Genomic DNA, 55,313 nt, shown 5'->3' on the forward strand with positions numbered 1-55,313 from the left:
GTTTCGGCGGCCATAGCGAGAGGGAAACGCCCGGTCACATTCCGAACCCGGAAGCTAAGCCTCTCAGCGCCGATGGTACTGCAGGGGGGACCCTGTGGGAGAGTAGGACACCGCCGGACTTCTTCACGGAAGAGGCCACCCAATGCTGGGTGGCCTCTTCGTCGTTAACGCACTTCCTCCACAGGTGGTCCTCTTGTAGGCCGCCGTGTACGTCTTTCCGGCCTGCGGCCCCGTAGTGAGGCCGCTCGGTACGATGGGGGAATGGCGGACGAGCACGACGACCTCGAGCTGATCAGCCGGCTGCGCGTCATCGAATCGCAGCCGCTCAGCGAACGCGCCGCGGCGTATGCGGGACTCCATGATGAACTCGCGCGCGCACTCGAATCCGGACCTGCTGACGTGCAGTCCGCATGACAGAACGCCTCGACTCCGCTCTCGCGGCCCGTGGTCTTGCGCGCTCGCGCACCCACGCCGCGACGATGATCGCGGGCGGCCTCGTCTCGGTGGACGGGCGTCCGGTGGTCAAGGCATCCCATCGCGTCGAGGACGACGCCGTGCTCGAAGTCGCGGCATCCGATCACTATGTGAGCCGGGCCGCGCACAAGCTGATCGCTGCACTCGACGCCTTCCGCATTCCCGTTCGAGGTCGGGTGGCGCTGGACATGGGCGCATCCACCGGCGGGTTCTCTCAGGTGCTCCGAGAACGGGGCGCGGATCCAGTCATCGCCGTGGATGTCGGACACGGGCAGCTGGCTGCATCCATCGCCCTCGATTCCGGGGTCGTGAGCATCGAGGGCTTCAACGTCCGCGAGATGACGCGCGGATCCCTGGCGGCGGCGAGCGGCATCGCGTCCCCGCCCGATCTCGTCACCGGTGATCTGTCGTTCATCTCCTTGAAGCACGTCCTTCCCGCCGCGCGGGAGACGGCGAGAGATGACGCCGATTTCGTCCTGCTGGTCAAGCCGCAGTTCGAGGCCGGGCGCACTGCCGTCAAAGGCGGGCTCGTCACCAATGCCGCCGTGCGGTCGGATGCCGTCATGGGCGTGCTGTGGGCGGCGTGGGACGTGGGCCTCGGGACGCGAGGTGTGATCGCGTCCCCGATCGCCGGCACGCACGGCAATGCCGAGTTCGTGGTGCACTTCCGGGCGGGCGACGGCGGCAATCCGACAGAATGGTCAGACATCGTGAACACACTGGCAGGGGCGTGATGGGGTCCGAGATCAGGAACATCCTGGTCGTCGCGCACGCGCTGCGCGACGACACACGTGAGGCGGCGGAGCGTGTCATCGATGCGCTCCAGTCGGCCGGTGCCCGAGCGGTCGTTGCCGCGGACGATCGTGATGTGCTGGTCGAGGAGCGTCCCGAGCTGGCACGTCTGGCCACGCTGGGCGTCGACGTCGACGTCGCGGACATCGAGCTCGCCATCGTCCTGGGCGGCGACGGCACCATCCTTCGCGCTGCCGAGCTCGTCCGGGGCGGGACGGCACCCGTCCTCGGGGTCAACATGGGCCATGTCGGCTTCCTCGCGGAGATCGAGCGGGACGACTTGGATGACGCGGTGCGCCGCGTCATCGCCCGCGACTACCGCGTCGAGGAACGCCTCGCCCTCAGCGTGCGGGTCAAGGATGCGGCGGGCACGATCCTGTATGAGACGTGGGCGCTGAACGAGGCGACCGTCGAGAAGGCGAGCCGAGAGCGGATGCTCGAGGTCGTCATGGAGATCGACGGCCTTCCGCTGTCGAGCTTCGGATGCGACGGGGTCGTCGTGTCCACGCCGACCGGGTCGACCGCGTACAACTTCTCCGCCGGAGGCCCGATCATCTGGCCGACCGTGGAGGCGATCGCGATCGTCCCCCTCTCGGCGCACGCGCTGTTCGCCGAGCCGCTCGTCGTCGGCCCGGAGGCGGCCGTGGCGATCGAGGTGCTCGAGCGCACGAACGGCACCGGCATCCTGTGGTGCGACGGTCGCCGGTCCCACGAGCTTCCGCCGGGGGCCCGCGTGGTGGTGCGACGCTCGCCATCCCCGGTGCGCCTGGCACGTCTGCATCCCGTCGCCTTCACCGACCGGCTGGTGCGCAAGTTCCGGCTGCCGGTCGACGGCTGGCGCGGGCCGGCTGCGGGCACGCTGTCGAGCCTGCACCGCGAGCGAACAGCAGGAGAACTGTCGTGATCGAGGAGATGCGCCTGCGCGATCTCGGCGTGATCGCAGAGGCCACCCTGCCGATCGGGCCGGGCTTCACCGCGATCACCGGCGAGACGGGTGCGGGCAAGACCATGGTCGTCACCGGACTGGGCCTCCTGCTCGGACAGCGCGCGGATTCCGGGGCGATCCGCTCGGGAGCGCCTCAGGCGTCGGTCGATGGCGTATGGATCGTGCCTGATGCCGGCGCGGTCGTCGAGCGGGTGCGGGAGGCCGGCGGCGACGTCGAGCCGATCGGCGACGGGCGCGCCGAGCTCTACGTCGGCCGCACGATCTCCAGCGAGGGGCGAAGCCGCGCCACGGTGGGCGGACGGTCGGCGCCCGCAGGCGTCCTCGGAGAACTCGCCGATGAGCTGGTCGTCGTGCACGGACAGTCCGATCAGCTGCGGCTGCGCTCCGCGGCCGCGCAGCGCGACGCGCTCGACCGGTTCGGCGGCGACGCGGTCGCCGCCGCCCTGGACGCCTATCGGGGGGACTTCGAGACGTTCCGGGCTGTGGACCGCGAGCTCTCGACGCTCATCGAGGACCGCGACGCGCGAGCGCGCGAAGCCGCTGACCTGCGCGAGGCCCTGGCCGAGATCGAACAGATCGATCCGCAGCCGGGGGAGGATGCGGGGCTCGCGATCCGCGCTGAGCGTCTCGCGAACGCCGAGGAGCTCCGGCTCGCGGCGGCCACAGCGCACGAGGCCCTCTCCGGGGATGAAGCCGACGCCCCCGATGTGTCGGCGCTCCTCCAGGAGGCGCGCCGCGCGCTGGATCGCGCCGACGATCCGGCGCTCCGTGACCTCTCCGATCAGATCGCGGATCTCGCCTACCGCGCCGCTGACGTCGCAGCGACCCTGTCGCGCTACCTCGCGGACCTCGACGAGTCCGGTCCTCATGAGCTCGCAGCCGTGGAGGAGCGGCGCGCAGCGCTGGGCTCCCTGGTCCGAGCCCACGGATCCCTCGATGCCGCGATCTCGCTGCTCGAGTCGGGCAGTGCGCGGCTCGTGGAGCTCGACGACGACGGAGACCGCATCGAGCGGCTGACGGCGCAGCGGGATGCCGCGGCATCCCGACTCGACGACACCGCTGCACGGTTGACGGCGGCGCGGACAGACGCAGCGGTGCGGCTCGGGGCCGCCGTGACCACCGAGCTGACGGAGCTCGCGATGCCGGATGCGCGGGTGAGCGTCACCGTCGAACCGGGTGCGCCGTCAGCGGCGGGACGGGACGACGTCGCGATCCTCCTGTCGCCGCACCCGGGGGCCGATCCTCGACCCGTCTCGCGCGGCGCGTCCGGCGGGGAGCTCAGCCGAGTCATGCTCGCAATCGAGGTGGTCATCGCGGCCGTGGACCCCGTTCCGACCTTCGTCTTCGACGAGGTGGACGCCGGCATCGGCGGTGCAGCCGCGATCGAAGTGGGTCGGCGCCTGGCACGGCTCGCCGAGTCCTCGCAGGTGATCGCCGTCACGCACCTCGCCCAGGTCGCGGCGTTCGCCGGCAACCACCTGTCGGTCGTGAAGGCGAACGACGGATCCGTGACCGCCTCGAGCGTGCGCCGGCTGGACGGCGCCGACCGCGAAGCGGAGATGGCGCGGCTCCTGTCGGGCCTGGCCGACTCACCGACCGCCCTGCAACATGCCCGGGAGCTCATACAGCTTGCGGGGAAAACTGACTGATAGGATGAAAGCCCGTGATGGAAACTTCTGACGCGGCGATTTCGAACGGCACCACCAAGCACATCTTCGTGACAGGCGGTGTCGTTTCCTCTTTGGGGAAGGGCCTGACGGCGGCGAGCCTCGGCAACCTCCTGACCGCTCGCGGGCTGCGCGTCGTGATGCAGAAGCTCGACCCGTACCTCAACGTCGACCCGGGGACGATGAACCCGTTCCAGCATGGCGAGGTCTTCGTGACCGACGACGGAGCGGAGACCGACCTCGACATCGGGCACTACGAGCGCTTCCTCGACATCGAGCTGAGCCAGGCCGCGAACGTGACGACCGGCCAGATCTACTCGCAGGTCATCGCTCGAGAGCGCCGCGGCGAGTACCTCGGCGACACGGTCCAGGTCATCCCGCACATCACCGACGAAATCAAGCGCCGCATGCGCCTGCAGGCCGACGAGACCCCGAAGCCGGATGTCATCATCACAGAGATCGGCGGCACCGTCGGCGACATCGAATCGCAGCCGTTCATCGAGTCGGCGCGCCAGATCCGTCACGAGCTCGGCCGCGCCAACGTGTTCTTCGTGCACGTGTCGCTCGTGCCGTTCATGGGGGCGTCGGGCGAGCAGAAGACGAAGCCGACGCAGCATTCCGTCGCCGCCCTGCGGTCCATCGGCATCCAGCCGGATGCGCTCGTGCTGCGCAGCGACCGGCCCGTCACCGACGCGAACAAGCGCAAGATCGCGCTCATGTGCGACGTCGACGAGCGCGCGGTCGTCAACGCGGTCGACGTTCCGAGCATCTACGACATCCCGTCGATGCTCAACGAGCAAGGGCTCGACGATTACATCGTCCGCACGCTCGGCATCGACAAGGCTGCCGACGTCGACTGGACGCGCTGGGACCGTGTGCTGCAGGCCGTCCACAACCCGCGCCATGAGGTCACCATCGGGCTGGTCGGCAAGTACATCGACCTGCCGGACGCGTACCTCAGCGTCACCGAGGCCGTGAAGGCCGGCGGCTTCGCACACGAGACGCACGTGAACATCCGCTGGATCCCGTCGGACGAATGCGAGACGCCCGAGGGCGCCGCGCGGGCGCTGGGAGATCTCGACGGCATCGTCATCCCAGGCGGGTTCGGCATCCGCGGCATCGAGGGGAAACTGGGCGCGCTGAAGTTCGCTCGCGAGCAGGGCATCCCGACGCTCGGTCTGTGCCTCGGCCTCCAGTGCATGGTGATCGAGTACGCGCGGGACATCGCGCGTCTCGAGGGCGCCTCCTCGAGCGAGTTCGACCCCGACACGCGATTCCCGGTGATCGCGACCATGGCGGAGCAGGTCGAGATCCTCGACCGCGGCGACATGGGCGGCACGATGCGGCTCGGCCTGTACCCTGCGGAGCTTCGTGAGGGCTCGCTCGCCGCGGAACTGTACGGTTCGTCGCTCGTCCAGGAGCGTCACCGCCACCGCTACGAAGTCAACAACGCGTACCGCGACCGGCTGTCGGAGTCCGGGCTGGTCTTCTCCGGTCTCTCGCCGGACCGCAACCTGGTCGAGTACGTCGAACTGCCGCGCGACGTCCACCCGTTCTACATCGCCACGCAGGCGCACCCCGAGTTGCGCTCGCGTCCGACGACGCCGCATCCGCTCTTCCGCGGCCTCGTCGGCGCCGCGATCGAGCGGCACCAGGCCAGCGAGCTGTTCGACGTCGAGAACGGCTGAGCCGCGCGTGGATGCCGGGCAGATCGACGACGTCTCCGTCCTGCGCGACGAGCCGGTCGAGGTCGAGGTGACCTCCAGCGACCTCGTGTACGAGGGGCGGGTGTGGGACGTCCGCAGCGACACCCTCCAGTACGGCGGCGACGTGATCGTCCGCCAGTATGTCGACCACCCGGGCGCGGCGGCAGTCATCGCGCTCGACGACGAGGAACGGGTGCTGCTCATCCAGCAGTACCGGCATCCTCTTCGCATGCGCGACTGGGAGATCCCCGCCGGCCTGCTCGATGTGCACGGCGAGGATCCCGTCGACGCGGCGCGGCGCGAACTCGCCGAGGAGGCCGACCTCGACACCGCGTCGATCGAGCACCTCGTCAGCGTCTTCACGACCCCCGGCGGCAACGACGAGATCGTCCACCTCTTCCTCGCGCGGGGCCTTTCGCCGCGCCCGGGAAGGCACGAGCGGGAGGCCGAGGAGGCCGACATCCGCATCGCGTGGGTATCGCTGGAGGAGGCGGTGGACGCTGTCATGGCGGGGCGGATGCGCAACGGCATCCTCACCATCGGACTGCTCGCCACCGCCGAACGCCTGCGCCGCGGCGGTGCGTCGGCCGCTCAGCGCTGACCGAGGCTGACAGACTCGAAGGCGTGGAGCCCGCACGAGCCGTCGACGCGTACCTGCGTCACGTCGCGATCGAGCGAGGGCTGTCAGACCACACGGTCGCCGCGTACCGGCGCGATCTCGCGGGCTACACGGCGTGGCTCGCCGCGCGCGGGATCGCCGACACGGACGACGTGACCCCGGCGCTGGTCGCCGAGTTCGCGGCGGCACGGGCCTCGGCGCGGCCGATGCCGGCGGCATCCAGTCTCGCCCGACTGCAGTCGTCGGTGCGCGGGCTGCATCGCTACCTCGCCCGGGAGGGGATCGCCGCATCCGACCCCAGCGGACGCCTCGTGCCGCCGAAGCTGCCTCGACGGCTGCCCAAGGCGCTCACGATCGACCAGGTGGAGCGGCTGCTGGACGCATCCGGCCCCGCGCCTGGCTCCGAGGCGCCGGGGGAGCCGGCGCAGCTGCGCGATCGCGCCCTGCTCGAGCTCTTGTACGCCACGGGAGCCCGTGTCTCGGAAGCGGTGCGGCTGGATGTGGACGATCTCGCGCACGGCGATGTGCTGCGGCTGTTCGGCAAGGGCTCGAAGGAGCGCATGGTGCCGGTCGGCTCCTACGCGCGAGCGGCGGTGGACGCATACCTCACCCGAGCCCGGCCCGAGTACGCCCGTCGCGGCCCGGCCACGCCGCGACTGTTCCTCGGCGCTCGTGGCGCGCCGCTGTCGCGCCAGAGCGCGTGGCTCGTCATCCAGCACGCCGCCGAGCGCGCGCAGCTGACCGCACACGTCTCGCCGCACACGCTGCGGCACTCGTTCGCCACGCATCTGCTCCAGGGCGGCGCCGACGTGCGCGTCGTCCAGGAGCTGCTCGGCCATGCTTCCGTCGTGACGACGCAGATCTATACGCACGTGAGCGTGGATGCGCTGCGCGACGTCTACGCGACCTCCCATCCACGCGCCCGTTAGGCGCCGGCGTCGTCTCGCGAGCCCGCACTCGAAGGGCGAACCCTCATCCGATTTCCGCGAATCGGGTGCGGGATCGGGAATGGGATGCGGGCTCGCGGAGCGGGGCCGGGCGATCCGACGCGGTGGATCCGGTGAAGCTCGGGCCGATCACGTGGGTCCGGGGGCGGCCCGCCGCAGTCGGCGCCGGGCGCCGCGGGCGGAGCCACTCGGCCGCCGCGGCGACGGCGACGCGCCGCGACGGCATGAACCAGTGGAAGAACACCCAGCGGGCAAGCCACGCCGGCCATCCGGTGAGCGGGACGCCGTAGAGCTCCGCGACGCCGTGGCCGACACCGAGGCTGGCGCCCTGACCGAGCCCGGGGAAACGGAACGGCCGCGGTCGGCGGCCGTCGATGGCGCGCACGATGTTGTCGCCGATGCGGATGCCGTGGTGGATGGCCCACAGCGCGTTGGCGGGGCACGCCTCGCCCGTGAACGCGTGGGGCACGGCGGCGCCGTCGCCTCCGGCCCACACTCCCGGCGCGACCGAGAGGAACGGATCGGTGACGAGACGCCCGGATGCGTCGCGCGCAAGGTCCTCGAGTCCTGGCACGGCCACCGGCGTCTGGCCGATGGCCGAGACGATCGTCGCCGCGGGGATGAATCCGGCATCGCCGAGGTCTGCACCGTCGGATGTCGCAGCGACGAGGCGTGCGTTCGGAAGGAGCTCCACGCCGGATGCCTGCGCGAGCGCCGTGGCGTGGTCGGCCAGCCGTGCGAAGCGCGGCCGCAGAGAGGGAAGAGCCTGGGCGCCGGAGTGCGCGAGCACCACGCGCGGCGCATCGCCGCGCGGAGCCTCCCGGCGCAGGCGCTGCGCGATCGCCGTGGCCACTTCGACGCCGGTGAATCCGCCCCCTGCGACGACGACCGTGAGCAGGCGACGGCGGGTCGCGGCATCCACCGGCTCGATTCCCGGAAGCGGCTCGGCCTGCCGGACCACCTCGCCGAGGTGCCGTCCGAGCGCTTCCACGCCCGCTGCGTCCTTCAGCGACCAGGCATGGTCCGCGAGCCCGGGCACCATCGCGCTCGCGTCGCGGCTGCCGGCGCCGATCACGATGTGGTCGCACACCAGCTCGCGGGTGCCGTCGGCGGTCGCGACCTCGACGATCCGGCCTTGCGGGTCGATGTGGCGCACCTGCCCCGAGACGAGTTCGACGCCGGGCAGGAGGTCTGCCAGGGGCACGCGTGCACGGTCCGCGCGCACGTGGCCGGTGATGATCTCGGCCGTCCATCCATGGAACGAGTGGTGCGGGCGATCGGAGACGAGGGTGACGACGGTGCCGCGCCGCGCGGTGCGGGCGATCCGCCGCGCCGCCCACACTCCGGTGTAGCCGCCGCCGACGACGACGATGCGCGCCATGTCAGGCCTCCACCCGAACGGACGCCGGCCATGCGGTCCGGCGGCCGAACGAGAGCGGGTCCGCGAGCGAGAAGCCGAGGTGGGCGAAGCGGCGCGCGGCATCCCGCATCCGGATCGCGTGCTCGACGCTCGCCTGTCCGGTCGACGAGGTCGCCTGCCCGTCGAAGGTCATGAGCATCGTCTCGCACAGGCACGCGTAGGCGAGACCGCGCGGGAGGCCGATGTCTCCGCGGATGTCGATGCCGGGGATGGATGCGACGCCCCCGTCGATGACGAGCACGTCAGGGCGCTCCTCCTTCAGACGCGGGTCGGTGTTGCGCGGCTGCGTGTCGTCGAGGACGAGCGCGCCGTGCTTCAGATGCGGCGATCCGAGCAGGGCATCGGTGGCGGAGGTGAGGACGAGGACGACGTCCGCGTCGCGGACGGCATCCATCGACGTCGAGATCCTCACCGTCATGCCCGAGCCGCGCACCTCGGCGGCGAGAGCCTCCAGGCGCGGCCGGCCACGCGCGACGAGGGTGAGATCGCTGCCGAGCGGCTCGTCGGCGAGGAGCCGGACGACGCACGAGCCGACGCTGCCGGTGGCCCCGACGATCGCGATGTGCGAGCCGGATGCGGCGGCCACGAGTCGGCGCAGACCCTCCACCGTCAGGTGGGCCGTGAAGGCGTTGCCGGTCGTGACGGTGAGCCCCGGTCGCTCGCGCAGCATCCGTCCCGCTCCCGTCGCGGGGGCCGTCAGCGCCCCGAGTCCGACGATGCTCGCGCCGAGCGCCTGCGCCTTGTCGATCGCGCTCTCGACGCGGCCGAGCACCCAGCGCCGATCCTCCGTCAGGAGCTGACGGGGCGTCGCCGGGACGACGATGATCCACCCGTCGGGCTCGTCCGTCGTCGTGTCGCGACGGTGCACGCCGGCCAGGGTCAGCGGCGGGACCGGCAAACGGCGGAGGCCGCGCTCCCACGTGCGCGCAGGGATGCGCCCGAGCGGACGCCACACACGCGCCATATCGGCCGCGACGTCGCTGCGCGGGTGGACGAGGAACGCGAACTTCCCGGATGCGGTCGGCTGCTGGTCGATCATGCGAAGGGTCCTTCCATCGGCTCTTGCAGGGGGAGAGGGATCGGCGCGGACACTGATACCCGCCGCCCCTTGCGGAACTCACCTTCGCGCTCCGGAGACCGTGCCGCCCCTCCGGCGAGGCCGGGCTTCTCGGGGCTCATCGCCACCCGGCCGCGTGGGCTCGCAGCCGGGCCGACGGGGCTGGCTAGAATCGAGCGAGCATACGCGAAGGCAGGAGTACCCCGTGGCGGCAGGCGCGACGAAGGCGAAGACCGAAGACGAAGGACCGATCGGTCCGACCGGTCGCCCCTATCACGGGTTCTCGGTTCCGCCGCACCTGGACTCCCACGGTCCCGCGCGCATCATCGCGCTGTGCAACCAGAAGGGCGGCGTCGGCAAGACGACGACCACCATCAACCTCGCCGCATCCTTCGCCGACTACGGGCGCAAGGTGCTCGCGGTCGACTTCGACCCGCAGGGCGCGCTGTCGGCGGGACTGGGCATCCAGACGCATGAGATCCCGACGATCTACGACCTGCTTCTGGACGGCAAGCGCCAGACGCGCGATGTCATCGTGGAGTCCCGGGTCGAGAACCTCGATGTGCTGCCCGCCAACATCGACCTGTCGGCCGCGGAGGTCCACCTCGTCAGCGAGGTCGCGCGCGAGACCACCCTGGCGCGGGTTCTTCGCCCGGTGGCCGCGGATTACGACGTCATCCTCATCGACTGCCAGCCGTCGCTCGGCCTGCTGACCGTCAACGCCCTCACCGCGAGTCACGGCGTCATCATCCCGCTCGAGTGCGAGTTCTTCGCCCTGCGTGGTGTGGCGCTCCTCATCGAGACGATCGACAAGGTGCGCGACCGGCTCAACCCCTCGATCCGTCTGGACGGCGTGCTCGCGACCATGTACGACCCGCGCACCCTGCATTCGCGCGAGGTGCTGGAACGCGTGGTCGACGCCTTCGGCGACGATGTGCTCGAGACGGTGATCGGCCGCACCGTGAAGTTCCCCGATGCCTCTGTCGCCGGCGAGCCCATCACCGAGTTCGCGCCTGGGCACGCCGCCGCGCAGGCGTATCTGCGACTGGCACGGGAGCTGGTCGCGCGTGGTGCCGTCGCCTGAGGCTGACCACGACGAGGCCGGATCCCGGACCGAGACCGAGGGATTCCGGGTCTCGCTGAGCGTCTTCGACGGTCCGTTCGACCTGCTGCTGACGCTCATCTCGAAGCACGAGCTCGACATCACCGAGGTCTCGCTGTCGAAGGTGACCGATGAGTTCATCGCCTACCTCCGCGACCTCGACGGCGGGGACGAGCTCGATCAGGCATCCGAGTTCCTCGTCGTCGCCGCGACGCTCCTCGACATGAAGGTCGCGGGCCTCCTGCCTCAGGGCGAGCTCGTCGACGCGGAGTCCGTCGCGCTCCTCGAGGCGAGGGATCTGCTGTTCGCGCGCCTGCTGCAGTACCGCGCGTTCAAGGAGGTGTCCGCCTGGTTCGCGACGAGGCTGCAGGCGGAGGACCGCCGGCACGCCCGCACGGTGCGGCTGGATGCGAAGTACCGCAACACCGTGCCCGAGCTCGTGTGGACGCTGAGCGCCGACGACTTCGCCGCGCTCGCCGTGCTCGCGATGACGCCGAAGGAGATCCCGCACGTCGGGCTCGACCACCTGCATGCGCCTCTTGTGAGCATCCGCGAGCAGGCGGCGGTCGTCGTGTCGATGCTGCGCACCGCCGGCAGCCTGTCGTTCCGGCAGATCGTCGCGGGCGTGACGCAGCCGGGCGTCTTCGTCGCGCGCTTCCTGTCGGTGCTCGAGCTGTACCGGCACAACGCCATCGGATTCGAGCAGCTGGAGCCGCTCGGCGACATCACCCTGCGCTGGACCGCCGAGCGGTGGTCGGAAGAGAACCTGGCCACCTTGGGAGCCGACTATGACAGATGACGTGATGGACACCGCAGCCGAGATCGAGACGGCACCGCTGACCGAGCGGCTCGAGGCGATCCTCATGATCGCCGACGAGCCGTTGAGCCTAGTGATGCTCGCGACGGCGACGGCTGCGCCCGTGCCCGCCGTCCGGCAGGCGATCGAGACCCTCGTCGCCGACTACGACGGTGCGGGAGGCGGGCCGCGCCGCGGTTTCGAGCTGCGCGAGGTCGGCGGTGGATGGCGGCTGTACGCGCGAGCCGAGTACGACGGCCTCGTCACCGACTTCGTCAACACGCAGGCGCCGTCGCGGCTCTCTCAGGCGGCGCTCGAGACGCTCGCGGTGATCGCGTACAAGCAACCCGTGTCGCGGGGGCAGGTGGCATCCATCCGCGCCGTCAACGTGGACTCGGTCGTGCGCACCCTCCTCGCTCGCGGGCTGGTGACGGAGGTCGGGACGGATGCCGAGACGGGTGCCATCCTGTACGGCACGACGGATGCGCTCCTCGTGAACCTCGGGATCAACGCGCTCGACGAGCTGCCGCACATCTCGCCGCTTCTCGACGGACCCGACGACACCGACGTGTTCGAGGCGGCCGCCCGATGACCTCGCCGGGGCCGGAGACCGAGGGCGTCCGGCTGCAGAAGGTGCTCGCCAACGCGGGCGTCGCGTCGCGACGCGTGGCCGAGCAGCTCATCGTCGAGGGCCGCGTGCGTGTGAACGGCGTCGTCGTCACCGAGCTGGGCTCGCGCATCGACCCCGAGACGGCGATCGTGGACGTCGACGGCACCGCGATCCAGCTCGACCAGTCCAAGCGGTACGTCATGCTCAACAAGCCGACCGGTGTCGTCAGCTCCATGAAGGACGAGAGAGGTCGTCCCGACCTCCGCGCGTTCACGAAGGACTGGCCGGAGCGCCTCTACAACGTGGGGCGGCTGGATGCCGAGACCTCCGGTCTCCTCGTCCTCACGAACGACGGCGAGCTCGCGCATGTGCTCGCGCATCCCTCGTTCGGCGTGACGAAGGTGTACATCGCGAAGGTCGACGGGCGGGTGACGCCGCAGACGATCGCGCGCCTCACGCGCGGCGTCGACCTCGAGGACGGCCCCATCGCGGCGGACAAGGCGCGGCTGCTGGATGCCTCCGCACGCGGTGGCTCCGGCGGCACGAGTCTCATCGAGCTCACGCTGCACTCGGGCCGCAACCGCATCGTCCGGCGCATGATGGCGGCGGTCGGACACCCGGTGATCGAGCTCGTCCGGCGGCAGTTCGGGCCGCTCCACCTGGGAACCCTCCCGGTGGGCAGGGCACGGGAGTTGACTACAGTTGAACGGGGCGCATTGCTGACGCTGTCGCGCCAGGCGACGGGCGCGGGGCCCGAATCGAGCCACGCAGCAGGAGATACATGACCGAGCCAACGACGACGGCGCGTTCCGGACGCGTCGCCGCGCGTACGCGGGGCACCGTGCGCATCGTCGGTGCAGGCCTGCTCGGCTCCAGTGTCGGCCATGCGCTGACCGGTCTCGGTGTCGACGTGGCGCTCGACGACACGTCCCCCGCGCAGCTGCGGCTCGCCGTCGACTACGGCGCCGGGCGCGCCGCTCGGCCCGACGACCGGCCGTCGCTCATCGTCGTGGCCGTTCCTCCGGACGTCACGGCCGACGTCATCGAGCGTGAGCTCGCGACGCATCCCGACGCCGTCGTGACGGACGTCGCGAGCGTCAAGCTGGAGCCGCTGCGCGCGCTGCAGGAGCGCGGCGTCGACCTCACCCACTACATCGGCTCGCACCCGCTCGCCGGCCGCGAGCGCGGCGGTGCGATCTCGGCACGAGCCGACATCTTCATCGGCCGCCCGTGGGTCGTGTGCCGCGACGGTGACACCTCGGCCGAGGACCTCGCGATCGTCGAGGGGCTCGCGCTCGACCTCGGTGCGACGCCGATCGAGATGGCCCCCGACGAGCACGACCGTGCGGTCGCACTGACCTCGCACGTGCCGCAGCTGGTGGCGAGTCTGCTCGCCGGGCGGTTCCCCGAAGCCCCCGACGGTGCGCTGCGCCTGGCTGGTCAGGGCGTGCGCGACACCACGCGGATCGCGGCATCGGCCCCCGAGCTGTGGGTGCAGATCCTCGGCGCCAATGCGGCGCCCGTCGTCGACGTGCTCGACGCGCTCGCCGCCGACCTCGCCCGCGTGTCCGACGCGCTGCGCGCGCCCGACGCCCCGGGTGCTCGACGCGCCGTCGCCGAGACGATCAGGCTCGGCAACGAGGGCGTCGAGCTGCTGCCGGGAAAGCACGGTCAGAACCGCCGGTTCGAACAGATCGTCGTCATGGTGGACGACACCCCGGGGCAACTCGGACGGCTGTTCGGCGAGCTGGGCGAGCTGGAGGTCAACGTCGAGGACCTGCGCCTCGAGCATTCGCCGGGCGCCCAGTTCGGCCTCGCCGAGATCAGCATCGAGCCGACGGCCGTGCGCCGCGCGGTCGACGGGCTCGAGGCGCGCGGATGGAAGATTGCGAGCACCACGAATGACTGACCCGATCTCCGGCCAGGAGACCGCGCACGCGCATGTGACCACGAAGCCCGTCGTCGTCGCGATCGACGGCCCGGCCGGCAGCGGCAAGTCGAGCATCTCCAAGGAGGTCGCTCGGCGCCTCGGCTACGGCTATCTCGACACGGGCGCCGCCTACCGGGCGCTCGCCTGGCACGCGCTGGAGCACGGCGTGGACACGTCGGACGCGTCATCCGTCCTCGACGTCGTGGGCGACTTCGCCTTCGGCATCGCGCTGGATCCCGACGCGTACTCGGTGTGGGTGGGCGAGACCGACGTCACGCGCGCGATCCGCGAGCCGCGCGTATCCGACGCCGTGTCCGGCGTCGCGCGCGTGCCCGCGGTGCGGCAGTCGGTGAACGCGATGTTCCGCTCGCTCGTCGCCGGCTCCGGCTACGGCGGCGTCGTCATCGAGGGCCGTGACATCACCACCGTCGTCGCGCCTGATGCCCCCGTGCGCATCCTGCTCACCGCGGCGCCCGAGGTGCGCGCCGCGCGCCGCGCCGGCGAGGTCGTGTCGCAGGATGCGGCATCCGTCGCGGCGGCGCTGCACCGGCGGGATGCCGCGGACTCGACGGTCGTCGACTTCATGTCCGCCGCACCCGGTGTCGTCGTGGTCGACTCGACCGAACTGGATTTCGATGGCACGGTCGACGCCGTGCTCACTGTTGTGCGCGAGGGGCTCGACGCCGCCCGCGCGGGAAGGCCGGACGCATGAGCATCGAGCACGACGAGTACGAGGGCGGCGAGGATCACCTCGCCGAGTCCCTCGCGAACCTCGACGAGGGGCTCGCCGACCAGCGGGCCGAGACACTGCGGGCGTCGCTCGCCGATTACGACCTGGACGACGAGGATGCCGCGCTCCTCGCGGGCGTGGCGCTCGGCGAGGACGGCATCGAGTTCCTCCCGGCGCTGCCGGTCGTCGCCATCGTGGGGCGCCCGAACGTCGGGAAGTCCGCGCTGGTGAACCGGATCCTCGGCCGCCGCGAGGCAGTCGTGGAGGACACCCCCGGTGTGACGCGCGACCGCGTGACGTACAAGGCGGAGTGGATGGACCGCCGCTTCACCATCGTCGACACCGGCGGCTGGGAGCCCGACGCGAAGGGCATCGACCGCTCGGTCGCCGCACAGGCCGAGGTCGCGATCGACCTGTCGGATGTCGTGCTGTTCGTCGTCGATGCGATGGTCGGCGCGACGTCGACCGACGAGCACGTCGTGCGTCTGCTGCGCAAGGCCGGCAAGCCCGTCTTCCTCGTCGCGAACAAGATCGACGACGCCCGGCAGGAGCCCGAGGCCGCGGCCCTGTGGAACCTGGGCCTCGGCGAGCCGCATCCGGTGTCCGCGATCCACGGACGCGGCGTCGCCGACCTCCTCGACGAGGTCGTCAAGGTCCTCCCCGAGGTGTCCGCGGTCGCGAAGAACGAGATCGGCGGCCCCCGCCGCGTCGCGATCCTCGGCCGCCCGAACGTCGGCAAGTCGTCGCTGCTCAACAAGGCTGCCGGCGAAGAGAGGGTCGTCGTCAACGACCTGGCCGGGACGACACGTGACCCGGTCGACGAGGTAGTGGAGCTCGGCGGGAAGCTGTGGCGGCTCGTCGACACGGCCGGCATCCGTCGTCGCGTTCATCTGCAGCAGGGCGCGGACTTCTACGCGTCGCTTCGCACGTCGGCCGCCCTCGAGAAGGCCGAGGTCGCCGTCGTCGTGCTCGACGTGTCGGAGCCGATCAGCGAGCAGGACGTCCGCATCATCGACATGGTGCTGGAGTCCGGGCGCGCCCTCGTGCTCGCGTACAACAAGTGGGATGTGCTGAACACGCCCGAGTTCGAGAACATCGACCGCCGGCGGTACCTGGAGCGCGAGATCGAGCAGGACCTCGCGCACGTGGCGTGGGCGCCCCGCGTCAACATCTCGGCGCGCACCGGTCGGCATCTCGACAAGCTCGTTCCGGCGCTCGAGACCGCGCTCGAGTCGTGGGACCAGCGCATCCCGACGGGCAAGTTCAACGCGTTCCTCTCCGAGCTCGTCGCCGAGCACCCGCACCCGGTGCGCGGCGGGAAGCAGCCGCGCATCCTGTTCGGCACCCAGGCGTCCACGCGTCCGCCGACCTTCGTGCTGTTCACGACCGGATTCCTGGATGCCGGTTACCGCCGGTTCATCCAGCGTCGTCTTCGCGAGCTCTACGGCTTCGAGGGCACGCCGATCGTGCTGAACATGCGCGTGCGGGAGAAGCGCCAGCGCTGAGCAGGTCATCGGGGGTCGGGCCTCGTGTGTCGACCGGCGGCCGCTCGCGCACGGGGTGTGACAGGCTGACAGCGTGACGATCGAGCCCCCCGCCTTCGGCGAACACCGGCGCCCGCTGGGGCCTCGCGATCCCGGCGATGCGTGGGTGGTCGCGCCGACGGGGGAGCGGTACTGGGGTGCCTTCGGCGCCGCGGGCCTGCTCGCGTACGACCGCGATCGGGGTGTGCTCTTGCAGCATCGGGTGACGTGGAGCCACTACGGCGACACTTGGGCGCTTCCCGGCGGTGCGCGTCACGAGGGCGAGTCGGCGTGCGACGGGGCGCTGCGCGAGGCGCAGGAGGAGGCGGGCGTCCCGGACGGCGCCGTCCGTCCGCGCCTCATGAGCGTGCTCGATCTCGGCTACTGGTCGTACTCGACGCTCGTCGGCGACGTCGTGGAGCCCTTCGAGCCGGTCATCAGCGACCCCGAGAGCCACGAGCTCGCGTGGGTGCCCGTGGACGGCGTGGAGCGCAGGCCGCTGCATCCCGGATTCGCGGATGCGTGGCCGCGCCTGCGCGACCTGCTGCCGGTGCGCCCCGCGGTCATCGTGGACGCCGCGAACGTCGTCGGTTCGGTGCCGGACGGGTGGTGGCGCGATCGCGCCGGTGCTGCCGGACGGCTCATCGACCGCATCGGCGGGCTCGTCGATGCCGGCGTGCCGGCTCATGCCCTGGGGCTCCCGGAGACCACGTGGTTCCCGCACGTCACCGTGGTGGTCGAGGGTCAGGCGAATGCGACGGAGGCATCGGCCCCGGACGTCGACATCGTGCGCGCCCCGGGCTCAGGCGACGACACGATCGCCGCAGAGGCGGCGAGGCTCGTCGCATCCGGCCGCTCCGTCACCGTCGTCACGAGCGATCGCGGTCTCGCCGAGCGGGCGACGGATGCGGGAGCCCACGTCCGCGGCAGCCGCTGGCTGCTCGAGCTGCTCGAATAGCGAGCCTCACCCGCGGCGACGCCACCATACCCGGCGGCTGCGCTCCTGCGAGGCCGCACGGTCGGCCTTCCGAGGGGACGGGATCGCGGACGCCCGCTCCGCGCGGCGCGTCCGCCATGCGTCCACTTCGGCCTCGACGTCCCGTGTCGGCGTGACCACAGGCGGACCGCCGAGCAGCTGCCGGCGGGCCTCGATGACCCGGCGGTTGAAGTCCTCGAGCGTCTCCCGCACGTCGGCCTCGCGCGACAGACCGTCGAGGAGGTCGTCGAGCTCGGCGTTCTCGACGCGCAGCGTCAGCGCCGCCGGTCCGAGTCCGCGCAGCTGCTCGCGCTCGATCTTGCGACGGATCCACCAGTCCGGGTCATGGACTTCACCGAGTCCCGGGATGGGCTTGCCCGCACCGGGGAGATCGTCGAACTCGCCGCGACGGATCGCCTGCTGGATGGCCGTCTCCACGATGGCGGCGCGTTCCAGCTCGGTCATTGCACGCCCGGGTGTGGACGAGGCCGCCGCCGCGGGCTGCTCACCGTGCGCTCGCGCTGCCCGTTCTGCTCTGCGCCGCGCTGCGGCGACTCGGGGGTCTTCGCTCATGGATCCTCCGCGGCCGCGTCCATGGACTAGGGCCGACCGCGGCGGGCCCGCACGCCGGCTGCCGCTTCCATTCTCGCCGCCCTGGTCTCAGCGCGGGCCGACGCGATCCTGTCGCGGCCGGACACGGAATCGGCCGCGTTCGCGCGCGGCTCCGTGCGCGGTCCCCGTCGGGAGGGCGATCGGTCGCGTCACGACCGCATCCACCGCCATCGAACCGTCCGTCGGGCCGATGACCGCGATCGGCGTCGTCAGGGTCGCGAACGGCGGTGCGACGCGCATGGCGGCAAGGCGACGGCTGGCATGCAGGTAGGCCGGGACCAGTACGATCACCGCGCCGAGCCACGCGAGCGGGTTGCTCATGGCGACGCCGATGAAGCCGAACAGCGCGCCGAGCACGAGCGCGGCGCCGACCCTCATCGCGAGCTCGATGACGCCGGTGACGGTCGGGATGAGCGCATGACCGAGACCCTGGAGCGCGCCGCGGACGACGAACAGGATGCCGAGGATCCAGTAGGTCGCCCCGTTGGTCGTCAGCATCTGCGCCGCGAGCCCGACGACCTCGCCGGAGCCGTCGCCGACGAACAGGCGCACCAGCACGGCGCCGAGCGAGATGAACAGGATGCCGAGCACGACCGAGGCCGCGAGCGACATCCAGGTCGCCTCGGCGACGCCCCGGCGGATGCGGTCAGGCCGCCCGCCGCCGAGGTTCTGCGCGACGAACATCGACACCGCGAGCCCGAGCGACTGGAGCAGGGCGACGGCGAGGCCGTCGACGCGCGACGCGGCGGTGTAAGCGGCGACCGCCTCCGCACCGAGCCGGTTGAGCGCCACCTGCACGGTGAGGGTGCCGATGGCGATGATGGATGCCTGGAATCCCATCGGCAGGCCGAGCCGCAGGTGCCGGCCGAACTCCGGCCGGCTCACGCGCCAGTCCGCTCGCTGTGCGTGGAGGGCCGGCATCCGTCGACGCACGAACTCCAGGCACAGCAGCACGGAGATGGCCTGCGACACGACCGTGGCGAGCGCCGCGCCCCCGACTCCCATGCCCAGCGGGCCGACCATGAGGATGACGAGACCGACGTTGAGCGCGCACGCCAGGGTCAGGAAGACGAGTGGCGTGCGCGAATCGCCGATGGCCCGGATGATCGCCGACAGGTAGTTGAAGAACATCAGGGCGCCGGCACCGAGAAAGCTCACCTGGGCGAACACGACGGCGTCCGCCATGAGCTCGGGCGGAGTCTGCAGCAGCGTCAGCAGCGGCGCCGCGAGCAGGGGAGCACCGACGGTCAGCAGCACGGTGCAGGCACCGGTCAGCAGGGTCCCCGCGGCGACCGATCGCCGGACGGCGACGAGGTCGCCCGCACCGAACGCCTGGGCGGTGGGGATGGCGAAGCCCGACGTGAGGCCCCACGCGAAGCCCAGGAGGAGGAAGAGCATGCTGCCGGTCGCGCCGACGGCAGCGAGGGCGTCGACGCCGAGATGGCGGCCGACGACGATCGCGTCGACGAACTGGTAGAGCTGCTGCACGACGTTGCCGATGAGCAGCGGTACGGCGAATACGAGGATGACGCGCCAGGGGCGTCCCGTCGTCAGGGCAGTGGACATGAGGGCACTCGAAGGAGAGGGGCGCCGGGTCTCTGTCGGGCCGGCTGCGGAAGGTGACGAACCACTGTATCGAATCGATTCGAGCATGTCCTGTGTGTGACGCGCCTTTCTCGCCTGATCGCGATGGGTCGCGACGGTCGGCCAGGATGAGGACGTGCCAGTCCGCAGCTTCAGCCTCTCGGCGACCGTGGATGCGTCGCCGGAGCGCGTCATCGATTTCCTCATGCAGCTGGACGCGCACCGCGGGATGCATGCATACCTGCAGTCGGCGGACGTCGTGGCGACCGGCGTCGACGGCGACGGCCATCCGTGGTGGGATTGGCGGATCGAGGAGCGGCCGGCTCTCGGTCCGCTGCGATACACGATCCGGTTCCCGGCCCGGATGACGCGCCTCGACGCGGGGGCGATGCGGGGCCGCGTGCGCGCCGCACCCGGATGCTGGCTGTTGACCGCGACCTCCGCCCGGCTCGGCGACCGGGGCACCGAGGTGCATGAGACGACCACCGTCACCGCGCCGTGGCCCGTGGTCGGCTACATGACGAGGCACGCGCGGATCGCGCACGCGCGCACGTTCGCCCACCTGCCTGCCGAGCTGCGCGGTTCGGTCTGAGCGTTCGGTCCGAGCGACGACTTCCGCACAGCCGGTCGCGCCGCTGCGCCTCGCTCGTCGACAGGATCAGATGCTCAGCGGCCGAGGAACCTGTCGATCTCGCGCCGCTCCCGCTTCGTCGGGCGGCCGGCGCCGCGATCGCGCTGTGCGACCACCGGGACCGGATCGCGCGGGGGAGTGCGATCCTCCATCGCGGCGGCGACGAGCGCTGCGCCGACCCGCTTGGAGATCGGCTCGCGCACGACGAGCATCCGGTCGAACCCGTCGATCCTCACACGCACCTCATCGCCGGGCCTGACGGTCTGAGCGGCCTTCGCCCGCTCGCCCCCGACCCGGACGTGCCCCGCTCGGCATGCGCTCGTGGCGGCCGACCGGGTCTTGTAGATGCGGACGGCCCACAGCCACGCGTCCACTCGGGCGGTGGCGCTCATGGCGTCGCGACGACCGGGGTCGCCGGTGCGATTGCCCGGGTGCGCAGCGCGGCGATCGTGCCTGCCGCAATGAGCCCCTGGCCGGCGCAGTAGGTGATCATGACGAGCGGGCTCGTCCACTGCGGCATCGCCTCGGGGGTGAAGAGCCGGAAGGCGAGGACCGTGTCGGAGCACAGGAACAGTGCGCCGCCGACGGCCACGATCGGATGGCAGCGGGCCGCGCTGGCGGCGGTGCCGCCGAGCACGAGCCCGTAGGCGGCGACGGCGAACGACAGGGGACCCAGCCGCGGCCACAGCATCGCCAGCATCCCGACCCACCACACGACGTAGACGAGCGTCCACCAGGGCAGGCGGCGGACCGCCAGGTGGCGGGTGAAGAGCCAGATGTACGCGAGGTGCGCGACGCCGAAGGCGGCGAGCATGACGGGCAGCTCAGGCAGGAACGGGAGGAAGACGGCCGCTTCGTCGCCGATCCACGAGAAGGCGATGCCGACCCCGAGGATGCGCAGGGCGATCTGCTGGGCCTTCGGAACGTCCTTCGCGAGGATGACGACGGCGCATGCCAGCAACGGCATGAGGAGGAGCTTGGTGACCGCGGCGATCTCGGTCGCGTCCACGCTCAGCGCCCCGATGTGGATGAGCGAGACGATGACGTAGGGGGCGAAGGCCCACCAGCGAACGCGCGGCGACGTTGACACGGATCCATCGTAGGCGGGCGGCATCCTGCTCAACCGCCTGCGGCGACCGCCTTCTCGACGATCGCGAGATGCGGCTTCGGGCGTGCGACCTCGGTGAACCCGGCGGCGAGGAAGGTCGACAGGATGCCCGTGAAGAGCTCGTTCGCGCGCTTGTCCGCCGCCGTGGGATCGATCGGATAGGCCTCCACGACCCGCGCTCCCTGCTCGCGGGCGTAGGCGACCGCCGCGTCGAGGAGCTCGGCCGTGAGCCCGCTGCGCCGGTGCTCGCGCCGGACGACGAAGCAGGAGACCGCCCACACCGACGGGTCGTCGAACGGATGAGGCGAATCCGCGAAGGCCCTCGTCCGGGCGAGGCGCACCTGCGCCGTGCGCGGCCCGACGCGGACCCACCCCGCGGCTTCGCCGTCGACGTAGGCGACGAGCGCGGGCGGTGGCCCGGCCTCGACCTCGGCCCGCAGCATCCCCTCGCGCTCCTCCATCGAGGTCTCCTGCCACTGCGCGTTCGTGATCATCCACCATTGGCACTGGCAGGATCGCCCGTCGCCGCCCCCCGACAGGGCGTGCTCCGCGTCGGCGAATCGGTCGGCGGTGACGGGTTCGATCGTGATCGTCGGCATGCGCCCGACATTACGAGGGGTCTCGGACACCCTCAAGAGCGGAGGCCGGTTCGCGGGCGCTCCAGGGAGCGGCTAAGATGGGGGAGTTGCCCGCACGCGGGTCAACGGGATGTGGCGCAGCTTGGTAGCGCACTTGACTGGGGGTCAAGGGGTCGCAGGTTCAAATCCTGTCATCCCGACGGACAGGTCCCGGAACGAAGGTTCCGGGACCTTCGTCGTGTGTGCCCTGAGCACAGTCGCGTGCGCTCAGCGCTTCGTGCTCCGCGCGACGCCGAGCCCGACTCCGAGCAGCGCGACGACGACGATCGCGATGGCGAAGCCCACCGCCATCGCACCGATGCCGATGGCCGTCGCGACGAATCCGGCGACGATCGCGGAGCCCCCGAACGTCAGGTAGGCGAGGACGAAGATCGCGCTGAACAGGCCCGCCCGCTGGTGAGGCTCGACCTCGGGGACGAGCCCCCGGATGCTTCCGGTGAAGGCGGCGCCCACGCCGAGCCCCGCGATGACGGCGGAGGCCCACACGAGGGCGAGCGCGCCCGTGGCGAGCCCTCCGAGCAGCAGCGCGATGCCGACCGCGACGCCGAGGTTGCCGGCGAGTCGGAGGCGACGAGCGGGGATGCCGCCCGTGACGCCGGCCGAGATCGTCGCCGCGGTGAACATCACGAAGTTCGCCGCGCCGCCCACGATCGGCGTGGACACGTGGAACAAAGAGACCAGGATGATCGGCAGGAGGCCGAGGAAGAGCGCGGTCCCGAGGAATGCCGCGACGATCGTCGGCGCCGTCGCGGTGAACAGGCCCCGGACCTGCGGAGGCACGCTCACATGCGGCACGAGCGAGCCCCGCGCGCCCGGCCGCGACGTCGACGTCTCGGGCGTCAGTATCGCGAGCAGTGTTCCGGCGGCCATGACGACGACCAGGGCCGCCCAGACCACTGTCGCCGCCGCGCTCGGGATCGCGACGGCGATCAGCCCGGCCAGCAGAGCGCCGACCGCGAGTCCGGCGGTCGTCGCGAGGCTCGACATGACCGCGCCGAGTCGCTTGCGCGACTCAGGTGCGAGTTCCACGATCGCGGCGCCGAGCGTGCTCGACGCGACGCCCGTCGCGAGTCCCTGCAGAACCCGCCCGACGATCAGCCACGCGATCGAGGGCGAGAACAGGAACACGATCATCGACACGAGCTCGAGGGCGAGGGCTGCGATGAGCACCGGCCGACGGCCGACGTAGTCCGAAAGGGAGCCGAACACGAGGAGCGCCGCGATCAGCGCGAACGCATAGACGCCGAACGCCACGGTCCGAAGCGTCGGGGCGAAGCCCCACGCATGCTCGTACAGCGGGAGGAGCGGTGTCGGCGCGCCGGCGGCGACGAAGAAGGCGAGAAGCGCCGCCGACATGGCGACGAAGCCCACCGTCCGCGACACCCGCAGCCCTCTCCGCGGCGCGATCCGGGGGATGGATGCAGCGACGGATGCGGTATGTGCTTCGGCCATGGGTCATAGTATGCACTTCAATCAATGAAGTTACAAGCATCAATGATTGAACCATCTGTTACGCTGTCCTCATGCCTCTCGGAACGGACTACGCGGGCCAGGACTGCGCGATCGCTCGTGCGCTCGAGGTCGTCGGGGAACGCTGGACCCTCCTGATCGTCCGCGACCTCATGTATGGCGTCCGTCGCTACTCGGAGCTGCAGAAGCACATCGGACTTCCGCCCGCGACCCTCACCGACCGTCTGAACCACCTCGTGGAGCACGGTGTGGTGGAGCGGATCCCCGGCCAGGGCGCGCGCGACGAGTATGTCCTGACGTCCAAGGGCGAGACGCTCTGGCCGGTCATCTCGGGCCTCGCCCAGTGGGGAAACGAGAACTACGTCCCACCCGAGCGGCGCATGGTCTACATGCACCGCGAGGACGGCGCATCCCTCGACGCGCACGGCGCGTGCACGCAGTGCCACGCGATACCCGCCGCATCCGATGTGGTCATCCGCAAGCCTCAGCGCGAGGGGATGATGGATCCTTTCGCCCTCGCTCTGAAGGAGCCGCACCGCCTCCTCGATCCGCTGCGCACCTAGTCCGCGTAAATGCGGCGGGGGCAGCGAGTATCGGGTCGGCGCCTCATTGTGGACGAGGAGACCCTCGGGGCGGCACCCGCGCGGTGAGCGGCTCCGCCTCCGCGGACGTGCGCGCCCGCTCACCGGCGACCTCGCCGAGCTTGACCGTGACGACACCGGCGACGATGAGCGCGGCGCCCAGCCACTGCCACGCGCTGGGCACGATGCCGAGCAGCACGATCGTCCAGAAGATCCCGAACAGCGCCTCCGAGTAACCGGTGAAGCTGGAGACGATCGCGCCGAGCCGGCGGGCGGCGGAGACGCCCAGGAGGTAGGACAGCACGGTCGAGATCAGCACCATTCCTGCCACGACGACGACGGGAGCCACGGGCACGTCGGCGATGACGGCGGCCGCCCCCGTCACGGTGAAGGGGAGCGCGCCGACGGCGCTCACGATCACGAGGGTGACCGCGCCGACCGACAGGCCGAGCCCCACGAACGGCAGGGGAGGGATGCCGTGATCGCTCGAGGCGCCGGTCGCATAGTAGGCGGCGTTGCCGATGGCCGCGATGAGGGCGAACAGGATGCCCAGGGGGTTGAGCGCCTGCCCGGACGCGACGCCGGAGATCGCGACGAGCCCCACCACGGCCACGGCGGCGCCGAGCAGCGTGAGCTTCGAGGGGGCGACGCGGCTGCGGATCCAGGTCCACAGGACGAGGAGCACGGGACCCATGAACTCGATGAGCAGGGCGAGGCTCGGCGGGATGAACTGGACCGCCATGAAGAACGCGAGCTGGCAGCCGGCCACCGCGAGAACGCCGAACAGCAGGATCGGTCCCGAGGCCCGCCACACGCGGCTCCACATGCCGCGCAGGGCGATGACGGTCGGGATGGCGAGGACGATCGCGGCGAGCGTGATGCGTGCGGTCGCCGCCGCACCCGGCGACCATCCGGCGGACATGAGGGCGCTCGCGAACGTGCCCGACAGAGCGAAGCTCGCCGCGGAGCCGATCGCGAGGGCGAATCCGGCGGCGGGGAAGCCGCTCTTCGCCTGCGCGCTCGTGGACATCGCCAACCTCATCCCGTGCGCGGGCCCGGTTCCCGGCGCATCCGGCAATGGTACCGGCGGGGTCGGACAGCGAAGGGGCCTGGGGCGGCGGACAGTCGGGGTCAGAGCTTGTAGCCGATGGCGCGCAGGAGGTCCTTCCGCTCCTGCACGTCCTTCTCGCTCTCGATGCCGACGGGTGGCTGACCGTCGATGACTCCGGCGACGCCGCGGCCCGAGTCGGTCACGGCGACGAGCATCTGGAGGGGATTCGCCGTCGCGCAGTAGACGGTGCAGACCTCGGGCACGTTCTTGACCTGGTTGAGGACGCTGACGGGGAACCCTTCCCGCAGCATCACCACGAAGACGTGACCCGCGGCGATCGCCACGGCTGCGGCGACGGCGAGGTCGATGAGATCCTCGTCGTTCCCCGTGCGCCGGACGAGCCGCGCCCCGGAGGCCTCGCAGAACGCGACACCGAACCGCAGTGGCCCCCCGACGCCGACCAGCACCTCGTGCAGGTCTTCGACGGTCTTGATGAAATGCGATTGCCCGACGATGACGTTCACGTCATCCGGCTTGTCGATCGGGACGACCTCGATCTCGACGCTCACGGCGGACCTCCTCCGACGGCGTCAGCCTAGTGGCCGGGCGCGGGCCCCACTATGCCTCCCGAGGAGGCCTCGCCCGTTCACCGCGAGCCCTTTCACCGCGGCTTGTGCTCGATCCGCGCCAGGGCGTCGGCCGCGCGCACGAGCGCCAGGTGCGAGAAGGCCTGCGGGACGTTGCCGGCCTGGCGGCGCCCCTGGGGGTCGTACTCCTCGGACAGCAGCCCCACGTCGTTCGCGATGGCGCACACCCGATCCATGAGCGCATGCGCGTCCTGCAGGCGGCCGGTGCACGCGTACTGCTCGACGAGCCAGAACGAGCACGCGAGGAAGAGGTACTCGTCGCCGGGCAGCCCGTCGACATCCGTCGAGGTGCGGTAGCGGCGCAGCATCCCGTCGACCATCAGGTCCTGCTCGATCTTCTCCACGGTCGCCAGCATGCGCGGATCGTCGGGTCTGCAGTATCCGACCTGGGGGAGGAGCAGGAGGGATGCGTCGACCTCGGTCGAGCCGAAGTACTGGGTGAAGTGCCCGTCGGCGACGCCGTGCGTGTCGATGTCGTGTCTGATCCGGCTGCGGATCCGGCTCCAATGGGCTGGATGCCCCGGCAGACCGTGGTCCTCGACGGCGCGCACGGCACGGTCGAAGGTCGCCCACACCATCACCTGCGAGTGCGTGAAGCGGTGCGAGTCGCCGCGGATCTCCCAGAGCCCCTTATCGGGCCGACCCAGCTGATCGGCGGCGTACTTGATCAGGTGCCGCTCCAGCGGCCAGGAGAACTCGGACTCGGCGAGCCCGGCCTCCCGCGCGGCGGAGAGCGTCACGATCACCTCGCCGACGACGTCCGCCTGGTACTGCAGCGCCGCCCCGTTTCCGATCCGGACCGGCGCCGACCCTTCGTACCCCGGAAGGCTCGTGAGCTCGCTCTCCGCGAGGTTCCGCTCGCCGGCGAGCCCGTACATGATCTGCAGGTCGTTCGGGTCACCGGCGACCGCGCGCAGCAGCCAGTCCCGCCAGTGATCCGCGAACTCCACGAAGCCGTGATCGAGAAGCGCCTCGAGGGTCAGCGCGGCATCCCTCAGCCAGACGTAGCGGTAGTCCCAGTTGCGGGGGCCGCCGAACTCCTCGGGGAGCGATGTCGTGGCGGCGGCGGCGATGCCGCCCGTCTCGTGGTTCGTGAGCGCGCGCAGGATCAGCAGTGAGCGCACCACCAGGTCGTGATGCGGACCCCGGTGGTCGATCTCGTCGGCCCAGCTCTGCCACCAGCGCCGCGTCGTGCCGAGGGCGTCATCGGCGTCCAGCGCACGCGGAACTGCCCGATGGGACGGGAACCAGGTCATGCTCAGGTTCACGACGTCGCCCGCCGCCACGGTGACCGCGCCGTGGTGCACGTGGTCCACCGCGGCGAGCTTCGCACCGTGCAGGACGATGCCGTTCGGGCCGGCGATGGCCACCACCTCGGGATCCGCGTCGGTGCCGGTCTGCCGCACCCACGGCAGGGCGCGCGCGTAGTCGAAGCGCAGACGGAGCGTCTGATCGAACTCGACCGTCCCCTCGACGCCGACGACCCGGCGCACGATGTCGATGCGGTTGACGTCGACGAGCGGGTCGGGGTTGATCGGCATGAAGTCGTGGACCTCGGCCACGCCGGTCGTCGTCTCCCAGCGCGTGATGAGGATGAACGTGTCGCCGTCGTACCGTCGGCTGCTGTCGGCGTCGACGTCCCTCGGACGCACGCTCCAACAGCCGTTGTCCTCGGTGCCCAGGAGCGCCCCGAACACGGACTCCGAGTCCAGCCGCGGGAGGCAGAGCCAGTCGATGCTCCCCGACCGCGAGACGAGCGCGGCCGTCCGGCAGTTGCTGAGCAGTGCGTAATCTTCGATGGGAACCGACATCCCTCCCACGATTACACCTGTCGTCGGCAAGATGCGAGGGGGGTTGCGGTGGGCGCTGAGAGAACTAGCTTGGCCCTCATGCGATCCGCGACACTGCTCATTCTCGGGGCCTCCGGCGATCTCACGTCGCGGCTCCTCCTCCCCGCCCTCGGCCAGCTGCTGCAGCGCGAGCCCGATCGGGAGCTCACGCTGCGCGGGGCCGGGTCCGACGACTGGACGCGCAAGCACTGGCAGGATGCGGTGCGCGCGGCGTTCGCGAGTGCCGGCGCCGAGGACGCCTGCGACCGTGTGAAGGACACCGACTACACCCGGGCCGACATCACCCAGGCGAAGGACCTGGAGGCGCTCCTCGAGCCGATCACCGGCCCCCTGGTGATCTACTTCGCCGTGCCGCCGGCCGTGACGGTCGCCGCGTGCGAGGCGCTCGGGCAGGTGACGCTCCCCGAGGACACCATGCTCGCGCTCGAGAAGCCCTTCGGCGGTGACGAGGCGAGCGCTGCGAGCCTCAACCGGACGCTCCTCGGGCTCGTGCCCGAGGACCACGTCTTCCGTGTCGACCACTTCCTCGGTCGGGCGACCACCCTGAACGTGCTCGGAGTGCGGTTCGCGAACCGGGTCGTCGAGCCCCTGTGGTCGGCCGATCACATCCGGAGCGTGCTGGTGCGCTTCGACGAATCCCTCGCGCTGGAGAACCGCGCGCGGTACTACGACCACGCGGGCGCGATGATCGACATGCTGCAGAGCCACCTCCTGCAGGTGCTCGCCATCCTCACGATGGAGCCGCCGGCCACTCTCGGCCACCGTGACCTGCGGGATGCGAAGACCGCCGCACTGCGGGCGACCCGCATCTGGGAGGACAACCCGGTGCACTTCTCCCGCCGCGGCCGCTACACCGCAGGGACGATCGGCGACCGCAGCATCCCGTCCTACGTCGACGAGCCGGGAGTCGATCCGTCGCGGGAGACCGAGACGCTCGCCGAGATCACGTGCGAGGTTCGCACATCCCGGTGGGCGGATGTGCCGTTCACGCTGCGATCCGGCAAGGCGATCGTGCCGAACACCGCCGAGATCGTGGTCGTCTTCCGCGACGTGCGGCACCTGCCCGACGGGTTCGGCGGCACTCCGCCGGACGGCGGCGTCCTGCGCTTCTCGCTCGGCCCCGACGCGATGGCGCTGGAGCTCAACGTCAACGGCGGCGACGACCCGTTCCAGCTGCACCGCCGGACTCTTGGCGTCGATCTCGGCGCAGGTCGCTCGCGCGCGTACACCGAGGTGCTCAGCGAGCTGCTCGACGGGGACGTGACCCTGTCGGTCGGCGCCGGGGCGGCAGAGGAGTGCTGGCGGATCATCCAGCCGGTCCGCGATGCCTGGCGACGCGGCGACGTGCCGCTCGAGGACTACCCGGCGGGCTCGCGCGGCCCCGCCGACTGGCCGTCCTCCTGACGCCCGCCGCCTCTGCGGTCGTGCGGTCGTGCCAGGCTGGAGGCATCCATCCATCCGCTCTCGAAGGGAGCCCCCATGCAGCAGCGCCCGCTCGCTGACACCGGCCGCGAGGTCTCGGTCATCGGACTCGGCACGTGGCAGCTCGGCGCCGACTGGGGTGCCGTCAGCGAGGACGATGCGACGGCGGTGCTCGCCGCATCCGCCGATCGCGGCGTGACGCTCTTCGACACCGCCGATGTCTACGGCGACGGCCGCAGCGAGTCCCTGATCGGACGCTTCCTCGCCGCGCGTGGCGGCCACGGCATCACGGTCGCCACCAAGATGGGGCGACGGATGCCGCAGACCCCGCAGAACTACACGGCCGAGAACTTCCGCGCCTGGACAGACCGCTCCCGTGGCAACCTCGGCGTCGACACCCTCGACCTGGTGCAGCTGCACTGCCCGCCGACGGAGGTGATCGAGGACGACGCGACCTATGACGCGCTCGACGCCCTGGTCGCCGACGGGACCATCGCCGCCTACGGCGTGTCCGTCGAGACGTGCGCCCAGGCGCTCGCGGTCATCGCACGGCCGAACGTGACGAACGTGCAGATCATCTTCAACCCGTTCCGGCTGAAGCCGCTCGACGAGGTGCTGCCGGCAGCCGAGGCCGCCGGTGTCGCGATCTTCACGCGCGTGCCGCTCGCGTCGGGCCTGCTGTCGGGCAAGTACACGTCCGGCACGACGTTCGCGGCCGACGATCACCGCTCGTACAACCGCCACGGCGAGGCGTTCGATCGTGGCGAGACGTTCTCCGGCGTCGACTACGAGGTCGGCCTGAGGGCCGCCCATCAGCTCGCGGACGCCCTTCCGGACGGGGTGTCCCTGCCTGCGGCGACGCTCGCCTGGATCGCCTCGCAGCCGGGTGTCACCGCCGCCATCCCCGGCGCGCGGTCGGTCGCCCAGGCCACGTCGAACGCGGATGCCGCGACCCTGCTCGACCGCGGTTTCGACGTCGTCGCGTTCGACGCCGTCGTGCGCGACGTCTACGACGAGCTGCTGCGCGAGGCGATCCACCCGCTCTGGTGAGCGCGATCAAGTCACTGCCGCGTGCATCCGCGCCGGGTTTCGCGACGTCTTCCGCGTGAATCGCGCGAATGGGACGATGGACCATGGCGACCGATGCTGCAGACGCCCCGGACGGCCCGGCTCCGGCCGACACCGCGATGGGTGCGGCGGGGGATGCGGGGCGCACCGATGCCGCCCTCGCGCGCAGGCTGCAGATCCTCGCCACCGAGCACTGGGGTCTCCTCGCGGCGCGCAGCACCGCGCAGAGCGAGGTGCTCACCCGCATCACGATCTACCTGACGCTCGTCTCCGCCGGCCTCGTGACGATCGGTCTCCTCGGGCAGGCGACCCATTTCGCGTCGTGGTTCCCCGTGGCCGCACTCGGCATCCTGGGCTTCCTCTCGGTCGTCGGCATCCTGACGCTCATGCGCGTGCTGACGGTCTCGGAGGAGGACTTCATGTACGTCACGGCGATGAACCGGATCCGCGCCGGGTACGCCCGCGTCGACCCGTCCGCGGCCGAGTACTTCCTCGCCTCGACCCACGACGACGAGCTCGGCATGCGGATCACCTACTCGTTCTTCCGCAACCGCGGCGGTCTGGAGCAGGTGCTCGGCTCGACGGTGATGCTCAGCATCCTGGTCAACGCGACGGTGGCGGGCATGTTCTTCGGCGGGCTCTGCGCGGCGCTCGGGATGCCGGTCGCCGGCGCCGTGGTCGTCGGGGTGGTGGTGGGGCTGTGCGTCGTCGGCGCGGGTGTCGGGTACGCCGGATTCTGGTTCCTCTCGGCGTGGCGGCGCTACACGCCGCTCAGTCCGAGCGACGGCCCGCCGGCGTACTGGCGGGTGCGGCGCCCGCGCTGACGGCGCGCGCATCCGCCCATTCATAGCTTTCGGGGCGAGAATGGAGGGATGACCCTCGAGGATGCTGCGGCGCCCCGTGTCCGCGCGTCCGGACCGGGGATGCGCCGAGATGCCGGCGTGGCGATCCGCGGCGCGGAGCTGCCGGCGCGCACGGCCGGCGGCGTGCCGCCGCGCGAGGACGCCGTGCTGGCCCTGATGCGAGCGGTGCGCTCGTTCGGCGACGCGCACGATCGGATGAGCGGCGCCATGAAGCGCGACATGGACATGAATGTCACCGACCTCGCCGCTCTCCGGTTCCTGATCATGCGCGCGGACAAGGGGTCAGTCGTCACGCCGGCCGAGATCGCGCGACACCTGCGCATCTCGACCGCCTCGACGACGAAGCTGCTGGATCGGCTCGCTGCGGCCGGCCATGTCGAACGGTGCCCGCATCCCTCCGACCGCCGCGCCCTGATGGTCCAGCTCACCGATCACGCGAAGTCCGAGTTCTTCCGCCTGTTCGGTGCGCGCCTGGGCGCCATGCGCGCCGCCTTCGAGGAGTTCACCGACGAAGAGCTGCGCCTGGCGGCCCGCGTGCTCGAGGTCACATCCAGCGCGATCGACAGCGACTGAACCCTCTCTCGTTGATCAGGGCCGCTCCCACGGCCGCGCGTCGAGGGTGTCAGGGTGCGGCGACCAGATCCGCGCGCTCCTCGGCACCTCCCGTCGCGTCCTCATCGCGCCGGGCGAGTCGTGAGGGCCACCAGATCGCCCGCCCGATGTCGTAGGTGACGGCGGGCACGAGCAGCGAGCGCACGATGAACGTGTCGAGCAGGACGCCGAACGCGACGATGAACGCGATCTGCACGAGGAACAGGATGGGGATCACCCCCAGAGCGGCGAAGGTCGCGGCCAGCACGATGCCCGCGGAGGTGATGACCCCTCCCGTGATGACGAGACCGCGCAGGATGCCCTCGCGTGTGCCGTGGCGGACGGACTCCTCCCGCACGCGCGTCATGAGGAAGATATTGTAGTCCACGCCGAGCGCGACGAGGAAGACGAACGCGAACAGCGGCACGGCGGGATCGGCTCCGGGGAAGTGGAAGATCCCGTTGAAGACGAGCGCCGACACCCCGAGCGCGCTCGCGAACGACAGCACGGTCGTGGCGATGAGGATCACGGGTGCGACGATCGCGCGCAGCAGCAGCATCAGGATGATCAGGATGACGGCCAGCACCACGGGGATGATGAGCGTCCGGTCGCGGATGGATGCCGCGTTCGTGTCGACGGCGGTGGCCGTGACGCCACCCACCTGCGCCCCCAGCGGGTCGAGGTCTGCACGAAGGCGGTGCACCGTGTCGGCCGCCGCCGTCGAGTCGGCGGCGTCGGTCAGCGTTCCCTGCAGCAGGACCTTCCCGTCCACCACGGTCGGCGCCGGCGTCGGCTGTCCGGGCGGCCCGACCGCCGTGAGTCCGTCATGGGTGACCGTCGCGCTGCCGCTCGGGCTGTCCTTCGAGACGACGCTGACGCCCTTGACTCCGGAGTCGTCGAGCAGCACGTCGGCCGCGTCCTGCAGCTTCTGCTCGTCGACGAGGACGTAGACGGGGCTTCCGGAACCTGCGGGGAAGTGATCGCCGAGCACCGCCTGGCCGTCGCGGGCATCGGAGTGGCCGAGGATGAGGTCGGACTGCGCCACCCCCTGCGCGTGCAGCTGGGTGACCCCCAGCGCCGCGGCGCCGAGAAGGATCGTGACGACCACCCACGTGAGGCGCGGACCGCGCTGGATGAGGCGGGCGACCCGCGGCCACGGACCGCGCCGGGTGAGGACGTCCTCCGCCGCGGATTGCGGATCGTACGCGGGCCGGCGGGGCCAGAAGACGGCCCGGCCGAACACGAAGAGGAAGGCGGGCAGCAGCGTGAGCGCTGCGAGCATGGCGAACACGATGCCGATCGCCGCGACCGGCCCGAGCGTGCTGTTGGACTTCAAGTCGCTGAGCAGCAGGCACAGGAGGCCGGCGATGACGGTGCCGCCGGATGCGAGGATCGGCTCGAACGATCCGCGCCACGCCTTGAGCACGGCCGCGCCCTTGTCATGGGTGGACCGCAGCTCCTCGCGGAACCGCGAGACGAGCAGCAGCGAGTAGTCCGTCGCCGCGCCGATCACGAGGATGAACAGGATGCCCTGGGTCTGGCCGCTGAGCAGCAGCACGCCGCCCTTGGCGAGCCACCACACCGCGAGCAGGGCCACGCAGAGGGCGAACATGCTCGTGAGGAGCACCACGACAGGCAGCAGCAGCGAGCGGTACACCGCGACGAGGATGATGAAGACGGCCAGGAGCGCGGCTCCCAGCAGCACGCCGTCGATGCCGGAGAACGCGCCGACGAGATCGGAGGTGAAGCCGGCGGGCCCCGTGATGTGCACCTGGATGCCGTCCGCCGCCTGGTCGCGCAGCTGCTGCGAGATGCTCGCGACCACTGTCGCGATCTCGGCTTTCGCGTCGATCGGGATGAAGGCCTCGGCGGCGCGCCCGTCGTCCGAGACGATGACGGGGGAGACGTCTCCGTTGATGCCGGGTGTGTCCTTGGCGGAGTCGAGGGCGTCCTGGATGGCGGTCTTCTGGGCGGCGTCGATCGTGCCGTCGGAGCTGAAGACCACGACCGCGGGCAGCGAGTCGGAGCCGAGGAAGTCGCCGAGGCTCTTCTGCACGACCGTCGCGTCGGCGGAGGTCGGCAGGTACGAGGTCTGCTCGTTCGAGGACACCTCGTCGACCCGGCCGAAGAGCGGACCGCCGAGGCCGGCGGCGATGAACCAGGCGATGATGAGCGCGGCCGGGATCAGGATGCGGAGCACCCGATGCGGGCGTCGGCGAGCAGTGGTCTGTTCAGCAGCGGCGGGGGCGGTCATCCTGTGTTCCCTCTGTCGTCGATATTGCTAGATAAGCTAGCGATCTAGACGATAGCACCTGCGAACCGCCGAGATCGCCATCGGCGCGGCTTCCGTCGTTCCGCGGGCATATGCTGAACCACGTATGAGCACTCTCAGCGTGGTCATCCCGTCGTACAACGACGCGGAGATGCTCCGCGAATGCCTCCGTGCACTCGCGGCCCAGACACGTCGCGCAGACGAGTTGATCGTCGTCGACAACGGGTCCACAGACGACACGGCAGAGGTGGCGCGCGCCGCTGGGGCCCGGGTGATCGTCGAGCCGGTCAGGGGAGTGCTGCACGCGACGGCCGCGGGCTTCGACGCCGCGAGCGGCGACATCATCGGGCGGCTCGATGCGGACTCCCGCCCGCACCCCGACTGGGTCGCGCGCGTGATGGCGGATTTCCGGGAGGATCCGACTCTGGATGCCGTCACCGGTGGCGGCGTCTTCTACGGCGGCCGGGCGTTCTGGCGCTTCGTGGGGCGGTGGGGCTACCTCGGCGGCTACATCGTCTCGATGCGCCTGGTGCTCGGGCGCACGCCCCTGTTCGGCTCGAACTTCGCGCTGCGTCGGGAGATCTGGCACGACGTGCGGGGGCGCATCCATCTCGACGATCCCCGCACGCACGACGACCTCGACATCACGTGCGTGCTCGACCCCGATGCGAGCGTGGACTACGACCCCGGACTCCTGATGCCCGTGTCGGCGAGGCCGTTCGACACGTGGACGGGATTCCAGCGCCGTGCCTCCTGGGCATTCCACGGGCTCGGCGTGAACCTGCGCGAAGTGCCGTGGCTCACCCGCCTGCGCCTGACCGCCGCAGGGCGCCGGCGGCGGCGCGCGCGCCGCGCGGCGTACGAGGTCAGCCTTCGATCAGTTCCCGCATCGCCCGAGTGACCTGATTCGGCGCGGTCTCGCATGGGCTGTGCCCGGTGGCGAGGACGACGAGCCGTGCGCTGAGGCGCTCTGCGTACGCGCGGTGCAGCTCGTTCGGGAACAGGTCGTTGGAGCCGGTCACCAGGAGCAGCGGGATGCCGGTCGCCCGCAGCGCCGCGTCCAGGTCGGGCGTGCGCTTCATGAGCGCGATCATGTCCCCGACGCTGCTGCGGCGGGTGTACTCGAACCGCGCCGTGACGAACTCGGCGCGATCCACGGGCGCCCGGTGCACGTTGTGGCGCAGCGCGACGATGAAGGCCGGGCCGAGCGCGCGCCCGGGGATGAAGGGGCTGAACGGCCCGAGCCACTTGAAGCCGCGCAACGACTGGCCGCTCAGGGGAGGCGCCGACAGGAGCGTCAGGCTCGCGAACAGGTCCGGGTGTGCGATGGCGAGGACGGATGCCACGGTCCCGGCGAAGGAATAGCCCAGCACATGCGCGGGCGTCCTGCCCGCCTCCAGCACGGCCTGCAGGTCGTCGACGAACAGCTCGAGGCTGTATCGGTCGCTCGGCGGATCGAGGTTCTCGGGACCGGCCGCGTACGACTCGTACTGTCCGGACATGTCGAACGACTCGACGCGGTAGCCGCCGCCGGCGAGGAGCGGCATCATCAGGACGAAGTCCTCCTTCGACCCGGTCATCCCCGGCACCAGGAGGATGCGGGTGCCGTCGGCCGGGCCCATCGACACCATGGCGAGCGGGCCGCTGGGCGCGGGGAACATCGAGCGCTCGGCCTCCGGCGGCCACAGGCTCCAGTCGATCGGGCCGAGCGCGTCATCCAGGCGGGCGGCCTCGCCCATCGAGCCGGCGTTCATGCGGGCACCGAGACTGCGTCGGGAATCCGCATCCCGCGCGCCGCCGGTCGATGGGTCATGGCCAGACTCTAGTGGGCTGGTGAGAGCGTGAGGGGCAGCGGACACGGTGTCCCGTGTGGTGCGGATCGGGCGCCGAGCTCGTGTAACGACAGGTCACGCGAACCGGTGAATCGCCTGCGTGCTGTGCGCCGTGGGGGTGGCCCCCACTAGCGTGAGGATAGTGATCGAGTTCCGCACGGTGACGAAGCGCTTTCCCGACGGCACGCTGGCGGTGACGGACCTCGACCTGGTCATCCCGCCGCGCCAGGTCACGGTGTTCGTCGGCTCCTCGGGCAGCGGCAAGACGACGATCCTGCGGATGATCAACCGCATGGTCGATCCGACGAGCGGGTCGGTCCTGATCGACGACGTCGACATTGCCACGCGCGAACCGGTGGCCCTGCGCCGCTCGATCGGCTACGTCATGCAGAACTCCGGCCTGCTGCCGCACCGCACCGTCATCGACAACATCGCGACCGTGCCGCTGCTCGACGGGGTCAAGCGCAAGGAGGCGCACAAGCGCGCCTATGAGCTGATGGATGTCGTGGGTCTGGAGCGCTCCCTCGCGACCCGCTACCCGGCCCAGCTGTCCGGCGGCCAGCAGCAGCGCGTGGGCGTCGCGCGCGGGCTCGCCGCCGATCCGAACATCCTGCTCATGGACGAGCCCTTCGGCGCGGTCGACCCGCTCGTCCGTGCCGAGCTGCAGGTCGAGCTGCAGCGTCTGCAGCGCGAGCTGGACAAGACCGTCGTGTTCGTCACGCACGACATCGACGAGGCGTTCCTGATCGGCGACCAGGTGGTGCTCTTCAAGCCGGGCGGCATCATCGCGCAGGCCGGCTCGCCCGCCGATCTGCTGGAGCATCCCGCCGACGACTTCGTCACCAGCTTCATCGACGCCGGGCGCCCCAGGAGCATCCTGCGATGAACTGGTTCGCCGAGAACTGGCAGCAGCTGCTCGCCTACACGGCTGCGCATGTGGGACTGAGCATCCCGCCGATCATCGTCGGATTCGTGCTGTCGCTGCCGCTCGGGTGGCTGGCCAACCGCTACGCGGCCTCCCGGGGGGTGCTGCTCAGCGGCGCCGGCATCCTGTATGCGATCCCGTCGCTGCCGCTGTTCGTCCTGCTGCCGTCGATCATCGGCACGAAGATCCTCGATCCCATGAACGTCGAGGTCGCGCTGTCGCTGTACGCGCTGGCGCTGATGCTGCGCACGACCGCCGACGGCCTGGCCGCGGTCGACGGCGACGTCAAGCTGTCCGCGACCGCCGTGGGCTACGGCGCGTGGCGGCGGTTCTTCGGGGTCGAGCTGCCGCTCGCCGGGCCCGTGCTGCTCGCGGGCCTGCGCGTCGTGTCGGTGAGCACGGTGTCGCTCGTGACCATCGGCTCGGTCATCGGGGTCAACAGCCTGGGCTTCTACTTCCTCGACGGCTACCAGCGCGACTTCCCGCTCGAGGTCTGGGTCGGGATCGTCGGCACGCTCATCATCGCGCTCGTCTTCGACGGCGTGCTGACGCTCGGAGGTCGAGTCCTCATGCCGTGGACGAACGGCCGCGCCGCCCGGCGCGCCATGCGCAAGGTCAGCATGGAGGCGGTGAACGCGTGAATCCGTACACCGGCGCCATCGCCTGGCTGCTCGACCCCGTGAACTGGACGGGCGCCGGCAGCATCCCGCAGCGGCTCACCGAGCACATCGTCTACTGCGTGATCACGCTCATCATCGCGATGATCATCGCCGTCCCCGCAGGGCTCTACATCGGGCACACCGGACGCGGGCGCGCCATCGTGGTGCCGTTCACCGGCGCGCTGCGCGCGCTGCCGACGCTGGGTCTCGTGATCCTGCTCGCGCTGTGGCTCGGGCTCGGGCTGGTCCCACCGCTGATCGCCCTCGTCATCCTGGCGATCCCACCGATCCTCGCCGGGGCCTACGCGGGCGTCGAATCGGTCGACCCGGCGACGAAGGACGCGGCCACGGCCACCGGGTTCACGGCGTGGGGAGTGCTGACGCGCGTCGAGGTGCCGCTCGCACTGCCGCTCATCGTGGGCGGCATCCGCTCGGGAACGCTCCAGGTGATCGCGACGTGGACCGTCGCCGCCTACCTGCCGCTCGGCGGCCTCGGCAGATTTCTCTACGACGGACTGCCCGTGCGGAATTATGCGGAGATGCTCGGCGGTTCCATTCTTGTGATCCTGCTTGCACTCGTCGTCGACGGGCTGTTCGCCCTGACGCAGCGGCTCGTGACGCCGAAGGGCGTCATCGCCGGGCGGGTACGTGATGTCCGCACCCCGACCAGATCGACCCAACGAAAGGAACCAACATGGTTCGCACCAGAGGCCTGATGGCCGCCGCGGGGATGCTCGCGCTCGCCTCGCTGTCGCTTGCCGCGTGCTCCTCCGGAAACCCGCTCGACACCAGCTCCTCGGCCGCCGGAGGATCGTCCTCCAGCTCGTCGGTCGTTGTCGGCTCCGCCGCCTTCCCTGAGAACGAGATCCTCGCCTACGTCTACGCGGATGCCCTGAACCAGAACGGCATCAAGGCGACCGTGAAGCCGAACATCGGCCAGCGCGACGCGTACATCGCGGCGCTCAAGGACGGCTCGATCGACATGGTCCCCGAGTACTCCGGCAACCTGCTGCAGTACTTCGACGCCAAGGCCACGGCGCAGTCGAGTGACGACGTGTACGCCGCGCTGCAGAAGGCCGTGCCCTCGGGCTACGAGGTGCTCGCGAAGGCGGAGGCGCAGGATGCCGACTCCTACAACGTGACGAAGGCCTTCAGCGACCAGTACGGCGTGAAGAGCCTCGACGACCTCAAGAAGGTCACGATCCCGTTGAAGGTCGCGGCCAACCCCGAGTTCCAGACGCGTCCGTACGGCATCCCCGGGCTGAAGTCGGAGTACGGCGTCACCGCGACGCTCGTCCCGATCAGCGACGGCGGCGGCCCGAACACGGTCAAGGCGCTCACCGGGGGCGATGTGCAGCTGGCCGACATCTACTCGACGACGCCGTCCATCAAGTCCGAGAACCTCGTGACGCTGAGTGACCCGAAGAACATGATCCTGGCGCAGAACGTCGTGCCGCTCATCTCGAACAAGGCTGCCAGCGACAAGGTCAAGGCCGTGCTCGAGAAGGTTCAGGCCGCGCTCACGACCGACGACCTCATCCAGATGAACACGAAGAGCTCGGTCGACAAGCAGTCCGCCGACCAGATCGCCAAGGAATGGCTCAAGTCGAAGAGCCTCTTCTAGTCGCCACGCGCAGAGGCCCTGACGGGCTCAGGGCCTCTGCGCGCCGCGCACCGCGTAGCGGTGCATCGTGACGCCCTGATCGAACGACTGCTGCTCGAGCAGGTCGAGCTGCACCGGCTCCATGCGCTCGCCGGACGCGGGCGGGTCGAAGAGCGGACGCCCCTCTCCGAGCACGACGGGATGCGTGAACAGCAGCAGCTCGTCGAGAAGCCCCGCGCGCAGCAGCGCCGTCGCGAGCGTGGCCCCGCCGACGCCGATGTCGCCATCCTGCTCGGCGCGCAGCATCCCGAGCTGCTCCACCACGGTGTCGGTCGATCCCTCGCCGCCGCCGAGGACACGCGTGTTGTGATCTGCGGTCGTGCGTGTGCGCGACACCAGCACCTTCGACGCGTTCGTCCAGATCGCGCCGTACTCGCGCAGGAAATCGGGAAGAGACGCATCCTGGCTCGCGGCCGGCCAGTACGCCTCCATGATCTCGTAGATCTTGCGGCCCTCGATCATCATCGACATCCGCGCGGCGCGCTCGTTGAACTCGCGATGCAGCTTCTCGTCGATGCGCATCCAGTTTCCGCCGCCGTTCTCGTCGGCGACGCGCTCGATCTTCAGGTCGAGCGAGACGTTCATCCAGTACACGAATCGTGCGGTCATCGGCGACCTCTCTCGTTGCGGCTGTTCCTCCGACCCTAGGGCGGGCGGCCGACATGCGGAACGCAGGGGATGCGGGTCGCGATCGGCGAGACTGTGGAGATGACGACCGGAGCCCGCAGACTGACCGCCGTCGCGGCGCTGGTCGTCGTGATCGTCGCGGGGCTCACGGTGCACGGCCTGTCCGGGTCGGCCGCGGTGGACATCGCCGGGGATGCCCTGTATGCGGTCGCCGCCTACGCGTTCGTCGTGGCGATCGCACCCCGGCTTCCAGTGGTGGCCGTCGGGGGCATCGCCCTGGCATGGTGCGTGGCCGTCGAGCTGCTGCAGCTGACCGTCATCCCGCTCGCCGTCGCCGATGCCTTCCCGCCCGCGCGGCTCGTGCTCGGCAGCGGGTTCGACCCGCGCGACCTCGTCGTGTACGCGCTCGCTGCCCTCACCGCCGCGGGAGTGGATGTCCTCGTCCGTCGAGTCGCAGCCTCCCCGCGCCGCACGGCCGGATGACCGAGGCCTCACCCGTCACGTTCCTCGGAGCGAGCCGCTGCTCCTGACAGTCGCACTGCCCGCTCGCCGGTCACGCTCGCCGGCGCGGTGACCCGCTCAGCCGCGCCGCGCGATGGCCACGAGTCGGGCAGCGGCCTCGCTCAGCCCTGCACCTGGCCGGCGGATCGCCCGCAGCGGCCGGGTGAGGTCGAGGCCGGCGATCGGCACCTCGATGAGCTCGCCGCGGGCGATGCAGGGCGCGACGGCGAGTTCGCTGAGCACGGCGGGACCGGCGCCGGCCATGACGCTGACCCGCACGGCGGCGTTGCTGTCGAGCTCGAGCGTGGGCCTCGCGGCGAGGGCGCCGGCCGACCGCAGCGCGGTGTCGAGGGTCGCGCGGGTCCCCGACCCGCTCTCGCGCACGACCAGCGCCGTCTCGGCGAGCTCGGACACCGACACCGATGTCCGGCGCGTCCACGCGTGCCCGGGCGGCACGACGACGACGAGCCGGTCGCGCGCGACGACGGTGCTGACGAGTCCTCCCGGCGCATCCGGAGCCTCGACGAATCCGATCTCGCACGCCCGTGTGCGGACGAGTTCCGCGGCATCGGCGGAGTTGACGACGTGCAGCCGGACGCTCGTGCGGGGGAGTGCGCGCCGCAGCGCCCCGAGCCAGGCAGGTGCGAGGTACTCCGCGACGGTGAGGCTCGCCGCGACTTCGAGCGCCGCATCCCGCTCCTCCCGCAGCGCGCCCGCGGCATCGAGCATCTCGCGCGTGTCGTCGAGCACCCGCCGTGCTCCCTCGGCGATCGCGGCTCCGGCAGGCGTGAGGCGGGAGCCGGTCGGATGCCGGACCACGAGCTCGAGGGCGAGCTCGGTCTCGAGCCGTGCGAGGGTGCGCGTCGCGTTCGGCTGGGCCATCCCGATGTGCCGTGCGGCCGCGCTGAGGCTCCCGCGCTCGGCGATCGCGACGAGCAGCTCGAGCGCCGAGAGATCGGGCCAGGTCATGCCGAAATGATATGCCTCCATGCGGTACCGGCGGCTACCAGGAGGCATGCGGCGCTCGCAGGCTGGATGCGTGGCATCAACGACCCTCCAGCGCACCCGCTCCATCGCTCCCGGCCTGGCGCTCGCGGGGGTGGCGGCCGCCGCATCCTTCGCCCTGGCGACCGTCGTGCACGGACTGAGCGCCCTGCTCGTCGCGATCGTGCTCGGCATCGCGTTCCGCAACCTCGTCCGGCTGCCGGCCAGTGTCGAAGCCGCTCTCGCCCCCGGACTCGGGGTCGCATCGCGCCGCGTTCTGCGGATCGGCATCGTCCTGCTCGGACTCCAGCTCGTCCTCGGCGACATCCTGCGGCTCGGGCCGGGGATGATCGTGGTCGTCGTCGCGATCGTGGCCGTCGGCATCCTGTCGTCCCTGCTGCTCGGGCGACTCCTCCGCATCTCGCCGACGCAGCGGCTGCTCATCGCGTGCGGGTTCTCGATCTGCGGAGCCGCGGCCGTGGCCGCCGTCGACGGCGTGATCGAGGTCGAGGACGATGAGGAGGTCGTCGTCGCCGTCGCCCTCGTCGTGCTCTTCGGGACGCTGATGATCCCGCTCATCCCGCTGGCCGGGCCGGCGCTCGGGCTCGGGCACCTGCAGACCGGCCTGTGGGCCGGCGGGTCGATCCACGAGGTCGCGCAGGTCGTCGCCGCGGGATCCGCGATCGGGGGAGCGGGCCTGGCCGCGGCGGTGGTCGTGAAGCTCGCGCGGGTGCTCATGCTCGCGCCGGTGCTCGCGGTGATCTCCCTGTCGCGTCGGCGGGCTCTGAAGCGGATGGATGCCGGCGGCAGGCGCCCGCCCCTCGTGCCGCTGTTCGTCGTCGGCTTCGTCGCGATGGTGCTGCTGCGCTCGACGGGAGTCGTGCCGGCATCCGTCGTCTCGGTCGCCGGCGGAGTGCAGACCGCGCTCCTGGCCGCGGCGATGTTCGCGCTCGGCGCGGGAGTGCGCGTCTCGATGTTCCGTCGTGTCGGCGTGAAGCCGTTCGTCCTGGCCGCGGGCTCGACGGCGGTCGTCGCATCCGTCGCCCTGGTCGGAGTCCTCCTCGCCGGCTCGTCGGAATGCGGTGTCTGCGGCGGCGGTTGAGCACGGTGTGACCGACGTCGAAGTGCTGCGCATGGCCGTGTTCACGGATCGCCCGGAGGGTGGCAACCCGGCGGGGGTGGTGCTGGATGCCGGGGCCCTCAGCGAGGCCGAGATGCTCGCGATCGCGGCCGACGTCGACTACTCCGAGACGGCCTTCGTCACCGATCGGGCCGCGGACGGCGCGGTCGCGCTGCGGTTCTTCTCGCCGTACGCGGAGGTTCCGTTCTGCGGTCACGCGATCCTCGGCACCGCGGTCGCCCTGGCGGCGCGCGAGGCGGGCCAGGAGTCGTACACCTTCTCGACGCAGGCCGGCGTCATCCGGATCCGCACGCGTCGGACGGAGGGCGGCCTCGTCGAAGCGTCCTTCACGAGCGTCGACCCGGTCGTGAGCGAGCTCGATCCAGACGTGCTCGACCGCCTGCTGGCCCTGCTCACGCTCGACGGGCGCACCGTCGAGCGCGCCGATCTCGCCGAGCAGTATCCGCCGCGCCTCTCGAACGCGGGGAACCCGCATCCGATCGTCGTGTTCTCCGACCGGGATGTCTTCGATCGCCTGGCGTTCGACCCGGAGGCGATGCGAGCCCTCATGGACGAGCAGCGGTGGACCGGGACGGTGACCCTGCTCCTCCCGACGCAAGACGGGTTCGTCGCCCGCAACCCGTTCCCTGTCGGACGGATCACCGAGGATCCCGCGACCGGATCGGCGGCGGCATCCACCGGTGCCTATCTGCGTGAGCTGGGCGACCGGGAGCTTCCCGCACGCATCACCATCCGCCAGGGCGAGCACGTCGGGCGGCCCGGCGTGCTCACGGTCGACATCCCGCGCGAGGGCGGCATCACCGTGAGCGGCACGGCGGTGGAGTTGCCTCCGATCATCTAGCGCCGCGCGTCGCCACACCGTCGCGCGGAGAGCTCCGCGCTCGCGTCCCGGCGCGGATGACCCAGCGCGCGGAAGGCTCCCTGACGGTCACCGTCAGTCCTCCATCAGCTCCTCCGAGCGGATGATGACGTCGAGCGCGGCTTCCTGCGCAGCATCCACGTCGCGGTCGCGAATTGCGTGGAAGAGGGCCTCGTGGCGGTCGGCGCTCGTGGACGCGATCGACATGGAGCCGTGCGAGTTCCGCGAAACGGCGCTGTGGAGGGATGCGTCGAAGCTCGCGTAGATCCCCGCGAGCAGCAGGTTGTGGGATGCCGCGACCACGCCGAGATGGAATGCGACGTCGTGATCGGTGAACGCGTCGGCGTCGCCGCCCCGAGCCGCATCATCCCGGGCGCGGAGCTCCGCCTCGAGGTGGGCGAGATCATCGGCGGTGCGGTTGACCGCGGCCTCGCGCGCCGCGAGCGCATCGAGGGCGCGCCGCACTCGCATGACCTCATGCGCATCGGCCGTGTGGAGGGTGCGGCGCAGTGCCACCTCGGTCGGGTCGTCGGCGACGACATACGTCCCGTCCCCCTGCCGAGTCTCGAGGAGCCCGAGCTGCACGAGCGCCCGCACACCCTCGCGCACGGACGGGCGACTGACACCGAGCCGGGCGACGAGTTCCGCCTCGGTGGGGATGCGGCTGCCGACCTCCCACGCGCCGGAGGTGATCTCGGACTGGAGGCTGTCGACGACGGTGTCGACGAGCGATCGGCGCTGGATCGGTTGCACGATTCCCATCCTCCTCCATGTGGAGAGAGTGGCACCCCGGCGTCCGCCGGGTCGCACCCCCTCGCTAGCATGACCGAATGGCTGACAGGGAACCGTTCGTCGTCGTGGATGTCGTCGCCTGGCGGAGCTGGCTCGATGCCAACGAAGGCATCTCCGAGGGGGTATGGCTCGTCCTGGCGAAGAAGGGGACGACGTCGCCGACCTCGCTCACCTACGCGCAGGCGCTCGACGAGGCTCTGTGCAGCGGCTGGATCGACGGCCAGAAGGCGAGCCTCGACGCGACCACATTTCTTCAGCGATTCACTCCGCGCCGTTCGGCCTCGCTGTGGTCGGCGCGAAACGTCGGCCTCGTCGAGCGCCTGACCGTCGAGGGGAGGATGCGTCCGCGCGGGCAGAGCGAGATCGACCGTGCGAAGAGCGACGGACGCTGGGAGCGCGCCTACGCCGGCGGCGCGACGGCACAGGTTCCCGACGACCTCGCCGCCGCACTGGCGGCCGAGCCCGCCGCGGCGGACCTGTTCGTGCGGCTCGACGCCACGAATCGCTACTCCGTCCTGCATCGCGTGACGACGGCGGCGACGCCCACCACGCGCACCAACCGCATCGAGCGCCTGGTGGCCATGCTCGCGCGCGGCGAGACGCCGCATCCGCGACCCTGACGTGCGGAGGCGATTCGCGAAGATCTTCGAAGCTCGGGCTTGCATGAGTCGAACATAAGACCTAATCTGGACATATGTCAACCCGTGGTGGCTCCGCTTTCCCCGAAGATTTCTTCGACGAAGATCGGGATCGATTCATCGATCCGCGCGACATGTCGGTGAGCGATCTCCTCATGGCGGCGACGCCGCGCCCGCCCATGGAGGTCATGCTGGATGGCCTGTTGAACGACGTCGCAGACCAACTCGACGTGAACCGCCTCGCCGCGCTGCGAGCGCTGCACATCCTCGAGGCGATAGAGGTCGCACGTGCGCATCCGTATGTGTACACGGTCGCGACCGGCGCGCACGCCGCGGACTACGCCGAGAGCGCAGTGCTGCTCGACCTGTCACTACGTCTCGCCCAGTCCGAGACGGCGCTTCGGGATGCGGTGCGCATCTGCCGCGACGCGCGAGAGCACCTGCCATCGCTGTGGCGCCGCGCGGAGGAGGGATTCATCGCGCTGGGGCTGGTCGACGCCGCACTGATGGGTGCGTATCGGCTCCAACCCGGAGGGCCCACGGGAGATGCCGGACGGGGTGCCGCGTCAGCAGCCCATGCGGCCCAGTCCGTCGACGAACTCGATGCGAAGACGAGCGAGTGGGCTCCGGCGGTGACGCCGGGTTCGTTCCGCAGCCGGCTGAGTCGTCTGCTCGGACGGCTCGATGCCCGCTCACCGGAGGCGCGGCACGCCCACGCCATGGAAGATCGCGCCATGATCCGCCGCTCGCTACCCGACGGCATGGCTGAACTGAGTCTGACCGCGAGCGCCGAGAGCATCGCCGCTGTGTGGGGCCGCCTCACGTCGACGGCGAAGCATCAGGCGAAGAACCGGGAAGAGAGGCGGGCCCGCGATCAGATCCGCGCCGACCTTGCCGTCGCCTGGCTCCGCGGCACCGGGACGTCCACTGCGGTGAAGACGAAGGTCTATGTGACCGTGCCGGTCGGCGTCCTCGCCGGGCTGACGGTGGATGAGCACGGTCGATGCACCGCGTGCGGCGGCACGGGGCATCCGGAGTCCGCCCGGATCGTCGGCGGCGACGACATCGACCGCCCGCCTTGCGGCGACGCAGCTGTTCATGGAGGCGACAGCCTTCCGGCGTGTGATCGTCGACCCGGTCCGCTCGGTGGTCGTCGACATGGATCGCCGCACCTACCGCCCGACGCAGGCGCAGCGGGACTGGCTGATCCTCCAGCACGGGACGTGCGCCCGCGACGGATGCACCCGTCTCGCCCTGCGGTGCGACATCGACCATGATCACGAGTGGGCGCGCGGAGGCCTCACGAACCTGGACAACGAACGTCTGCTCTGCCCGCGCGACCATGCGATCAGGCACCGCACCCGATTCCGGTATCGCACGCGCCCCAATCGCTCCGTCGAAGTGATCACGCCGACCGGTCACAGGACCCACGAGCCGCCACCCTTCTGATCGCCCCGGCGACGCGTCAGCCGGCGCGGCGCGGGGTGCTCCTCACACACGCACCTCGATCGACCCTGCACTCCGTTCGAGGATTCATCGGCGAGACTGGATGCATCATGCCTGCGCCGATGCTCATCCCGATCGACAACGACCCGCGCGACTACGCCTGGGGCCAGCCCGGAGGGATCTCGCGACTCCTCGGCCGAGACGCCACTGACGCCGCAGAAGCCGAACTCTGGCTCGGCGCCCACCCCCTCTCGCCGAGCCGCATCGTCGAAGCCGAGGCCGCAACCGCAGCCGCAACCGCAGCCGCCGCCGAAACCGAAAACGGCCGCGCCAACCCGCGAGACCTCCACGCCTGGGAGACCGCATCGGGCATCCGACTCGCATTCCTGCTGAAGATCCTCGCGGCCGCGCATCCACTCTCGCTGCAAGCGCATCCCACCCCCGAGCAGGCAGCGGAGGGCTTCGAGCGCGAAGAGGCCGCCGGCATCCCGCGCGACGCCGCTGTCCGCAACTACAAGGATCCCTTCGCGAAGCCCGAGGTCATCGTCGCTCTCGAGGACGGGTTCGAGGCGCTCTGCGGGTTCCGTCCGGTCGATGAGGTCCTCTCGCTGATCGATGCGCTCGAGCTCCGCGCGCCCGACCCCATCTTCGGCGCCTGGCGCGAGCGCGTCGAGCGGTCGATCGAGGAGGCGTTCGTCTGGCTCCTCTCCGGCGAGCCCGAGTCGAAGACGCTCGTCGATCTCCTCACCGACGTCTCCTCGACAGGCCCGCAACACGACCCCGCACCCCACAACCCCGCAGCCCACACGCCCGGAGCCCACGCCCGCGACCTCGCACTCCTCGATCGCCTCGTCGCGGAGTACCCGGGCGATCCCGGTATCCCCGTCGCGCTCATGCTCAACCATGCGACGCTCGCCGCCGGCGAGGCGCTGTGGCTGCCGGCGGGCAACATCCACGCCTACCTGCTCGGCCTCGGCGTCGAGATCATGGGCCCGAGCGACAATGTGCTGCGCGGCGGCTTCACGCCCAAGCACATCGACGTCCCCGAGCTGCGCCGTGTGCTCGACTTCACCCCCGGCGGCGTCCCCCGCCTCGAGCCGGAACGCCTCGGCGACAACATCCTCGCCTACCGTCCGCCCGCCGGCTTCGAGCTGTATGCCGTCACCGGCGACGCGCGCGCCGACATCGAGGCGGCCGGCATCGCCATGGTCGTCGAGGGCGAGTTCGACCTCGCCACGGGTGACGAATGGATGCGGCTTCCCCGCGGCTCTTTCGCGCTCGTGGCCGACGCGGCATCCCTCACCATCACCGGCACCGGCCGGCTCTTCCTCGCCGCCGGTCGCTGAGCGGAAGGATCGGCCGAGGTGCACAGCACCTCGGCCGACCCGAACGACCACCGACTACGGAGCCGGGTACCTCACGACGAACCGCGGTTGCCCGATGTTCGAGGTGTCCGCCTGTCCGCCGACGCCGTTCACCACGTGCTGGATCGTCCCCGCTGACAGGTTGACGGTCATGATGTGGTTGAGCACGACCCCGGGCGCGTCCGGCACCGAGAACCCGTTCGCCGTCACGATGGACGGGTTGTTCTGGTTGAAGACGTACACGCCGCCGCCGTCGAGCTCGTGCGTGGTCACGCCTGCGCCGACCGCGTAGCCCGGGTATCCGAGCGTCCCGTCGGGCTGCGTCCAGTCCGCCTGTGTGGGCGGGTCGTACGGCAGCTCGTTCTGGAAGAAGATCACGCGGCCGCCGTTGCCGTTCCAGAGCACGTTGTACGTCTGGAAGTGCTCGACGAACAGACCTGTCGCGGTCACGTCCGTCCCGTTCACGATCACGCCCGTCGTCCCGGTGTTGGTGTTCCACCGGTCGGTGTCGCCGTTCACGCCGTTCGTGAATCCTTCGATGCCGTGGTCGGCGCGCCACACCCAGGTGTGATCGATCAGCACGTTGTCCGCATCCACCTTCAGCGCGGTCGTGGTCTTGCCGACGTGCGGCCCTCCGACGCGGAAGTACACATCGCTGAGCGTGATCGGGTTCGCGGCATCCATCGGCTTGCCCACATGGGGTCGCCCGACCTGGAGCAGGGTCGAAGACAGCGTCGCTCCCGCGTCGAAGGTCACACCGGCGACGATCGCGCCGTCGACGTCCGCGACCTGCAGCGGGGTCGCGCCGCCCACCGACGTGAGAGTCGCGTGCCCCATGCCGAGCACGACCGCGTTCGGGCGCTTCACCTGGATCGTCTTGTCGATGTCGTAGATGCCCGGTGTCAGCAGCAGGTTCTTCCCTTGCGCCAGGGCCGCGTTGATCGTCGAGACCGCATCGCCGGGCTTCGCGATGTAGAAGTCGGTGATGGGGATGCTGCGACCCGGCGTCACGCCGTTCGCCCACGACACTCCGGACGTGGACTGCTCCGCCGCCGGCACCCGCACATTCCAGCGACCCTGGTCGTCGACGTAGAGGTACGGCTTCTCGCGGCTGATCGGCGTCTTGTCGACGACCGTGTACGGGTTCGGCGACGGGAACGTCTCCGCCGGGGCACCCGTGACACCCGAGAACACCTGGTTCCACACGCCGTTCGACCACCCGCCGAGCACACTGTTGCGGGTGAGCCACTGCTGCTGCGATCCGCTGATCGTGAACGGCAGCTTCGAGTCGGCGATGAAGCCGCCGCTCGCATACTGCGGACCGGCGGTGCAGTAGTCCATCAGCGACACGTTCGCGCCGGAGATGTCGAGGCGCCGCATCGAGACCGCCTGCGAGACGGCCCAGAAGTTCGCGCTCGACCGGCATCCGTCCTGGCCGGCCTTGTCGATGTGCAGGGCGAGGTTCGACACCGTGCGCCAGAAGTTGTCGAGCGCGAGGCAGTTCGACGTGCCGCCGCCGCCGAGGCACCGGTTGTAGACCTCCATCGCGCCGGTCAGCGTGACGTCGTCGGGGTTCTGCCCGAGCCCGGCGACCTCGGTGTAGTAGCCGACCTCGAACTGCAGCGGATCGGCGGTGGTGCCGTACTGCCCGGGCAGGAAGTACACGGCCTTGCGCGCGCTGCCCATCTCGTCGTTGCGCTGCTGGTCAGCGATGGCGTGCAGCGTGTCACGCACCTCGGACGGGGGAGTGGCCGGTGAGAAGACGGTCACGTTGGGTCCGAAATCGGGATGCGTCGGGTCGACGCTCTGAGGCGGAGCCGCGGTTGCGGCGCCGGCGGACATCAGCGATGCCGCGACGAGGGCGGTGCCGGCGAGCGCTGCGGTCGCCCATCGGGCGATCCGGCGGCGGTGCTCGCGCGGCCGGCGGTGGGGGGTGGGGGTCATGCTTTTCCTCTCCGTCGAGGGATGGATGACTTACTGACAGGAAGGTAACCTATGGCGAAGTCCCTGTCGACACCTGTTACGTGGCGGAGCCGCCCGCAACACCCGGGGGTCGCACCCTCCGACTACGCTCCACCTCATGCTGATCGAGTTCGAGGGGGAAGTCTGGCGCTGGGATGCGCGCACCGACTCCTGGTTCTTCACGTCGCTGCCGCCCGAGCTGAGCGCCGACATCCGCGAGATCCCACGGCCGCAGCGCGGCTTCGGATCCGTGCGCGTGCGCGCCCGCATCGGCGGGTCGAGCTGGACGACCTCGATCTTTCCCGACTCGGGTCGCGAGGCGTATGTGCTGCCGCTGAAGAGGGCGGTGCGGGATGCCGAGTCCCTCGGCGAGGGTGACCTCGCGGTGGTGGCGCTCGAGGTACTCGACGCATAGTCATCGCACGACCGCCTTCGGCGGTGTGGTTGTTCGGAACCCTGAGGAGAACCTGAGCCGCGGCGCATTGACCGTCGGTCCTGTTCCGCCCAAGATCGATGAAGGGGGAACGCGGAGCACCTTTCAGGGGGGAAGCGACGACGCGCCCGGCCACCGTTCGGAGGATCGGCGGCCGGGCGTATCGCTTTCGTGGGGAACTGCTGTGCCTGCCCGTCCCTCGAAACTTTGGCAAATCTTGAGGCATTCGGCATTGACGTCGGCCCTCTCCCTCCGGAGAATCAGAGGTGGGACTTGAATCACGGCTGGGGCTACGAGCATCTCCCACTCTGGGGAATTGACGCATCTGCTCTCGATACGCAGTGCGGGATGCGTCTACTCGCTGATCATGGCGACCTCGCTTTGCGAGAATCCGTCACGGCAGCGTTAGCGGACATCGTCGCGATCAGCGGGTTCCCGGACCGGAACGGCGGACTACCGCACGCCGCAGCCGACGACCCGGTAGATCGCCGAATCGCCTGCACGATACGCGAGTTCCACGTTCGGCGATGAGGCCAGGTTCTGCACGCCGGAGGCTCCGATCTCGTGGATTGACGCGATCCGATCGCTATCGCCTCGACTGCATTCCATGGCCGGCCGCCCTCATGGTCGGCATCCGAATGTCGGCGACTTTTCGGCTGATCGGCGGGCATATCGCCAGCAGCAGACGGAAGAGAACCCTGAGGAAAAGCTGAGCCGTTTTGCATTGACTATGTGTCTTGCGCACCCCCAGAATTCGAATTGGAGATGCGGCGAACCGCCTTGGTGAGGCTGCAGATCTCGTCTTGGGGGCGACCGGCAAAAACCCGACTGTCGGTCACGGTAGATCGGTGTGTCGTGCCCGGACGCCTCTGTATCCATCACCTATGGGGGAGCAATCACATGCTTGCTGCGCGCAATCACATCGAAGCCGCGAAGCGGCGCAAGAAAGAAGAGACCGGCGAGGACGGCTTCTCGCTCATCGAACTCATTGTTGTCGTCATCATCCTCGGCATCCTCGCCGCGATTGCGATTCCGATCTTCCTCGGCATCCAGCAGCAGTCGAAAGACAACGCGATGAAGGGCATCGCCGGTAACGCTGCTAGCGCTGTTGCAGCTGCGATCGGAAACGGAAAGACACCGACATTCCCCGGCACGGGAACCATCACCGACGGCACGAACAACATCTTCAAGACGGGCGACGCCGTCCTCACCAACTCGGGCGGCACGGCGATTGACACGTTCTGCGTCAATGCCACGGCCGTCGGGGCGACGAACGCGACTCTTACCGGAGCCGCTGTCGCTCAGTCCGGCCCCGGCTGCTAACAGTCCGACTCACACACCAACCAAGAAGGAACAAGACATGCGCACCATGAACTATTACGTCGCCGCAGCCGAGCAGCGCCGTCAGGACGGCGAAGAGGGCTTCTCGCTCATCGAGCTCATCGTCGTCGTCATCATCCTCGGCATCCTCGCTGCCATCGCGATTCCGATCTTCCTCGGCATCCAGGGCTCCGCGAAGGACAACGCGCTGAAGGGCATCGCTGCTAACGCTGCCAGCGCCGTCGCGGCGTCGATCGGGAACGGAAACACCCCGGCTGTCGCGGCTGGCGGAGCGTCGATTACGGATGGAACGGCCGCCGCGCTGACGATCTTCAAGACGAGCGACGCCACGCTCGCTTTGAGCAACCCGAGCAAGATCGACGCGTTCTGTGTCACCGCGACTGCTGCAGGGTCCACCACGGGCGCACCGAGCGGCACGCCCGCTGGCACTCAGAAGTCCGGTCCCGGCTGCTGATACCAGCCTGGCCTCCAGCGCCGGCGACGACGTCGCCGGCGCTGGAGGCATCCTCAGACTCACGCTTGGGAGGGGGTGAGAGCTGATGTCTCGTTCCATGGACGATTCAGAGCACGGAGTGAGCCTCGTCGAGGTGATCATCAGCGTGATCCTGCTGGGTCTCCTGGCGATCGCTCTCCTGCCCCTGCTCTATCAGGGCATCAATTACTCTGCGCAGCAGTCCGCCACGGCGACGGCGACGCGCCAGATCAGTGCCCTCATGGACGCACTACGGGTGGACCACCCGACGTGCGCGATCATCTCCGCGAACACCGGGACGAAATCGTACACGGACGGGTCGGGTCGGGCGTTCACCGTCACCGGAACGTTCACCGTGACCCCACCAGCGGTCGTGTGCGGCTCCAACACGACGGTCACCGTGACCTACAAGGCTGTGAACAGCTCGGGCACCCAGCTCAGCTGGGCAACGGGTCTGGTGTACGTTCCATGAATCACAACCTTGTGCAGGTCACTGCCGACGATGACGGTATCAGCCTCATCGAACTCATCATGTATATGATCCTGAGCGCGTTGGTCGCCTCGGTGATCGTCATGGTGGTCGTCAACATGTTCCGCGCTCAGGACCAGGTGATGTCCCAGACGTCGGGCACGAGCCGGGGACAGCTCGTCGCCGGAACCCTCGAACGATCGCTCCGCAATGCCCTCGTCTACGACATCTCGCCCGACGGCACGACGCTCATGGTGCGGACGAGCCTCGACAACAGCCTCGTCTGTCAAGGCTTCCGTATCACGACCGGCGGCGGCGCCCAGTTCATCCAGACTTCCGGCGCGCTGCCCGCCGCATCCACCTGGCCGACGTGGCAATCTGGCGTCGCCCAGCACGGCACCGACCCGTTCTTCTGGACCACGGTGACGAGCAACGCTGTCTACTACGACTTCGATTCCACAACCCACTCCGCTCCGGTGCATTTCGCCGGGTCGATCGCACCACGCAACGCCACGGGGGTGACCTCACCATGCTGGTGATCCACAACGCGCTCCGGCGCATCCGCTCGCTGCGAGGCCGTCAGCAGGCGACTCCCACCGACGACGGAGCGGTCCTGTTCGCTGTGCTCATGGTCATGCTCGTCGGTGTCATCGCGTCGGTCGTGATCGTCGGCACCGTGATCTTCACGACGCAGTTCAACTCGCGCAACCACAGCAACCTTCAGGCGTTCGTCGCCGCGGAGTCCGGGCGCGACGCCGCCGTCGCTTCGCTCAACGCGGCGGGCGGCTGCTCGGCGACGTCCTTCACGCACACCGGCACGGACCCGGTGTACTCATCGACCATCTACCCGTCGACGGATCCGACGCAGCCCAAGACCTCGGCAGGACTCACCGCCGCCTGCCCCGATATCAACAGCAACTGGGTCGTCATCACGTCGACGGGCACGGGCACCAACGGCGACACGACGACGATCGACGCGGTCTACCCGTGGAAGAAGACCTATCAGGACTCGGCGGGCGGCGTGCTCACCTACTTCGGCGGATCGGTCTCGTCGATGTCGTCGAACTACAGCGGCGACCTCGTCGTGCGGTCGGGCGACTACACGTGCCCGAACAGCGGCACGATCACGGGAGACCTGTACGTCACGAACGGAAGCGCCGGGTTCAGCACGAGTTGCACGATCACGGGCGACGTATACGTGGCGAACAACGTGAGCACCAACAGTCAGTCGGTCACGATCACCGGGTCGATCCAAGCAGGTGGTTACGTCGACCTGCCCTCGAACGGCTTCACCATCGGGTCTACAGCGGGAACCGGGAACATCACCGCCGGCGGCTACGTCAACCTGTCCGGGACCGGCTCGAGCACCGGAACCGTCAAGGGGAACCTGCAGGCGGCTACCTCCATCACCGTGGACACGAGCAAATGGACGGTGTCGGGCACGAAGTCGCCGAACACCGCATTCCCCGGCTTCTATCCGACGATGGCGTGGGTGAAGGACGTCACGAAGTGGGTCGACCTCGACGGCGCATCCGGCTGGAACCCCAGCCAGACGGTCAACCCGTGCTCTCTCAGCAACGCGCAGCTCATGGCGTACATGACCGCCGGCACCGGCACCCTCATGTTCGACTACACGACGTGCGGCAACAAGGCGACGATCGCCCTGCCCTCGGGTGCGCTCACGCGCGATGTGATCTTCATCGTGCCAACTGCCTCCCGCATGGACGTCACACTGTCGGGCAACCTCACCAGCAGCATCCCGGCGACGACGCACCAGGTGCTGTTCGTGCACAGCGACGCCAGCCGCAATCTCGTTGGCGGAGAGCCTCAGCCCGACTGCGGGAACGGCAGCACGAAGGACAAGTTCGGTGTGGACACTGGCGTGAACGTCACCACGACCAAGGTCATGGTCTACTCGGCATGTGGGCTCACCGGGAACGTCAACTCCACCTTTGACGGTCAGCTCTATGTCGGATCGTCGGGCCTTACGTTCGGCAATGGGGCCACATATGCGTGCCAGTCGATGACCTGGCCGCCGGCGTTCCCGAAGTTTGGATGCCGCATCCGAGGTGGATCCGACCCGATCCTCGTCACTACCATCGTGCAGACCCTCGGCGGCCGCCTGTCGCAGAGTGAGAGGTGACATGAACACTCTCCTCGTCGTCCTCGCCACCGCCCTCGGTCTCGTGATCGGCTCTTTCCTCAACGTGCTCGCGTACCGCGTGCCCGAGGCCGTGCCGCTCACCCGGGAGAGCCGCTGCCCGCACTGCGACACGGCGATCAAGCCGTGGCACAACGTGCCTGTCCTCGGCTGGTTCGTGCTACGCGGTCGCTGCGCTTCGTGCGGGTCGCCGATCTCGGCGAGGTACCCGCTCGTCGAAGCAGCCACGGGGGTTGTCTTCGGAGTCGTCACCTGGGTAGCGCTCAGCACCGCGCCGCTCACGCTCTCCGGAGGCATCCAGCTCGCGGCATATCTCTACTTCGCCGCGATCAGCATCGTGCTCACGCTCATCGACCTCGATAGGCACCGGCTGCCGAACGCGATCGTGCTGCCGAGCTACCTCGTCGCGATCGCTCTCTTCGCATCGGCCTGCGTCGCCGGTGCCGACTGGCAGAACCTCGTGCGGGCCGGCGTCGGTATGGCGGGGCTATACGTGTTCTATTTCCTGATCCGCATGATCGGACGCCGCGGCATGGGCGGCGGCGACGTCAAGCTGGCGGGCGTCGTCGGCCTCTACCTCGGGTGGATCGGTTGGGGTGCGCTCGTCGTCGGCGCCTTTGCCGCGTTCGCCCTGGGCGGCGTCTTCGGGCTCGCACTCATCCTCGCGCGCCGCGCGTCGCGGAAGAGCGCCATCCCGTTCGGACCGTGGATGCTCGCGGGCGCTTGGGTCGGCATCATCGCAGGCGAGATGATCGGCCGCTGGTACACCGGGCTGCTGCATGTCGGTCCGTGACAGATTTCCGCGCGGAGGGGCGCGGAAGGGAGGGATGTGATCGTGGCGAACACTCGTGTGGGCATCGAGATCACTGAGGAGAGCGTGCGTGCCGTCGAGGTGACTGTCGGGCGCCGCCCCACGGTCGTGGCTTGCGGTGAAGTGCCGCTGCCGGTCGACGCGGCGAAAGACTCCGAAGTGATCGACCGCGACGCGGTTGCACTGGCCGTGCGCACTTTGTGGGTCCAGGCGGGCTTCAGGAGCCGGAACGTCGTGCTCGGCGTCGGCAGTCGTCGCATTCTCGTGCGCGAGCACATCGCGCCGAAGATCGCGCCGAACCTGATGCGAGAAGCGCTGCCGTTCCAGGTGCAGGATCTGCTGCCGGTGCCGGTCAATCAGGCTGTGCTCGACTTCTATCCGATCGCCGAAACCGGCGGCGAGGTGCAGGGCCTTCTCGTCGCCGCGGTGGCCGAGACGATCGAAGACCTCATCGACACGCTCAAGAAGGCACGATTGAAGGTGGATGCCGTCGACCTGACTCCTTTCGGTCTCGCCCGCATCGCGGGTGTGCTCTCGCCGGGCGGGGAAC

The 55,313-nt window shown here is 70.0% G+C and carries 57 protein-coding genes, 1 tRNA gene and 1 rRNA gene (1 of these 59 running past the window's edge); 42 read left to right on the top strand and 17 right to left on the bottom strand.

Translation table 11 applies throughout. The annotated features are described in order from the left end of the window. The first annotated feature begins 2 nt into the window (after positions 1–2). The 8 genes from rrf (at position 3) to xerD (ending at position 7,133) form a co-directional block, all read left to right on the top strand. Positions 3–119, top strand: a 5S ribosomal RNA gene (gene rrf / locus AC0NZN_RS17210). A 142-nt stretch (positions 120–261) separates the two neighbouring features. Next, the gene (locus AC0NZN_RS17215) at positions 262–414 is read left to right on the top strand and encodes a hypothetical protein (protein WP_474593547.1); all 153 of its coding nucleotides are present in this window, start codon (positions 262–264) and stop codon (positions 412–414) included. Further along, complete coding sequence (locus AC0NZN_RS17220) at positions 411–1,208, top strand: TlyA family RNA methyltransferase (protein ID WP_474593548.1); 798 nt, start codon at positions 411–413, stop codon at positions 1,206–1,208. The genes AC0NZN_RS17215 and AC0NZN_RS17220 overlap by 4 nt, the downstream gene beginning before the upstream one ends. Next, entirely contained in the window at positions 1,208–2,170 is a 963-nt protein-coding gene (locus AC0NZN_RS17225) for an NAD kinase (RefSeq protein WP_474593549.1), read from the top strand. Before AC0NZN_RS17220 ends, AC0NZN_RS17225 begins: the two co-directional genes overlap by 1 nt. Beyond that, complete coding sequence (gene recN / locus AC0NZN_RS17230) at positions 2,167–3,861, top strand: DNA repair protein RecN (RefSeq protein ID WP_474593550.1); 1,695 nt, start codon at positions 2,167–2,169, stop codon at positions 3,859–3,861. Before AC0NZN_RS17225 ends, recN begins: the two co-directional genes overlap by 4 nt. A gap of 17 nt (positions 3,862–3,878) precedes the next feature. Further along, complete coding sequence (locus AC0NZN_RS17235) at positions 3,879–5,567, top strand: CTP synthase (protein WP_474593551.1); 1,689 nt, start codon at positions 3,879–3,881, stop codon at positions 5,565–5,567. Positions 5,568–5,574: 7 nt separating this feature from the next. Continuing rightward, positions 5,575–6,186 carry an NUDIX domain-containing protein gene (locus tag AC0NZN_RS17240; RefSeq protein WP_474593552.1) on the top strand — a complete coding sequence of 204 codons (612 nt, stop codon included), beginning with the start codon at positions 5,575–5,577 and terminating at the stop codon, positions 6,184–6,186. Positions 6,187–6,209: 23 nt separating this feature from the next. Further along, entirely contained in the window at positions 6,210–7,133 is a 924-nt protein-coding gene (gene xerD, locus AC0NZN_RS17245) for a site-specific tyrosine recombinase XerD (RefSeq protein WP_474593553.1), read from the top strand. A 43-nt stretch (positions 7,134–7,176) separates the two neighbouring features. On the opposite strand, the gene AC0NZN_RS17250 is transcribed toward xerD, so the two are convergent. Further along, a complete protein-coding gene (locus AC0NZN_RS17250) occupies positions 7,177–8,532 on the bottom strand; it encodes an NAD(P)/FAD-dependent oxidoreductase (protein WP_474593554.1) in 1,356 nt (451 codons plus the stop codon). A 1-nt stretch (position 8,533) separates the two neighbouring features. Then, positions 8,534–9,610 (bottom strand): semialdehyde dehydrogenase, encoded by a 1,077-nt coding sequence (locus AC0NZN_RS17255; RefSeq protein WP_474593555.1) that lies wholly within the window; start codon positions 9,608–9,610, stop codon positions 8,534–8,536. A 223-nt stretch (positions 9,611–9,833) separates the two neighbouring features. Between AC0NZN_RS17255 and AC0NZN_RS17260 the strand changes: the two genes are divergently transcribed. From AC0NZN_RS17260 to AC0NZN_RS17295, 8 genes are all read left to right on the top strand, one after another. Further along, positions 9,834–10,712 (top strand): ParA family protein, encoded by an 879-nt coding sequence (locus AC0NZN_RS17260; RefSeq protein WP_474593556.1) that lies wholly within the window; start codon positions 9,834–9,836, stop codon positions 10,710–10,712. Next, positions 10,696–11,529: a segregation and condensation protein A gene (locus AC0NZN_RS17265; RefSeq protein ID WP_474593557.1), complete on the top strand. Its 834-nt coding sequence runs from the start codon at positions 10,696–10,698 to the stop codon at positions 11,527–11,529. Before AC0NZN_RS17260 ends, AC0NZN_RS17265 begins: the two co-directional genes overlap by 17 nt. Then, positions 11,519–12,118 carry an SMC-Scp complex subunit ScpB gene (gene scpB, locus AC0NZN_RS17270; protein WP_474593558.1) on the top strand — a complete coding sequence of 200 codons (600 nt, stop codon included), beginning with the start codon at positions 11,519–11,521 and terminating at the stop codon, positions 12,116–12,118. Before AC0NZN_RS17265 ends, scpB begins: the two co-directional genes overlap by 11 nt. Further along, positions 12,115–12,921, top strand: coding sequence for a pseudouridine synthase (locus AC0NZN_RS17275; protein WP_474593559.1), 807 nt, complete (start codon positions 12,115–12,117; stop codon positions 12,919–12,921). Before scpB ends, AC0NZN_RS17275 begins: the two co-directional genes overlap by 4 nt. After that, positions 12,918–14,045, top strand: coding sequence for a prephenate dehydrogenase (locus tag AC0NZN_RS17280; protein ID WP_474593560.1), 1,128 nt, complete (start codon positions 12,918–12,920; stop codon positions 14,043–14,045). Before AC0NZN_RS17275 ends, AC0NZN_RS17280 begins: the two co-directional genes overlap by 4 nt. Further along, positions 14,038–14,778 carry a (d)CMP kinase gene (cmk, locus tag AC0NZN_RS17285; RefSeq protein WP_474593561.1) on the top strand — a complete coding sequence of 247 codons (741 nt, stop codon included), beginning with the start codon at positions 14,038–14,040 and terminating at the stop codon, positions 14,776–14,778. Before AC0NZN_RS17280 ends, cmk begins: the two co-directional genes overlap by 8 nt. Further along, complete coding sequence (gene der, locus AC0NZN_RS17290) at positions 14,775–16,301, top strand: ribosome biogenesis GTPase Der (RefSeq protein ID WP_474593562.1); 1,527 nt, start codon at positions 14,775–14,777, stop codon at positions 16,299–16,301. Before cmk ends, der begins: the two co-directional genes overlap by 4 nt. Positions 16,302–16,374: 73 nt before the next feature. Then, positions 16,375–17,277 carry an NUDIX domain-containing protein gene (locus AC0NZN_RS17295; RefSeq protein WP_474593563.1) on the top strand — a complete coding sequence of 301 codons (903 nt, stop codon included), beginning with the start codon at positions 16,375–16,377 and terminating at the stop codon, positions 17,275–17,277. A gap of 6 nt (positions 17,278–17,283) precedes the next feature. Here AC0NZN_RS17295 and AC0NZN_RS17300 read toward each other — a convergent pair whose 3' ends face one another. Together AC0NZN_RS17300 and AC0NZN_RS17305 are read right to left on the bottom strand one after the other, a co-directional pair. Beyond that, positions 17,284–17,868, bottom strand: coding sequence for a DnaJ family domain-containing protein (locus AC0NZN_RS17300; protein ID WP_474593564.1), 585 nt, complete (start codon positions 17,866–17,868; stop codon positions 17,284–17,286). 87 nt (positions 17,869–17,955) lie between these two features. Next, positions 17,956–19,473, bottom strand: a complete 1,518-nt coding sequence (locus AC0NZN_RS17305; protein WP_474593565.1) for an MATE family efflux transporter — start codon at positions 19,471–19,473, stop codon at positions 17,956–17,958. A 154-nt stretch (positions 19,474–19,627) separates the two neighbouring features. Here AC0NZN_RS17305 and AC0NZN_RS17310 point away from each other — a divergent pair, with 154 nt between their 5' ends. After that, positions 19,628–20,083, top strand: coding sequence for a hypothetical protein (locus tag AC0NZN_RS17310; RefSeq protein WP_474593566.1), 456 nt, complete (start codon positions 19,628–19,630; stop codon positions 20,081–20,083). A gap of 74 nt (positions 20,084–20,157) precedes the next feature. On the opposite strand, the gene AC0NZN_RS17315 is transcribed toward AC0NZN_RS17310, so the two are convergent. The 3 genes from AC0NZN_RS17315 to AC0NZN_RS17325 are packed head-to-tail and all read right to left on the bottom strand — an operon-like array spanning position 20,158 to position 21,829. Continuing rightward, positions 20,158–20,514 (bottom strand): RNA-binding S4 domain-containing protein, encoded by a 357-nt coding sequence (locus tag AC0NZN_RS17315; protein WP_474593567.1) that lies wholly within the window; start codon positions 20,512–20,514, stop codon positions 20,158–20,160. Further along, on the bottom strand, positions 20,511–21,212 hold the full coding sequence (locus AC0NZN_RS17320) for a lysoplasmalogenase (RefSeq protein WP_474593568.1): 702 nt from the start codon (positions 21,210–21,212) through the stop codon (positions 20,511–20,513). Before AC0NZN_RS17320 ends, AC0NZN_RS17315 begins: the two co-directional genes overlap by 4 nt. A gap of 29 nt (positions 21,213–21,241) precedes the next feature. Further along, entirely contained in the window at positions 21,242–21,829 is a 588-nt protein-coding gene (locus AC0NZN_RS17325; RefSeq protein WP_474593569.1) for a GNAT family N-acetyltransferase, read from the bottom strand. Between the two features lie 105 nt (positions 21,830–21,934). Here AC0NZN_RS17325 and AC0NZN_RS17330 point away from each other — a divergent pair. Then, positions 21,935–22,008, top strand: a tRNA-Pro gene (locus AC0NZN_RS17330). Positions 22,009–22,075: 67 nt separating this feature from the next. Here the strand turns inward: AC0NZN_RS17330 and AC0NZN_RS17335 are convergent. Beyond that, on the bottom strand, positions 22,076–23,320 hold the full coding sequence (locus AC0NZN_RS17335; RefSeq protein ID WP_474593570.1) for an MFS transporter: 1,245 nt from the start codon (positions 23,318–23,320) through the stop codon (positions 22,076–22,078). Positions 23,321–23,391: 71 nt separating this feature from the next. On the opposite strand from AC0NZN_RS17335, the gene AC0NZN_RS17340 reads away from it, so the two are divergent. After that, the gene (locus AC0NZN_RS17340) at positions 23,392–23,901 is read left to right on the top strand and encodes a winged helix-turn-helix transcriptional regulator (RefSeq protein WP_474593571.1); all 510 of its coding nucleotides are present in this window, start codon (positions 23,392–23,394) and stop codon (positions 23,899–23,901) included. 43 nt (positions 23,902–23,944) lie between these two features. Here the strand turns inward: AC0NZN_RS17340 and AC0NZN_RS17345 are convergent, their stop codons facing one another. The 3 genes from AC0NZN_RS17345 to AC0NZN_RS17355 all read right to left on the bottom strand — a co-directional run bounded on the left by AC0NZN_RS17345 (position 23,945) and on the right by AC0NZN_RS17355 (position 27,428). Next, positions 23,945–24,949: an EamA family transporter gene (locus AC0NZN_RS17345; protein ID WP_474593572.1), complete on the bottom strand. Its 1,005-nt coding sequence runs from the start codon at positions 24,947–24,949 to the stop codon at positions 23,945–23,947. 101 nt (positions 24,950–25,050) lie between these two features. Then, positions 25,051–25,539 carry an adenosine-specific kinase gene (locus tag AC0NZN_RS17350; protein ID WP_474593573.1) on the bottom strand — a complete coding sequence of 163 codons (489 nt, stop codon included), beginning with the start codon at positions 25,537–25,539 and terminating at the stop codon, positions 25,051–25,053. 92 nt (positions 25,540–25,631) lie between these two features. Further along, complete coding sequence (locus tag AC0NZN_RS17355; RefSeq protein ID WP_474593574.1) at positions 25,632–27,428, bottom strand: glycoside hydrolase family 15 protein; 1,797 nt, start codon at positions 27,426–27,428, stop codon at positions 25,632–25,634. Positions 27,429–27,506: 78 nt separating this feature from the next. Here AC0NZN_RS17355 and AC0NZN_RS17360 point away from each other — a divergent pair, with 78 nt between their 5' ends. The 4 genes from AC0NZN_RS17360 (at position 27,507) to AC0NZN_RS17375 (ending at position 31,393) form a co-directional block, all read left to right on the top strand. Further along, entirely contained in the window at positions 27,507–28,871 is a 1,365-nt protein-coding gene (locus AC0NZN_RS17360) for a glucose-6-phosphate dehydrogenase (RefSeq protein WP_474593575.1), read from the top strand. A 75-nt stretch (positions 28,872–28,946) separates the two neighbouring features. Then, positions 28,947–29,939 (top strand): aldo/keto reductase, encoded by a 993-nt coding sequence (locus AC0NZN_RS17365; protein WP_474593576.1) that lies wholly within the window; start codon positions 28,947–28,949, stop codon positions 29,937–29,939. 83 nt (positions 29,940–30,022) lie between these two features. Continuing rightward, positions 30,023–30,781 (top strand): hypothetical protein, encoded by a 759-nt coding sequence (locus tag AC0NZN_RS17370; RefSeq protein ID WP_474593577.1) that lies wholly within the window; start codon positions 30,023–30,025, stop codon positions 30,779–30,781. A 48-nt stretch (positions 30,782–30,829) separates the two neighbouring features. Next, the gene (locus tag AC0NZN_RS17375) at positions 30,830–31,393 is read left to right on the top strand and encodes a MarR family winged helix-turn-helix transcriptional regulator (protein ID WP_474593578.1); all 564 of its coding nucleotides are present in this window, start codon (positions 30,830–30,832) and stop codon (positions 31,391–31,393) included. 49 nt (positions 31,394–31,442) lie between these two features. Here the strand turns inward: AC0NZN_RS17375 and AC0NZN_RS17380 are convergent, their stop codons facing one another. Beyond that, entirely contained in the window at positions 31,443–33,665 is a 2,223-nt protein-coding gene (locus tag AC0NZN_RS17380; RefSeq protein WP_474593579.1) for an MMPL family transporter, read from the bottom strand. A gap of 124 nt (positions 33,666–33,789) precedes the next feature. On the opposite strand from AC0NZN_RS17380, the gene AC0NZN_RS17385 reads away from it, so the two are divergent. Beyond that, positions 33,790–34,584, top strand: coding sequence for a glycosyltransferase family 2 protein (locus tag AC0NZN_RS17385; RefSeq protein ID WP_474593580.1), 795 nt, complete (start codon positions 33,790–33,792; stop codon positions 34,582–34,584). On the opposite strand, the gene AC0NZN_RS17390 is transcribed toward AC0NZN_RS17385, so the two are convergent. Beyond that, positions 34,550–35,437, bottom strand: a complete 888-nt coding sequence (locus tag AC0NZN_RS17390; RefSeq protein WP_474593581.1) for an alpha/beta fold hydrolase — start codon at positions 35,435–35,437, stop codon at positions 34,550–34,552. The two genes, AC0NZN_RS17385 and AC0NZN_RS17390, sit on opposite strands and share 35 nt — an antisense overlap. Before the next feature lie 220 nt (positions 35,438–35,657). On the opposite strand from AC0NZN_RS17390, the gene AC0NZN_RS17395 reads away from it, so the two are divergent. The 4 genes from AC0NZN_RS17395 to AC0NZN_RS17410 are packed head-to-tail and all read left to right on the top strand — an operon-like array spanning position 35,658 to position 38,723. Next, positions 35,658–36,401 carry an ABC transporter ATP-binding protein gene (locus tag AC0NZN_RS17395; protein ID WP_474593582.1) on the top strand — a complete coding sequence of 248 codons (744 nt, stop codon included), beginning with the start codon at positions 35,658–35,660 and terminating at the stop codon, positions 36,399–36,401. Beyond that, the gene (locus AC0NZN_RS17400; protein ID WP_474593583.1) at positions 36,398–37,081 is read left to right on the top strand and encodes an ABC transporter permease; all 684 of its coding nucleotides are present in this window, start codon (positions 36,398–36,400) and stop codon (positions 37,079–37,081) included. Before AC0NZN_RS17395 ends, AC0NZN_RS17400 begins: the two co-directional genes overlap by 4 nt. Further along, the gene (locus AC0NZN_RS17405) at positions 37,078–37,815 is read left to right on the top strand and encodes an ABC transporter permease (protein ID WP_474593584.1); all 738 of its coding nucleotides are present in this window, start codon (positions 37,078–37,080) and stop codon (positions 37,813–37,815) included. The genes AC0NZN_RS17400 and AC0NZN_RS17405 overlap by 4 nt, the downstream gene beginning before the upstream one ends. Further along, the gene (locus AC0NZN_RS17410; RefSeq protein WP_474593585.1) at positions 37,794–38,723 is read left to right on the top strand and encodes an ABC transporter substrate-binding protein; all 930 of its coding nucleotides are present in this window, start codon (positions 37,794–37,796) and stop codon (positions 38,721–38,723) included. Before AC0NZN_RS17405 ends, AC0NZN_RS17410 begins: the two co-directional genes overlap by 22 nt. A gap of 27 nt (positions 38,724–38,750) precedes the next feature. Here AC0NZN_RS17410 and AC0NZN_RS17415 read toward each other — a convergent pair whose 3' ends face one another. Next, the gene (locus AC0NZN_RS17415; RefSeq protein ID WP_474593586.1) at positions 38,751–39,371 is read right to left on the bottom strand and encodes a dihydrofolate reductase family protein; all 621 of its coding nucleotides are present in this window, start codon (positions 39,369–39,371) and stop codon (positions 38,751–38,753) included. A gap of 99 nt (positions 39,372–39,470) precedes the next feature. Between AC0NZN_RS17415 and AC0NZN_RS17420 the strand changes: the two genes are divergently transcribed. Beyond that, positions 39,471–39,872, top strand: a complete 402-nt coding sequence (locus AC0NZN_RS17420; protein WP_474593587.1) for a ribosomal maturation YjgA family protein — start codon at positions 39,471–39,473, stop codon at positions 39,870–39,872. A 96-nt stretch (positions 39,873–39,968) separates the two neighbouring features. On the opposite strand, the gene AC0NZN_RS17425 is transcribed toward AC0NZN_RS17420, so the two are convergent. Continuing rightward, positions 39,969–40,859 (bottom strand): LysR family transcriptional regulator, encoded by an 891-nt coding sequence (locus AC0NZN_RS17425; protein ID WP_474593588.1) that lies wholly within the window; start codon positions 40,857–40,859, stop codon positions 39,969–39,971. Between the two features lie 70 nt (positions 40,860–40,929). Here AC0NZN_RS17425 and AC0NZN_RS17430 point away from each other — a divergent pair, with 70 nt between their 5' ends. Both AC0NZN_RS17430 and AC0NZN_RS17435 read left to right on the top strand, forming a co-directional pair. Beyond that, on the top strand, positions 40,930–41,976 hold the full coding sequence (locus tag AC0NZN_RS17430; protein WP_474593589.1) for a YeiH family protein: 1,047 nt from the start codon (positions 40,930–40,932) through the stop codon (positions 41,974–41,976). Positions 41,977–41,983: 7 nt separating this feature from the next. Further along, the gene (locus AC0NZN_RS17435) at positions 41,984–42,856 is read left to right on the top strand and encodes a PhzF family phenazine biosynthesis protein (protein ID WP_474593590.1); all 873 of its coding nucleotides are present in this window, start codon (positions 41,984–41,986) and stop codon (positions 42,854–42,856) included. A gap of 93 nt (positions 42,857–42,949) precedes the next feature. Here AC0NZN_RS17435 and AC0NZN_RS17440 read toward each other — a convergent pair whose 3' ends face one another. Continuing rightward, positions 42,950–43,627, bottom strand: a complete 678-nt coding sequence (locus AC0NZN_RS17440; RefSeq protein WP_474593591.1) for a FadR/GntR family transcriptional regulator — start codon at positions 43,625–43,627, stop codon at positions 42,950–42,952. 77 nt (positions 43,628–43,704) lie between these two features. On the opposite strand from AC0NZN_RS17440, the gene AC0NZN_RS17445 reads away from it, so the two are divergent. The 3 genes from AC0NZN_RS17445 to manA all read left to right on the top strand — a co-directional run bounded on the left by AC0NZN_RS17445 (position 43,705) and on the right by manA (position 47,096). Next, positions 43,705–44,286, top strand: coding sequence for a YdeI/OmpD-associated family protein (locus tag AC0NZN_RS17445; protein ID WP_474593592.1), 582 nt, complete (start codon positions 43,705–43,707; stop codon positions 44,284–44,286). A 74-nt stretch (positions 44,287–44,360) separates the two neighbouring features. Beyond that, positions 44,361–45,581, top strand: a complete 1,221-nt coding sequence (locus tag AC0NZN_RS17450) for a hypothetical protein (protein WP_474593593.1) — start codon at positions 44,361–44,363, stop codon at positions 45,579–45,581. A 279-nt stretch (positions 45,582–45,860) separates the two neighbouring features. Then, positions 45,861–47,096 carry a mannose-6-phosphate isomerase, class I gene (gene manA, locus AC0NZN_RS17455; protein WP_474593594.1) on the top strand — a complete coding sequence of 412 codons (1,236 nt, stop codon included), beginning with the start codon at positions 45,861–45,863 and terminating at the stop codon, positions 47,094–47,096. A 54-nt stretch (positions 47,097–47,150) separates the two neighbouring features. On the opposite strand, the gene AC0NZN_RS17460 is transcribed toward manA, so the two are convergent. Beyond that, positions 47,151–49,058: an adenylyl cyclase gene (locus AC0NZN_RS17460; protein WP_474593595.1), complete on the bottom strand. Its 1,908-nt coding sequence runs from the start codon at positions 49,056–49,058 to the stop codon at positions 47,151–47,153. Between the two features lie 136 nt (positions 49,059–49,194). Here AC0NZN_RS17460 and AC0NZN_RS17465 point away from each other — a divergent pair, with 136 nt between their 5' ends. The 8 genes from AC0NZN_RS17465 to pilM form a co-directional block, all read left to right on the top strand. Further along, complete coding sequence (locus AC0NZN_RS17465) at positions 49,195–49,491, top strand: DUF1905 domain-containing protein (RefSeq protein ID WP_474593596.1); 297 nt, start codon at positions 49,195–49,197, stop codon at positions 49,489–49,491. Positions 49,492–50,409: 918 nt separating this feature from the next. Continuing rightward, positions 50,410–50,832 (top strand): type IV pilin protein, encoded by a 423-nt coding sequence (locus tag AC0NZN_RS17470; RefSeq protein WP_474593597.1) that lies wholly within the window; start codon positions 50,410–50,412, stop codon positions 50,830–50,832. Between the two features lie 37 nt (positions 50,833–50,869). Continuing rightward, positions 50,870–51,304, top strand: coding sequence for a type II secretion system protein (locus tag AC0NZN_RS17475; RefSeq protein WP_474593598.1), 435 nt, complete (start codon positions 50,870–50,872; stop codon positions 51,302–51,304). Positions 51,305–51,401: 97 nt separating this feature from the next. After that, on the top strand, positions 51,402–51,794 hold the full coding sequence (locus tag AC0NZN_RS17480) for a prepilin-type N-terminal cleavage/methylation domain-containing protein (protein ID WP_474593599.1): 393 nt from the start codon (positions 51,402–51,404) through the stop codon (positions 51,792–51,794). After that, positions 51,791–52,330 (top strand): hypothetical protein, encoded by a 540-nt coding sequence (locus tag AC0NZN_RS17485; protein WP_474593600.1) that lies wholly within the window; start codon positions 51,791–51,793, stop codon positions 52,328–52,330. Before AC0NZN_RS17480 ends, AC0NZN_RS17485 begins: the two co-directional genes overlap by 4 nt. Further along, the gene (locus AC0NZN_RS17490; protein WP_474593601.1) at positions 52,321–53,934 is read left to right on the top strand and encodes a hypothetical protein; all 1,614 of its coding nucleotides are present in this window, start codon (positions 52,321–52,323) and stop codon (positions 53,932–53,934) included. The genes AC0NZN_RS17485 and AC0NZN_RS17490 overlap by 10 nt, the downstream gene beginning before the upstream one ends. 1 nt (position 53,935) lies before the next feature. Beyond that, positions 53,936–54,745, top strand: coding sequence for a prepilin peptidase (locus tag AC0NZN_RS17495; protein ID WP_474593602.1), 810 nt, complete (start codon positions 53,936–53,938; stop codon positions 54,743–54,745). 42 nt (positions 54,746–54,787) lie between these two features. Next, a protein-coding gene (pilM, locus tag AC0NZN_RS17500) for a pilus assembly protein PilM (protein WP_474593603.1) crosses the window boundary here: on the top strand, positions 54,788–55,313 show its 5' end (the start). Its footprint extends 542 nt past the window's final position; only the first 526 of its 1,068 coding nucleotides appear in the window; the start codon lies at positions 54,788–54,790; the stop codon falls past the right edge of the window.

Source organism: Microbacterium sp. sgz311019 (assembly GCF_056135325.1).

Coding starts and splice junctions, on each gene's coding strand:
- AC0NZN_RS17400 (WP_474593583.1), top strand. CDS start 36,398: ATGAACTGGTTCGCCGAGAACTGGCAGCAGCTGCTCGCCTACACGGCT.
- AC0NZN_RS17450 (WP_474593593.1), top strand. CDS start 44,361: ATGTCAACCCGTGGTGGCTCCGCTTTCCCCGAAGATTTCTTCGACGAA.
- AC0NZN_RS17490 (WP_474593601.1), top strand. CDS start 52,321: ATGCTGGTGATCCACAACGCGCTCCGGCGCATCCGCTCGCTGCGAGGC.
- AC0NZN_RS17420 (WP_474593587.1), top strand. CDS start 39,471: ATGACGACCGGAGCCCGCAGACTGACCGCCGTCGCGGCGCTGGTCGTC.
- AC0NZN_RS17325 (WP_474593569.1), bottom strand. CDS start 21,829: ATGCCGACGATCACGATCGAACCCGTCACCGCCGACCGATTCGCCGAC.
- AC0NZN_RS17410 (WP_474593585.1), top strand. CDS start 37,794: ATGGTTCGCACCAGAGGCCTGATGGCCGCCGCGGGGATGCTCGCGCTC.
- cmk (WP_474593561.1), top strand. CDS start 14,038: ATGACTGACCCGATCTCCGGCCAGGAGACCGCGCACGCGCATGTGACC.
- AC0NZN_RS17445 (WP_474593592.1), top strand. CDS start 43,705: ATGGCTGACAGGGAACCGTTCGTCGTCGTGGATGTCGTCGCCTGGCGG.
- AC0NZN_RS17250 (WP_474593554.1), bottom strand. CDS start 8,532: ATGGCGCGCATCGTCGTCGTCGGCGGCGGCTACACCGGAGTGTGGGCG.
- AC0NZN_RS17305 (WP_474593565.1), bottom strand. CDS start 19,473: ATGTCCACTGCCCTGACGACGGGACGCCCCTGGCGCGTCATCCTCGTA.
- AC0NZN_RS17280 (WP_474593560.1), top strand. CDS start 12,918: ATGACCGAGCCAACGACGACGGCGCGTTCCGGACGCGTCGCCGCGCGT.
- AC0NZN_RS17345 (WP_474593572.1), bottom strand. CDS start 24,949: ATGTCCACGAGCGCGCAGGCGAAGAGCGGCTTCCCCGCCGCCGGATTC.
- AC0NZN_RS17415 (WP_474593586.1), bottom strand. CDS start 39,371: ATGACCGCACGATTCGTGTACTGGATGAACGTCTCGCTCGACCTGAAG.
- AC0NZN_RS17220 (WP_474593548.1), top strand. CDS start 411: ATGACAGAACGCCTCGACTCCGCTCTCGCGGCCCGTGGTCTTGCGCGC.
- scpB (WP_474593558.1), top strand. CDS start 11,519: ATGACAGATGACGTGATGGACACCGCAGCCGAGATCGAGACGGCACCG.
- AC0NZN_RS17475 (WP_474593598.1), top strand. CDS start 50,870: ATGCGCACCATGAACTATTACGTCGCCGCAGCCGAGCAGCGCCGTCAG.
- AC0NZN_RS17425 (WP_474593588.1), bottom strand. CDS start 40,859: ATGACCTGGCCCGATCTCTCGGCGCTCGAGCTGCTCGTCGCGATCGCC.
- AC0NZN_RS17235 (WP_474593551.1), top strand. CDS start 3,879: ATGGAAACTTCTGACGCGGCGATTTCGAACGGCACCACCAAGCACATC.
- AC0NZN_RS17300 (WP_474593564.1), bottom strand. CDS start 17,868: ATGAGCGAAGACCCCCGAGTCGCCGCAGCGCGGCGCAGAGCAGAACGG.
- AC0NZN_RS17370 (WP_474593577.1), top strand. CDS start 30,023: ATGGCGACCGATGCTGCAGACGCCCCGGACGGCCCGGCTCCGGCCGAC.
- AC0NZN_RS17340 (WP_474593571.1), top strand. CDS start 23,392: ATGCCTCTCGGAACGGACTACGCGGGCCAGGACTGCGCGATCGCTCGT.
- AC0NZN_RS17495 (WP_474593602.1), top strand. CDS start 53,936: ATGAACACTCTCCTCGTCGTCCTCGCCACCGCCCTCGGTCTCGTGATC.
- AC0NZN_RS17485 (WP_474593600.1), top strand. CDS start 51,791: ATGAATCACAACCTTGTGCAGGTCACTGCCGACGATGACGGTATCAGC.
- AC0NZN_RS17225 (WP_474593549.1), top strand. CDS start 1,208: ATGGGGTCCGAGATCAGGAACATCCTGGTCGTCGCGCACGCGCTGCGC.
- manA (WP_474593594.1), top strand. CDS start 45,861: ATGCCTGCGCCGATGCTCATCCCGATCGACAACGACCCGCGCGACTAC.
- AC0NZN_RS17215 (WP_474593547.1), top strand. CDS start 262: ATGGCGGACGAGCACGACGACCTCGAGCTGATCAGCCGGCTGCGCGTC.
- AC0NZN_RS17460 (WP_474593595.1), bottom strand. CDS start 49,058: ATGACCCCCACCCCCCACCGCCGGCCGCGCGAGCACCGCCGCCGGATC.
- AC0NZN_RS17390 (WP_474593581.1), bottom strand. CDS start 35,437: ATGAACGCCGGCTCGATGGGCGAGGCCGCCCGCCTGGATGACGCGCTC.
- der (WP_474593562.1), top strand. CDS start 14,775: ATGAGCATCGAGCACGACGAGTACGAGGGCGGCGAGGATCACCTCGCC.
- AC0NZN_RS17275 (WP_474593559.1), top strand. CDS start 12,115: ATGACCTCGCCGGGGCCGGAGACCGAGGGCGTCCGGCTGCAGAAGGTG.
- AC0NZN_RS17375 (WP_474593578.1), top strand. CDS start 30,830: ATGACCCTCGAGGATGCTGCGGCGCCCCGTGTCCGCGCGTCCGGACCG.
- AC0NZN_RS17465 (WP_474593596.1), top strand. CDS start 49,195: ATGCTGATCGAGTTCGAGGGGGAAGTCTGGCGCTGGGATGCGCGCACC.
- AC0NZN_RS17380 (WP_474593579.1), bottom strand. CDS start 33,665: ATGACCGCCCCCGCCGCTGCTGAACAGACCACTGCTCGCCGACGCCCG.
- AC0NZN_RS17335 (WP_474593570.1), bottom strand. CDS start 23,320: ATGGCCGAAGCACATACCGCATCCGTCGCTGCATCCATCCCCCGGATC.
- AC0NZN_RS17360 (WP_474593575.1), top strand. CDS start 27,507: ATGCGATCCGCGACACTGCTCATTCTCGGGGCCTCCGGCGATCTCACG.
- AC0NZN_RS17255 (WP_474593555.1), bottom strand. CDS start 9,610: ATGATCGACCAGCAGCCGACCGCATCCGGGAAGTTCGCGTTCCTCGTC.
- AC0NZN_RS17355 (WP_474593574.1), bottom strand. CDS start 27,428: ATGTCGGTTCCCATCGAAGATTACGCACTGCTCAGCAACTGCCGGACG.
- AC0NZN_RS17480 (WP_474593599.1), top strand. CDS start 51,402: ATGGACGATTCAGAGCACGGAGTGAGCCTCGTCGAGGTGATCATCAGC.
- AC0NZN_RS17385 (WP_474593580.1), top strand. CDS start 33,790: ATGAGCACTCTCAGCGTGGTCATCCCGTCGTACAACGACGCGGAGATG.
- AC0NZN_RS17315 (WP_474593567.1), bottom strand. CDS start 20,514: ATGAGCGCCACCGCCCGAGTGGACGCGTGGCTGTGGGCCGTCCGCATC.
- AC0NZN_RS17365 (WP_474593576.1), top strand. CDS start 28,947: ATGCAGCAGCGCCCGCTCGCTGACACCGGCCGCGAGGTCTCGGTCATC.
- AC0NZN_RS17470 (WP_474593597.1), top strand. CDS start 50,410: ATGCTTGCTGCGCGCAATCACATCGAAGCCGCGAAGCGGCGCAAGAAA.